Here is a 55,903-nt window from a genome sequence, read left to right as displayed (position 1 = left end):
CGGCCGCCGGCGGGGCCCTGCTGCCGCACGCGCGGCGGGTGCTGGCCGCCTGGACGGAGGGCGCGGCGGCGGTGGAGGCGGCCAAGGCGGAGCAGCGCAGCACGCTCGTGGTGGGCATGAGCACCAGTCCGGCCCGGGGCGGCCTGCTCCCGGCCGTCCGCTCGCGCTTCGGCGCCGCGCATCCGGAGGCCGCCACCCGGCTGCGCCAGACGAGTTGGGAGGACCCGACGGCGGGCCTGGCGGACGGCAGCGTCGACGTCGCCTTCGTCTGGCTTCCGCTGCCCGACGAGGAGCGCTTCGGATGGACGGTGGTCGCCGAGGAGCCCCGGCTGATCGCCCTGCCCGACACGCATCCGCTCGCCGCCCGCACCGGGATCGACTTCGCCGAGCTGGCAGACGAGCCGTTCCTCGCCCTGCCCCCGAGCGCGGGACCGCTGCGGGACTACTGGCTGGCCCTGGAGGCCCGCGCCGGCCGGCCGCCGCGCATCGGCGCCGAGATCGCCGGCGTGGAGGAGACGTACGAGGCGCTGATCGCCGGCCTCGGCGTCTGCCTGGTGGCGGCGGGCAACGCCCCGCTGATCACCCTGGGCGGTGTCACCACCCGCCCGGTGAGGGGCGTCGGGGCCTGCCACTACGTGCTCGCCTGGCGCCGTGAGGACGAGCACCGGCCGCTGGTGCGGGCGTACGCCGACGCGTGCCGGGCCACGGTCGCCGGATAGCGGCGGGGCGGCGGCGAATTCATCACATTTCTCGTACTCATATGACCGCATTCACCCTAACGAGGGAACTTCATTTAAAGATTTGCCCACGGAACATTAAAGAGCGCATAGTGATGGCGTCTCAGTTGGCCCTAGGAATGGCCAACTTATGGCAAAGGACCGCGCGTGTCCCGCACGGGCCCCTGGCAGACGAGGAGATGGCGTTGCGTCACGGGAACATTCACGACGGCTACGGGCAGCGGCTGCGCGAGCGGATCGCCGCCCCGGGGACGACCCCGCTCATCGGTGTCTACGACATGTACTCCGCCTCCATCGCGGCCGCGCACTACGACGGCATGTTCGTCTCCGGCTTCGGCTTCGCGGCCTCCTACTACGGCCTGCCCGACATCGGCTTCATCGCCTGGCCGGACATGGTCGCCTTCGTCGAGCGACTGCGCGGCGCCTTCCCCCGGCACCACCTGCTGGTCGACATCGACGACGGCTACGTCGACCCCGAGGTGGCCTGCCACGTGGTGCGGCGCCTGGAGCGGATCGGCGCCTCGGGCATCATCCTGGAGGACCAGAAGCGGCCGCGCCGCTGCGGCCATGCCGACGGCAAGCAGGTCCTGCCCCTCGACGAGTACCTGGAGAAGCTGGGCCTGGTCCTCGCCGCCCGCACCGACCTGGTCGTGGTGGCCCGCACGGACGCCACCGAGGAGGCCGACATCCTGCGCCGGGCCGAGGCCCTCGCCGCCACCGACGCGGACGTGGTGCTGGTCGACGGCGTGCGCAGCGAGGAGTGGATCCGGCGGATCCGCCGCGTGGTGGGCGACAAACCGCTGCTGTTCAACCAGATCGCCGGCGGAAAGTCGCCCCGGCTGTCGCTGTCCGAGCTGGGCACGCTCGGGGTGGACGTCGCCATCTACAGCACGCCCTGTCTGTTCGCCGCCCACCAGGCGATGGACGAGGCGCTCACCGGGCTCAAGGTGGCGGACGGACGGTTGCCGGCCGCCGCCGGGCAGCGGCCGGAGATCGGTGTGCGCGAGTCCACCGAGCTGCTGGAGCGGAACATCCCGCGCCCGCCCGCCCGTGAGGAGGTGGGCGTGTGACGCTCCGGCAGCCCGGCTCCCCCGGGCTCGCCACGACGACCGGGCTGGCCGGAGTCTTGGCCTGGGCGGTCATCGGCTGCGCCCTCGCACCGGAGGCCGCCGCCGAGCGCAGCCTCGTCACCGTGATCGACAACTCCCGGGCGGACTCGATCATCGAGATCGACCGAACGGCCGACCTTCAGATCGGGCGCGGCTCGGCCGGCAGCGACCATGACGGCTCCACCGCCGTGGCGACCGGTCTGCTGGGCACCGCCCTGGCGCTCCCGGAGACGGAGGAAGGGGGTGGGGAATGACCACGGCCCGTCAGCACCGGGCACCGCCCGCGACGCGGGCCCGGGGCCGCCCGCCCGGTGGCGGTGAGCGGCGGCGCCGATGGTGGCGCGCGCTCGACCCGTATGTCGCGGCGCTGGCCGGGGCGGTGGCGCTGGCCGCAGTGCTGCCCGCCACCGGAAGGGCGGCGCGCGGCGCCGAACTGGCCTGCGGCCTCGCGGTGGCGCTGCTCTTCTTCCTGTACGGCGCCCGGCTCTCCGCCCGTGAGACGCTCGCCGGGCTGCGCCACCTGCGACTGCACGGGCTCGTGCTGGCCTGCACCTTCGTCCTGTTCCCGGCACTCGGGGCGGCCGTGACGGCGCTCGTGCCGGGCGCACTCACCGAGCACCTGCGGGCGGGTGTGCTGTTCCTCTGCGTGGTCCCGTCCACGGTGCAGTCCTCGGTGGCGCTCACCGGCGCCGCACGCGGGAACGTACCGGCGGCGATCTGCGCCGGCACCTACTCCGGTCTGGTCGGCCTGGTACTGACACCACTGCTCGCAGCCTGGCTGCTGGGGGCACACGCCGCGCTGTCGGCCGACGGCCTGCTGCGGATCTGCGCCCAGTTGCTCGCACCCTTCCTGCTCGGGCAGCTGCTACGGCCGTCGATCGGTGGCTTCCTGGGCCGGCACCGCCGGGTGCTCGCCCCGGTCGACCGGGGGTCGATCCTGCTGGTCGTCTACACCGCGTTCAGCGGCGCGGTGACACAGGGCGTCTGGTCCACCGTGACGCCGCCCGCCCTGCTCGGGCTGGGAACGGTCCTGCTGGTCCTGTTCGCGGTCGTGCTGACCATCGTCCGGCTCGGCGCGCGTCTGCTGGGCCTCGACCGGGCCTCCGGGATCGCGGCGGTGCTCTGCGGGTCGCAGAAGAGCCTGGCCGGCGGTCTGCCGATGGCCACCGTCCTCTTCGGCCCGCAGGCCGGGCTCCTGGTCCTGCCGCTGATGATGTACCACCAGCTCCAACTCGTGGCGGGCGCCCTGCTCGCCGGCCGCTGGGCCCGGGCACCGGACAACGACGAACCGGCTGACGAAGAGTCACCCCCTCCCACCCGTGCCTCCCCCGAGGCCGCCTGACACCCCCTGGCGACGCGGGCGGGCCCCTCCTGGCCCGCCCCCACCCAACCCGGCCGAGTTCGACACGTCCAACCCCGCTCCAGAGCAGTCCCTTACTGCGATTGGCACCAATTGCGGGCTGAACACCGCTAGCGTCGGACCCATGATCGTATGGCTCAACGGCACCCACGGCGCAGGCAAGACGACGACCAGCGCCCTCGTACAGCAGTTGATCCCGGATTCACGGGTGTTCGACGCCGAGAAGGTCGGCGAGACGCTCATGGACATCACGCCGGGCCTGCCCAGGACGGACAACTTCCAGCACTGGCCGCCGTGGCGGCCACTCGTGGTCGAGACCGCCCGTCGCGTACTCGACTACACCGGCGGGACCCTGGTGATGCCGATGACTGTCCTGGTCGAGCAGTACTGGCGCGAGATCAGCGCGGGACTCGCCCAACACGCCATTCCAGTACGGCACTTCGTCCTCCACGCCGACCAGGAGACCCTCCGCGGACGCATCGCCGGAGACACCGTCGTCGGCCCCAACTCCTGGTTCCGCCTCAAGTACCTTGAGCCCTACGCCGAAGCGGCCCGCACCTGGCTGCACCACGAGGCCGAAGTCGTCGACACCACGCACCTCACGCCCGCCCAGGCCGCCCAGCAGATCGCGGAGGCCGTCAAGGGCTGAGGCTCGATCGCTGCTCGCCGAGGAATCGTTGAAGTGCCTGCTGGGGGCACCCGGAGTCGGTACGGGCCTCGTCGGCCGATCGATCGGGGGCCACGAGGCAGGAGCGGTGGACGGGCCGGAATGGGTGGGGACCTCGGGCCGTGGTGGGCGGCGCGAGGTCCCCGGGGTGGAGCGGGGGGTGCGGGGGTCAGCTTCGCGGGGCGGCGTCCAGGGCGCGGGCGTCGGCGGCGATCAGGCGGGCGCGGTCGGCGGGGATGGTGCGGCCGGCCTGGTTGTCGGCCCAGTGGGCGAGCGGCTGGTACTGGCCCTGGCCGAGCATCACGGTGAGGGTGGCGACGGCGTTGCGCTCGGCGCCGGAGGTGAGCACCAGCGAGGCCAGGCCGGTCGGAGTGGCCGTGACGGTGAACTCGGTGCTCGTCTCGGCGCGGCCACCGGGGCCGGTGGCCTCGGCCCGCAGGGTGTGCTTGCCGAGCGTGAGCGCGGTGGTGTCGAGCGGCGAGCCGGCCGGCAGCTCCTTGCCGTCCAGGGTGAGCCGGACGGTGTCGGCGCCGCTCGCCTGCACGGCGGTCACCGGCTGCTGGGCACGGTCCAGGGTCGCGCCGGAGGCCGGCGAGGTGATCGCCACGGTGGGTGCGGCCGGCGGGGTGGTGACGGTGCCGCCCTGGAGCCAGGCGGAGTTCCAACCGGCCAGCTCGGCCGGGCGGTTGGTGATGATGCCGTCGACGCCGGCGGCCTCCAGGGCCTTCCAGCGGGCGGCCGAGTCGACGGTCCAGACGTTGACCGCGACACCGGCCGCGTGCAAGTCCTTCACCACGCCGAGGCGGGAGGCGAGGGCGCCGTCGGCCGGGTTGTAGGCGGACAGGCCGAGCTCCTTGGAGATGGCCACCGGGTCAGCGTCCAGGTCGCCGCGCAGCAGGCCGAGGGGCAGCTCGGGGGCCAGCTCGCGGGTGTAGCGCAGGGCGTCGACCTCGAAGCTCTGCACGAAGACCCGACCGGTCATGCCGTGGTCGCGGACCTCCTTGACGATCCGGGCGACCTCGTCGCGGGTGTGCGCGCCCTTGATCTCCAGCAGCAGGCTGCCGCCGCGGGTGCGCAGGTCCTCCAGCTGGGCGGCGAGGCTCGGCACCCGGGCGCCCGCGTACGTCGGGCCGAACCAGGAGCCGGCGTCCAGCGCGTCCAGCTGGGCGGCCGTCAGGTCGCGGACGCGGCCCTTGCCGTTGGTGGTGCGGTTCACCGTGTCGTCGTGCAGCACGTAGGGGACGCCGTCCTTGCTGGGCTGGACGTCGTTCTCGATCCACTCGGCGCCACCTCGCCGGGCGACCTCGTCCGAGTCCAGGGTGTTCTCCGGGGCGGCGGAGGAGGCGCCGCGGTGGGCGAACACGGTGAGCGGCGAGCCGGCGGGGCGCAGCCAGCCGCCGGGGGCGAGCGCGGTCACCTTGAGGTCGTCGAAGGAGACCTTCGAGCCGTTGACCACCAGGGCCTGGCCGCCGTCGGCGGTGCGGGCGACCTGGGTGGTGCGCATCACCTCCTTGCCGTCGAAGATCCAGCGGGCGGTGGTGCCGTGCACCTCGACGGCGATGCGCACGTCACGGCCGGTGCCGGCGGCGGTCGGCGCGGAGCCGGTGTTGGTGACGTTCCAGCTGTTGGCGGGGGTGCGCTGGGCGAACTCGAGACCGTTGCTCGCGGTGGTGCCGGAACGCATGGTGGCGATCGACCACGGGGTGGCGCCGCTCGCGGGGACGTCCAGGCCGAAGGCGGTCCAGCGGGCGGCGTCCTGGACGCTCTCGAAGCGGGCGGTCGCCTCGATGCGGAAGTCGTCGAGGTGGCGGCCGAAGGTGATCCGGCTCTGCTGACCGGAGTTGGCGGAGGTGCCGACCAGCCGGCCGTTCTCCACCTTCCAGTCGCCCTCGACGGCGTTCCAGCCGGCGGGGAGGGCCGGGCCGGCGAAGTGCTCGTCGACGACGACCTCACCGGCGGCCGGAGCGGCGGCCGGAGCGGCGAGGGCGGCCTCGGCCGGGGCGGCGGGCTCGGCGGAGGCGGCGCTCGGGGAGGTCAGCGCGACCGTGGTGAGGCTCAGTGCGGAGGCGACGGCGGCGGCCAGCAGACCGGTTCGACGTGCACGGTGGGGGCGGTGACTCTGTGTCATGGGCGGCACGCTAGGGACGGCGACCGAACCGGAAGCCACCACTCCGAAAACCGTTCGTGACCATTGCGCGTGCGATTGGCGGCGGTGGCGGATTCCTTGCGGTCCATGGCCGGTTCGCTTCCGCACGATGACCCGGGCGGTCCTTGCGGCACTCCGGCGCCGCAGTGCCCGGCGGACCAGCGACGTTGCGCTCCGTGCAACACGCCGGACGGTACAGACCGACGGCCAACGCCGCGCCGGACCGGACGGGCGGCGTCCGCAGCCGGCGCCCGGACCCGTCAGCCGGACAGCCTCCTCAGCAGTTCGACGGCGAGCGGGGCCGCGGAGGCCGGGTTCTGACCGGTGACCAGGTTGCGGTCGACCACCACCTTCGGCACCCAGGGCTCACCGACCTGCACCTCGACACCGGCCTCGGCGAGGCGGTCGGCCAGCAGCCACTTCGCCTTGTCGGCGAAGCCGGCCTGCGCCTCCTCCTCATTGCTGAACGCCGAGACCCGGTAGCCCTTGAACGCATTGCCGCCGTCCTCCTCGACCGCGGCCAGCATCGCGGCCGGCCCGTGGCAGACGACGCCGAGCGGCCTGCCGGACTTCAGCGCGCGGACCAGCAGCCGGCCGGAGTCGGCGTCGACCGCCAGGTCCTCCATCGGGCCGTGACCGCCCGGGTAGTAGACGGCGTCGTAGTCGTCCACCCGGACGTCCGCCAGCCCGATCGGGCGTTTGAACTCCTCGGCGCCGGCGAGCACCTCCGCGACCCTTCGCGCGCCCTCCTCCCCGCCGTTGAAGTCCGGGGCGAGGCTGGCGGCGTCGACGGTCGGCACCACACCGCCCGGCGTGGCCACGGTGACGGAGTGCCCGGCGGCCTTGAACTCCTCGTACGGCGCGGCGGCCTCCTCGGCCCAGTAGCCGGTCGGGTGCCGGGTGCCGTCGGCCAGCGTCCAGTGGTCGGCGCCGGTCATCACGAAAAGGATCTTCTTCGACATGGTGGGTTCTCCGGATCGTCGGCCGGTCGTGCTCGACTCGCTCGTGCCCTCGACGGTAGGCCCGCCCCGGGGTCCGCACCAATCGGAAAGCCCGGCGGGTCAGCTCCTGGCCCGCCGGCGGCGGGGGCCGGGCAGCAGGCCGCGCGCGGCGAAGGTCCAGCGGTTGGCGGCGAGCGCGTCATCGGGCTCGGGGCGGGGACCGCGGCCGTAGTGACGGGTGAAGTCGAAGGGCGTGCGGGTGACGGTGGACCAGCCCCGGGCGGTCAGGTCCGCGGCGGTGTCGGGCCGGGGCTCGTCGTCGAACAGCGCGAGCAGGTCGATGCCGAGACGGTCGCGCGCCGCGAGGTACACGGGGTTGCGGCGCACCGCGGAGGGCTCCATGCCGAGCTTCACCTCATAGGCCAGGCTGCTCCCGGGGGCGCTCAGCCGGTCGACGGTGGCGACCAGCCGCCGCTCCGCCGCCGCGGGCAGGTAGAGCAGCAGGCCCTCGGCGAGCCAGGCGGTCGGCTCGCCGGGGCGGAAACCGGCGGCGGTCAGCGCGCCGGCCCAGTCGACGCGCAGGTCACAGGCCACCGGCACCCGCCGCGCCGTCGGCCGCGCGCCGATCCGGTCCAGGACCTGCTGCTTGAAGGCGAGCACCCGGGCCCGGTCGAGCTCGAAGACGGTCGTACCGGACGGCCAGTCCACGCGGTGGGCCCGGGCGTCCAGCCCGGCACCGAGCAGTACCACCTGCCGGGCCCCGAGCCGGGCGGCCCGCAGCAGGTGGTCGTCCAGGGTCCTGGTCCGCAGCGCGAAGTAGCCGCCGAGCCGCCCCCAGAGCGGATCCTCCGCGCCGTCCCCGCCGTCCCCACCACCCGGGACGTCCCGGGGGTGGACCGGCCAGTGCGCGGACGCGCGGGCGGCGCGGACGAAGTGCTCGGCGAGCGGGTCCCGGGCCAGCGCGCCGGGGCGGTGGCTCTCGATCGCCCGGGCGGCGGCGACCATCAGCGCGGTCCGTCCGACGCCCCCGTCCACGCCGGTGGCGGCCCCGGGCGAGGTCGTGACGGCGCTGGTGCCGGGGGCGGCCGCGGCGGTGGTCATGGTCTCTCCAGATACTCGGGAAGCCGTGTCCAGACGGCGGGTCGGTCGTGGGTGGTGACGCGGGCGCCGTAGACGCGGCCCATGAAGCGCAGCACGTCCTCGTCGGGGTGGTGCAGGGCGGCGGTGCAGTCACGGAGCACCGTCACGTGGAAGCCCTTCTGGAAGGCGGTGCGCGCGGTGCTGTCCACACAGACGTCGGCGAACACGCCCGCGAACACCAGGTGCCCGATCCCCCGCCCGGTGAGGTACGGGCCGAAGCCCTCCGTGAGGAAGGCGTCGAAAGTGGCGTGCTTGGTGAACACCTCCTCGCCGGGCTCCGGCGCCACGCCGTGGAACTCGGCGCCCCAGCTCCCTTCGAGGCACTTGGGGCGCTTGCCCAGCACGGCGTCCCGGTGGCGCCAGGCGGCGCCCTGGTGCACGGGGTCGCCGAGGAAGCGGACGAAGACCACCTCGGTACCGTGCGCGCGGGCCGTCCGCACGGCCCGGGCCGCGTTGGCGGCGACGGTGGCGAGCCGCTGCGGATCCCCGGGGTAGCGGGCGGCGGCGACGGGGCCGGCGCAGAAGTCGTTCTGCAGGTCGATCACGATCAGCGCGGTCCGCTGCGCAGCGGCACTCACGAACGGTCCGCGAGCGTGCCGACAGGCGGCGTGGCGACGGGCGGCGTGGCGACGGGCGGCGGGCCGGAGGAACGGGGGGCGCCGACCGACGGCGGACCGGCGGACGCCCGCGCCGTCAGGGCGTCGAGCACCGCGTCGACCACCGCCGTGGTGGAGTGCCGTCCGCCGAGGTCGGGGGTGCGTATGCCCTGTTCCTCGGCGACGGCCAGGGCTCCCTCGACGGCGGCCACGGCGCCCGGGCAGCCGGCGTGCCGCTCGGCGACGACGGCGGCGGCACGCAGGGTGGCGACCGGATTGACGGTGTCCTTGCCCGCGAGGTCGTCGGCGGAGCCGTGCACGGTCTGGTACTCCACCAGCCCCGCCAGCTCCGGGTGGAGGTGGACGTTCTCCGTGCAGCGGCTCTCCTGCCGCTCACCGCCGAACCGGTCGAGCAGGACGACGTGCATGATGTCGGCCCACTCGTTGCCCGCCAGGATGACCGTGCGGTCGCCGAGGCCGTGCGTGATCAGATTGCGGTTGACCGTGTCGGGCTGGAACAGCCGCACCTCCACGCCGAGGCCCCGCCCGAGCTCTTCCACCCAGTCGTCCAGGGCGCCGTCCAGCAGATGGAACTTGTAGGCCATCACCACCCGGGCGGGCCCGCCGTCGGGCCACTGCCGCCAGGCGCGCCGGACGGCGTAGTCGAGCACCTTGCCGGTGATCTCCCGGCTGAACTCCATGGTGCGGGTGACCACGCCCGGGGCGTGCCGGTTCTCCCCGGTGTAGAAGCCCTGGGCCTCGTCCCGGACCAGCAGCAGCGAGGCGTCCCCGGCCGCGATCGGCTCGACCTTGACGGCCTGCAGACGCTGCCGGACCAGGTAGAGCGACTGGGCGTTGACGGCCGTCCGGAAGACGGCCGTCGTGCCCGCCCGCGCCAGCTCGCGGCAGAACCGCTCGTAGTGGCCGGCGTCCTCCTCGGTGAGCCGGCGGATCCGCTCGGTGTCGCCCACCTCCTGACGGAGCGAGACGTACGAGTGGTAGGTCCGCGGGGACCTGACGATCTCTATCCCGGCGCCGTGCGGGGCCACGATCCGGTGCAGGGCCCGTTCGAAGACGGCGGCGAGCTCCACGCCCGTTCCCCGGCCCACGGCGAGTCCGACTGCTGGTTTCACACTGCTCCTCGGCTGGTCGTCGACTGGTCCGGTACGGGCGGGATGCCTGCGCCGGACTGATCAGGTGGTCGGGCTGCCCACCAGGCGGTCGCCCGGGATCCCGGCCTTGTCCGGGGCGTAGTAGTCGCGGATGCCCTCCGCCCAGGTGGCCACCGGGATCCGGTCGTCGGCGGTCGGTCCGAAGGCGTCGAAGAGGGCGTCGATGTTGGCGTGTCCGAAGCCGATCGCGGTCATCAGCGCCACGAACCGCGGGCGTTCGACCAGGCCGTCGCCGTCCGGGTCGCCGAGCGCGGCCAGAGCGTCGGCGAACTGTCCGATCGTCGGGCCGAAGCGCTCGGGCGACAGGACGAAGCCGCGGAACTCCTCCCGGGTGACAACGCCGTCCCCGTTGGCGTCCAGCTCCGTCTCCAGGACCACCCAGTAGCGCCGGAAGGCGGCCCGGATGGCCTCCTTGGCAGTCTCGTCCGAGTCGGCGGCGGCTTCGACCACGCGCTTGGACATCAGATCGAAGTCGCCGATGTCGATCACGCCGTTGCGGTTCGCGTCGAACAGTTCGAAGACGAGCTCGACCCGCTGGGTGGCCTCGTTCCGCATGTGCCGCTCCTTCTCTCCGTACGTCGGGGCTCGGTGCCCGATCGGTCCCACTATCGGCGAGCGGTGCCGGGGCGGACGGGCCACCGCCGTCTGCTTCACCTGATGGAGTGAAGCGCTCCGGCTCGGCCGACGGTCGGTGCGGTGCCGGGCCGTCCCGGGTCAGCGGACGTAGTACGGGCGGTGGTGCGCGGCGACCGGGGCGGACTGGTACGTCCACACGCCGGCGGCGGGTGCGTCCCCGACCAGGCGGGCGAGGTCGGCGGCGGCCTCCCGGCTGCGGTCCCCCGGCTCCGGCCCGGACTCCGGACCCGGCCGCTGCCGCCCGGGGGTGAGCCGGATCCGGTCGGCGGTGCGGGTGTCGAGCGGGTGGAAGCGGTAGGGCTGGTGGACGGTCAGCGGACCGGCGAGCAGCCGCCCGGCGGAGTCGGTGCCGTAACCGGTGACCGGGGTGTTGACCACCGGCTCGCCGTCGAGACCGGCGAGGTCCGCCTCGACCGCGAAGAGCTCCTCGTCGTACCGCCGCAGGCCCTCCGGCCCGAGGCCTGCGCGGTGGCAGACGAAGGACCAGCGGTCGTGCACGGCGGCCGCGTTGAGCGAGGGCAGGACGGCGGTGAACCACCCGGGGTGCTTGGGCTCGGCGTAGAGGCGGGTGCCCGCGTCGATCGCGAGCGGGTTGTCGCAGAGCACGTGGAGGCGGGCGATGCCGAGCAGCCTGGTCTGGTCGTGGCCGCGGGCGTACTGACCGTAGTCGACGGCCGGCAGCCGGTCGGCGGCGGACGCGGGGTGGGCGATGACGTTGATCTCCACCTCCTCGGTGATCCCGCCGCCGGTCGGGTACTGGGCGAAGTACAGCTGGTAGTTGAGCGAGACGCAGGCCCGGCCGCCGAAGTCGGCGGCGGCCAGCGCGGGATGCCGCTCGGCGAGCAGGACCCGTACCGGTCCGGGGTCGACCAGGAAGTCCACACCGATGTTGTGCAGCGCGCCGTAGTGGAAGGGCAGGTAGTACGGCTCCGGCACGGGCGGCAGCGGCAGACCGGTCATGAGGACTCCCTGGACGGCGTCGGGGACGAGGTCGGTGACGGAGGAGACGGAGGAGATGGAGGGGACGGAGACGGAGACGGGGACGGGGACGGAGCGGCGAGGGTGGCCGGCCGTCGCAGCGCCGTGAGCTCCCGGTGCATGCGGTCGGCGCTGCGCAGGGCCAGCGCGGCCATGGTGAGCGAGGGGTTGGAGGTGCCGAGGGAGGGCATCGAGCCGCAGCCGACGGCGTACAGGTTGGGGTGGTCCCAACAGCGCTGCCACGCATCGACCACGGAGCTGCCCGGCGCGTCGCCCATCACATGGGTGCCGCCGGCGTGCCCGGCGCCCCGGTAGCCGTGGACCCGGCCACGGTGTTCGAGGCGCCCGGGCCAGCCGGGGCCGGCGTCGTAGCGGGTGTGGTCCTCGGCGCCGAGCAGGGCGAACAGCTGGTCGGAGACGGCCCGGGCGGAGGCCATGCCCTGCCGGACGTAGCCCGAGAGGTCGTAGTGCAGGGCGGGCCTCGGCAGTCCGAGCCGGTCACGGCGGCCGTGGTCGAGGGTGACCCGGTTGGCCGGGTCGGCGGGCTGCTCCAGTTCGAACTGGAGCGAGAACTGGCGGCCGAGGCGGTCGCCGAGACGATCGCGGAGCTCCTTGCCGCGCAGCCCGGCGCGCAACAGGTCCGCGGTCTCGACCCCGGGCGGACGGCCGGCCCAGGACCAGCCCCAGTTGCCGATCTCGATCCGGAAGGGTGCCCGGCGGGCCCGGGCGGCGCCGAACCGGAAGGCCTCCAGGCCGCTGGTCGAGCCCGGTCCCCGGTAGGGGCCGGTCGGCTGCGGCAGCAGGCCCCAGGTGAGCAGCACCGGGTGGTCCATCAGGTTGCGGCCGACCTGGTCGCTGCGGTTGGCGAGACCGGACAGCAGCAGCAGCCGGGCGTTCTCGATCGCGTGGGCGGCGAGCACGACCAGCTCGGCCCGGACCCGGTGGGTGGCGCCGCCGGTGTGGTACTCGACGCCGGTGGCGCGGCCGGTGCCGTCGACCAGGACCCGGCTCACCACGGCGTCGGTGCGCAGCCGGACGCCGGGGGCCCAGCGGGCCTGGGTCCGCAGCGGGGTGTACTTGGCACCGGTGGGGCAGACCGGGACACAGGCGGCGGCGCCCTGGCAGAGCGGGCCCTCCGGGTGGTGGGGGCGGTCGGCGCGATCCGCGTCCTGGGTGGACCGGTGGGCGCCGTCCGCGTCGCGCGTCGGCCGGGCGTTGCGGGCGTGCGGGGTGGTGCTGACGGTGAGCCGGGTCTCCCCGTCCACCGCCGGGTCGCGGGCGGTCCGGCCGTCGAGGGCGCGGGCGACGAGCCGGTCGAGGTGGCTGGCCGGGACGGGGCGCATCGGGAAGGCGTAGTCGTCGGGGATGGGCAGGCCGACGGCGCGGCGTTGCTGCGCGGCGTCGGCGGCGACGCCGAGTTCCCGTTCGGCCTGGCGGTAGTACGGTTCGAGGTCCGGGTAGCCGATCGGCCAGTTGCGGCCGTGGCCGAGGTCGGCGGTGCGGAAGTCCTCGGGGTGCATGCGCGGGGTGAGGCCGGTCCAGAGCAGCCCGGTGCCGCCGTTGGCCCGCAGGTAGCCGCTGGCGTAGGGCAGCGGGCCGTGCTGGACGAGGTGTCCGGTGGCCGTGAACCCGCCGCCGGGCAGGCCGGTCAGGTCGTCGACGTCCGGGGAGGGGGCGTCGGCGCTGCGCGGGTAGGGCGAGGTGGGGGTGCCGCCGCCGGCGGCCCGGTGGGCGGTGCCGGTCGCGGCGGCGCCGGGGACGGCGGGGCCGGCTTCCAGGACGAGCACCCGGTGGCCGTGTCCGCCGAGGCGGTGGGCGACCAGCGAGCCGGCGAAGCCCGCGCCGACCACGACGACGTCCCAGGGGCGGTCGCCGTCGGCGTGGTCGGTGTCGTCGGCGTGGCGGTGCGGCGTCGGGCGGCTCACCGGTCGCCGCCGTCGTGCGGGGCCCGGGCCCAGCTGCCGTGCCCGGGGGCGGTGCTGCCGGGGGCGGCGCCGTGGAAGGTGCGCCACATCAGGCCCCGGTCGTGGGCGCGGGGTGACGAGGGCGGTTCGTCCGGCCAGGCGCCGACGTACCAGAGGTGGAGCAGGGCGTGTTCGTCGCGGACGTGGTGGGCGAGCAGGGTGCGGTGGTGCTCGTGCGCCATCCCGGTGCCGCGCAGCTCGGTCTCGTCGAAGCCGGTCAGGTCGGCGGAGACGCGCAGGAAGGCGTCGAAGTCGGCGAGGCCCGGAAGGCCGTCGGCAGCGGGCACGCGGACCTCGCCGGCCGCGTCGGACCGGTAGTCGTGGTCGTGGTCGTCGATCGCTGGCAAACCGGCACCTCCGTGGTGAGCACGCCCCGAACATGACAGCCGATCGGCGGGAACCCGATCGCGTTGGGAGCGATGCTGCCCCGCCGACCGCCTCCCGAGGTGTTCCGACCGCAATCGTTCGAACCTGCCGGTCTTCTGTCCGACACCTCACCGAATGGCCGCCAAGCGCTTGTCGGATCAGATGTCGAAATGATCGGAGCGGACCGCCCGGCGCACTCCGCCGGATGGAGCAGCGCAGCGCGCGGACAGCGCGGCGGGGCTGCGATCTTCGGAGCACGCGCGGCCTCGTCGCGCCGTCCGCCCGGTGCCGAGATCTGGAGGCCCCCGATGTGGCAGGCTCCCCCCGAAGCCGTCCGCTACCCGCCGGAGTGGCTGCCCCCGCTCGACCTGCCCGCCCCCGGACCGCAGAACCGGCTGACCGTGCTGCTGCGGCTGCTGCTGCTGATCCCGCAGTTCATCGTGGTCTGGGCGCTGTCGGTGGTGGCCTTCTTCGTCACAGTCGTCGGCTGGTTCGGCGCGCTGGTCCTGGGCCGGCTGCCCGGCTTCGCCGCCGACTACCTCTCGGCGTACCTGCCGTACGAGACCCGGGTGACGTCCTCCCTCCTGCTGACCCACGACCGCTATCCGCCCTTCGCCTTCCGCACCCCGGACTACCCCGTCCGGGTCGAGCTGCGGCCGGGCGAGCTCAACCGGCTCGCGGTGCTCTTCCGGCTGGTCCTGGTCATCCCGGCGGCCGTCGTGCAGGGGCTGCTGTTCGCCGGCTGGTGGGTGGTCGGCTGGATCAGCTGGCTGGTGGTGCTGATCCTCGGGCGGATGCCGCAGCCGCTGTTCGAGGCGACGGCGGCGGTGCTGCGCTACCGCATGCGGTACCTGGCCTATCTGATGATGCTGACCCCGGCCTACCCGAAGCAGCTCTTCGGCGACGAGCCCGGCTCGGAGCCGGGCGGCCCGGTGTCGGCGACCCGGCCGCTGGTGCTCAGCGGTGCGGGCCGAGGGCTGCTGGTGGCCTTCCTGCTGCTCGGCCTGCTGTCCAGCGCGACCGGCTCGATCACCGCGAGCGTCAACGACGACGACCAGGAGGTCAAGGAGGTCACCGGACCGCTGCTGCCGGGCCCGCCGGCCGGCTGACGAACGGGTCCGGCGCGGGCCCGGCCGCCGCGGACGGGTGGCGGCGCCGCCAGAACGGCCGGGCGGGCCAGCGCCGTTCGAGGCCGTAGTGGGCGGCGTGGTTGCGGCGGTAGGCGGTGACCACGCCGGCGACGGCGGTGGCGTAGCGGTCGAGCGCGGACGGGTCGCCGGTGAGCACGGCGTCCACCGCGAGGCCGGCGGCGCGGCCGGTCCACAGCGCGGTGAGGATGCCCTGGGAGGACAGCGGGTCAAAGGCCGCGGCGGCGTCCCCGGCGGCGGTCCAGCCGTCGCCGTGCACGCGGTCGAGGCGGGCGGTGTGCGCCGGGGCACGGGCGGGCGAGGCGCGTGAGGAGGACGAGCCGGACAGGGCACACGACGGGAACCGGTACCCGGCGGCCCGGACGGCGGTGGGGCCGGTGGCGCCGAGCCGGTACCGGAACGCCTCCGCCCCTCCTCGCGCGGCCGGCAGGTCGCCGTCGGTGAAGAAGGCCAGCAGCAACCGGCCGCCCGGCAGCGGCGCGCTGTACCACCAGCCGTCGGGCCCCGCCTCGACGAGCGTGGTGCTGTCCTCGGCGGCGCCCGCCCCGGGCCCGAGCACCAGGTGCAGCGCGACCAGCCGGTCGCCGACGAGCCGGCGGGCACCGTGGGTGGTGGCGACGGCGGCCCGGCGTCCGGTGGCGTCGACGACCCAGCGGCAGCGCACCACCGCAGCGGGACCCGCGCCGCCGTGCAGGGCGAGCGTCCAGCTGCCGTCGGCGTGCCGCCGCACGGGGCGGGCCCCCGCCGTGCGGACCTCCGCCCCGGCCGTCGCGGCGGCCTCGCGAAGCCGCCGGTCGAACAGCCGCCGGTCGAGGTGCCAGCCGGGACCGTGGGGGTCGCGGATGCTGTCCACCGAGGCCGGCACCGCCGATCCCCACACCGAGCGGTTGCCGTAGCAGGGCAGGTGCCCGTCGCCGGGGACGGTGCCGGCGGCGCCGAGGTCGCGCAGCAGCATCCGGGCGGCGGCGGGCAGCGCCTCGCCGATCGCCGGCGGCCCGCCGGGGGCGTCGGCGAGCAGGACGCCGCGTCCCCGGCCGGCCAGCGCGAGGGCGGCGGCCGCACCCGCCGGACCGCCGCCCACCACGACCACGTCGTACGACGGCGTCACGAGCCGCCCTCGGCCGGCCGGCCGGCGTCCACGCCGAAGGGGTCGACCTTGTCGAAGTAGCCGATGACGACGTCCTCGCCGGACAGGCCGGTGTGTTCCAGGACCACGCTCGCCGTCTGCGCGGTGTAGGCGTCCTCACCGACGACCGCGGCGGGGACGTGGACGGCGACCAGGTTGCGGTTGTCGGAGACGCCCGTGAGGTCGAAGCCGGGGACGGACTCGACCTGGATCCGGTCCGGGAAGCGGCCGTCGCCCACGGTGTAGGCGCGGACCTCGACGATGCCGAACTTGTACCACTCGGCGGCGGCCTGCGTGAGCTGCTGGTCGTGGTCGCCCTTCAGGCCGCGCAGCCAGGAGGCGCGTTTGGCGAACGCGGCCTCGCGGCCGTCCTCCTCGGTCGGGGTGGTCTCCTTGTTGACGATCAGGAAGTCGCTCTCCTTGAGGACGTGGTTGGGCACCCGCGCGGGCCAGAAGGTCGGCAGGTAGGGGTCGTAGCGCGGGCCGAGGTTGGCGAGGGACTCGTAGCCGGAGCGGCAGCTGGCGGTGTCGGTCTGCCAGGGCACAGCCATCCAGCGGGTCAGGTCGCCCGGCCCGGACTGGTGCAGCGGGCCGTCGGCGCCGAGCGCCCGGGCCTGGCTGAGCTTCTCACCGTAGTCCGGTTCGACGGTGCCCGCGGGGCGCGGGCGGATCCGCAGCGGCTCGCTGTACATGGTGGCGTGGCGGATCGGCCAGGTGACCTCGCAGCCGGGGTGGAAGGCGTCGGCGAGGCAGAAGTCGAGGGCGGCGCGGTCCAGCAGGCCGGGCCGGTCGGCGACCGGCGCGCTCTCCAGGTCGGTCGGGAAGCCCGGCCAGGGCGTGGTCTCGAACTCGCCCTTCATCCAGGCGAGCAGGACCGAGTCCTGGGTCGGGGAGAGCGTCAGGTACTGCAGCAGCGCGGTGGGGACCGGCTTGCTCACCATGCCGTCGCCGTAGATCCAGGGCCAGGGCACCGGGGAGATGCCGTCGCGCTTCGGATCGCGCAGCGACGTGTAGACCTGACGGCGCAGCTCCTCCTGGGTGGCCGACGGGCTGCCGAGCCGGGCGAGGTGGTCGGGGGCCAGGAAGTACTCGGGCCCGCCGAAGCCGAAGTGGGTGGCGAAGCCCTTGTTCACCCATTGGAGTTCGCAGAAGCGGTGGAGGATCGGTTTGACGTCCCGGTCGAAGTTGACGGTCTTCGGCGGCTCCAGCCCGCCCTCGGTGACGAAGAGGTCGTAGAGCACGTCGTACAGGGTCCGCACGGTCTTGACGTCGGGCGCGTAGTTGGGCGGGGCGACCACCACCCAGGCCGGGTCGACGCGCAGCGCCTTGCCGCCGAGGGTGACGGTGGCGGTGACCGGGCCGTCGGAGGTGTCGTCGCACCAGCCGTCGTTGTTGCCGTAGGAGTGGAGTCCGTCGCCGTTGGGGTTGCGGGACTTTCCGAGCCCGCCGAGCACCACCAGGCGGCCGGCCGCGTCGGTGTGCATCCGGCCGAGCGGGACGGCCGTGCCGAGGAAGGAGCCGCCGGTGAACTCGACGACGTCCGTGCTGCCGGCCGCCAGCTTCTTGGCGCCGGGATCGATGATCAGGCTCGCACGGTCGGCGACCGCGGCGTTGCGCCGGGGCTCGGGCTTGTCCTTCATGTCGGGGATGTCCAGCGGGAGGCTGAACTCGTACCAGGCGGCCTTCTTGTTGGCCACGTGCACCGACCATTCGATCGTCACCTGCGGGTCGGTGGCGGTCAGCTCGCGCACGGCCCGCCCGTCGGCGGCGTAGCCGTAGATCCGGAAGCGGGCGGCCTGGCGTTTGATCGCGCCCTGGTCGTCCTTGTAGAAGCCCGCCTGCTCGGCGGGCGGGTCGGGGACCTCCGGGCCGTAGAACCAGCCGTCGCCGCGGGTGCTGTTGCCGACCCGGGCGATGCCGATGGCGGGGTGGATCCTGGCGTAGGCGATGTCGTCGGTCAACGGACGGTCCTCTCGGCGGCCGGGGGCGGGCGGGCCGGCGGCGCCGGAGTGCCCCACTGCCCTGGTTCTTCGGTAGACGAACCAGGGCAGTGGAGGGCGCACCCGGGTGAAGCGCGCGCCGCGCCGGGCCCGTCCGCGCTGCCCGCCGGACGGGTCGGCCGTCGGAAGGGCCGGATGAATCGGGAGGACCGGGTGGATCGGGAGGACCGGAAGGATCAGAAGGTCAGGTTCCAGGCGTCGATGGTGCCGGTGTCGCCGGCGGCGCCGTCCTTGACGCGCAGCTTCCAGGTGCCGTCGGCCGGGCTCGCGGAGGCGTTCACCGTGTAGGTCTTGACGACGTCGTCGGCGCTGTCGCCGTTCGGGAAGTCCTCCAGCAGGTGGACGGTGCCGTTCGGGGCGACCAGGGAGACGACCAGGTCGCCGCGGTAGGTGTGCTTGATGTCGACGCCGACCTTGAGCGCCGCGGGGGCGCTGCCGCCGACGCCGGTGACGGTGAGCGGGCTGTCCACGGTGGCGTTGTCGGTGATCGCCACGTCGGTCAGGGTCTCGAAGTACTTGCCCGCCGGCGGGGTGCCGCCGCCGACGGCCTTGAGCGCGTCGACCTGGCCCTCGCCGAAGAAGGAGTTGACGGCCGTGGTACCGGTGCAGCGGCCGTCGGACGCGGGGCAGGCCACGTCGTTGGCCTGGGCGGCGAGCCTGGCCCGGAGGTCGGCCGGGGTGAAGGCGGGGTTGGCGCTCGCGATCAGCGCCGCGACGCCGGTAACGTGCGGGGAGGCCATCGAGGTGCCGCTCTTGGTGCCGTACTTGCCGCCGGGCAGGGTGGAGTAGACCCCGGTGGCGCCGTCCCCGCCGGGCGCGGCGACGTCGATGACGCCCCGGCCGTAGTTGGAGTAGGAGGCCTTGGCGGTACCGCCGGCCATCGCGGAGACGGTCACCACGCCGGGCAGCTCGGTCGGGATGTCCAGGCAGGCGTTGGTGATGGTCCGGGTGACCTTGGTGGAGTCGTTGGGGCTGTCGCTGTCGGTGGTCTTGTTGGCGAGGTCGTAGTTGGAGTTGCCGGCGGCGGCGACCTGCAGCGAGCCCTTGCCCTCGGCGTACTCCTGGGCGCGGCGGACGCCCTCGATGATGGCCGCCTGGTCCAGGTTGTCCGGGCAGTTGAACTGCCAGGGATCGGTGTAGTAGCTGTTGTTGGTCACCTTGAAGCCGTGGTCGCCGGCCCAGACGAAGCCGCAGACGGTGTTCTCGGCGAAGAACAGCGTGCTGGTCGGCTCGGCGATGCGCACCGAGGCGATCCTGACGCCGGGGGCCACGCCGACGACACCCTTGCCGTTCTTCGCGGCGGCGATGGTGCCGGCGACGTGGGTGCCGTGGGTGTCGACGTCGCGCCAGGCGCCGGTGCGGGTGTCGGGCTTTCCGTACGCGCAGGAGACCGAGTCGGCGGCGTCGAAGTTGGGCGCGAGGTCCTGGTGCTGGTCGTCGACGCCGGTGTCCAGCACACCGACCTTGACGGCGGAGGAGCCGGTGGAGACGGCCCAGGCCTGGTCGGCCTTGATCTGGGTCATGTCCCAGCGGTTGGTCTCGGTGAGGGTGGTGGCCGACTGGGCGGGGTTGGCCGGCAGCGCCGGGTTGTAGGCGTCGGCCGGGACGTCCGAGGTCCGGGTGGCGCCGACCTGCTGGATGCCGGGCACGGCGCGCAGGGCGGCGGCGAAGGTGCCGGCCGTCGCGTGCGCGACGACCACGCCGATCGCGTCGTAACTCGCGAAGACCGTACCGCCGTTGGCGGTCACCGCGGCCTTGGCGGCGGCGACGTCGGCGGGGGCGCTGATCACCAGGTAGGCGCGGGTCCCGGCGGCCCAGCCGGCGGCGGCCGACGGAGCGGTCACCGCGGCCGGGGCCTGCGGGGCGGGGGCGGCCGGGGCGGCGGCCGGGACCGGTCCGGCCGGGGCGGCCGGGGCGGCGGCCGCCGCGGTGGCCAGGGTCGCGGGAACGGCCAGGGCCGCGGCGGCGAGGAGGGCGAGCGCGGCGGTGGGGCGGCCGACCTGCCGGGACATCCGACGGGATATCGGACGGGATATCAGGGGTGACACGTGCGTCCTCCGATCGGCCCGTGTTCGAGGGGGTCACACGGGGTTGAACGCAACATGCCAGAACGGCGCATCCTTGGGGAAGGCTTTACGCACGCCCCGCTGTCACAAACGTGTCAACATTTGATTTCCCGCGACCGATCCCGCCCATCCCCGACCACCCCTTGACCGTCCGTTAGAACGCGTACGGCCCGAACCGCCCCCAGGCGACAACCGCCGCGAGGACCAGCAGCGCCACGTTGACCACCACGCTGCGCCCCTCGCCGCGTCGGCCGTGCACGACGGCGGCACCGACCATGACGATCCCGAGCCCGGTCGCCGCGACCGGCACCAGGCCGGGCGCGATGTCGACGGCGGCCGGCAGGACCAGGCCGATGCCGCCCAGGATCTCCAGCAGGCCGATCACCTTGATCGCGGCGGGCGGGTAGTTCACCGCCCAGGTGCCGGTGGCCTCGATGACCTTTTCCTTGGACTGGAGCAGCTTGGGCGTGCCGGCCGCGAGGAAGAGGGCGGCGAGGAGGCCGGCGAGGACCCAGAGAAAGACGTTCATGTCACTCCGATATTTGAGTTGAAGCTTCAAGCAAAATACGCCGAGCTACTTGAAGCGTCAAGTGAATGTTCGGGTTACTAGAGTGATCGCCATGAACAGGGACGAACCGCGCTGGCTCAGCGCATCCGAACTGGAGGCCTGGAAGGCGTTCAGCGCGATGATCATCAAACTGCCCGCCGCCCTGGACGCCCAGCTGCGGGCCGACTCGGGCCTGAACCAGTTCGAGTACCTCGTCCTGGCCGGCCTCTCCGACGCCCCGGACCGCACGCTGCGCATGAGCGACCTCGCCGTCCTCGCCAACGGCTCGCTCTCGCGCCTGTCGCACGTGGTCACCCGGCTCGAAGGGCAGGGCTACGTACGCCGCGAGCGCTGCCCGGGCGACGGCCGCGCCACCAACGCCGTGCTCACCGAGGAGGGCTTCCGGAAGCTGGCCGACAGCGCACCCGGCCACGTGGAACAGGTGCGGTCCCTGGTCGTCGACCCCCTGGACCCCGAACAGCTCGAACAGCTGCGCGGGATCTGCCTCCAGGTCCTGCAGGCCATGGACCCCGGCCTGTCCTGGCCCCCGTCCCGGCACTGAGCCCCGGCGGCGCCGGCCCGCGACAGCACCGGTACGCCCGGCGCGGCGCCCGCGGGTGGCCGCGCCGCGCCGGGGCCCGGCGCCGTCAGGCCCGCAGGTGGGAGGTCACGACGTCCAGCACGGCGCGGCGCTCGGGGGTCAGGTAGAAGTGACCGCCCGGGAAGACGTGGATGTCGAAGGCCCCGGTGGTGTGCGCGGCCCAGTCGTGCGCCTGCTCGACCGTCACCCGCGGGTCCGCGTCCCCGGTCAGCACGGTGACCGGTACCGCGACGCCCTCCGCCCGCTCGGCCAGGTACGTCTCGATCGCCGTGTAGTCGCCGCGCAGCGACGGCAGGATCAGCGCCCGCAGCTCCGGATCGGCCAGCAGCCGCTCGTCGGTGCCGCCCAGCCGGGCCAGCTCCGCGATCAGCCCCTCGTCGGGCATCAGGTGCACCGCCGAGTCACGGGGGTGGGACGGCGCCCGGCTGCCCGAGACGCACAGCCGCACCGGGCCGCTCACGCCGTCGCGCTCGAAGCGGCGAGCCACCTCGAAGGCGACCGCCGCACCCATGCTGTGCCCGAACAGCACCAGCGGCCGGTCGGCCCACGGCCGCAGCGCCGTGTAGACGCGCTCGGCGAGTTCGGTCAGCGAGTCCAGGGCCGGCTCGTCGATCCGGTCCAGCCGGCCGGGGTACTGCACGGCGAGCACGTCGGCGTACGGCGAGAGTTCGGCCGACCAGTCCCGGTAGAAGCCGGCCGAGCCGCCCGCGTGCGGGAAGAACACGACCCGGGCGGGCGCCGCGTCGAAGGGGTGGAATCGGCGGAACCAGAGGCTGTCGGTGACGGCGGTGCTGCCGGACATTCAGGGCACTCCCTCGTGGCTGACGGGTCGACAGGATCATCTTTCGCCCCAGTGTCCCCGGCCGACCCGCACCCGCGTCAACCTTGGGCCGTACCGACATCCGGGCCGGTGGCGGAGTCGGTGCCCCGGCCGGTGCCGGAGCCGAACCTCGCCTCGGCCGCCCGGGACCGGGAGACGCCGTCCAGCAGCAGGACCGACACCGCCTCCGGCACGGGCGTCACGGCGGCGCCGCGCGCGTGCGCGCCGAGGGCGGTGCGCAGCCGGCCGAGGCCCCTCCGGTGCCGGGCGAAGGCCCGGCGCGAGGCCCGGCGCCCGCGCGCCCGCTGACCGTCCAGGGCAGTGGCCGCGCCCACGTCCAGCAGGACGAGGTGCAGTTCCCTCCCCTGCCGGGCCGCCTCCCGGGCGAGCCAGCGGCGCATCCACGCCCGGCTGCCGCAGTCGTGCACCAGCAGCGGCCCGCCCCGGCGCACCGAGCGGCGCAGCAGGCGGAAGTGCTCCAGCCGCGCCCACGGCCGGTAGACCGCGTACGGCAGGCGGGCCGGCATGACGGCGGCGCAGGCCTCGTGCACCGCCCGCGGGTCGACGGTGACGGCCTGCGGCGCGCGGGCGGACCAGCGGCGCAGCAGGGTGCTCTTGCCGCTGCCGGGCAGTCCGGAGACCACCACGACCGCGTCGCCCGGGTAGTGGACGGCGAACGGTGCGCCGTCCTCGCCGCGCAGGTCCACCAGGCCCCGCGGTTCCATCCCCGCCCCCGTCGTCCGTCCCGCACCGGGCGGGACCGCCCCCGGCCCGTCCACGATGGCCGACCTGTCCATGCCGCCCTCTCACCCCTTCCGTGTCCGACCCGGAACGATAACAATCCACACCCGCGGACCCCCGTTCGGTTCCCGGTCCGGGCGCCGGTCACCGCCCGCGGCCGGGCCTCACCCGAACGGGTCCGTCCATTACCCGCGGCCGGTCCGGGCGCCCTAGGGTGGGCGCCGTTTGGTGAGGATTCGTCAGTTTCCAGGGGTGCCCCGGGGCGTGCGGGCGGGTCCGGCGCACACCGTTCGCGCTTCGGCCGCCCGCGTGCGCGACCGTGCGCGCGGGCGGGCGGCCACCGGAACCGCCCGTGGATGCTCGACCCGACGGACCGGTCTGCCGATATCACCGGCGGCACTTGCTCACGCGTCCTTCTGGAGGCACCTTCCGTGACCTGGCTCCGCGTCCTGGCCGCCCTCGGCATCCTCGCCGCGGCGGCGAGCGCCCTGCTCGTCTTCGCGCTCTGCACGGCCGCGGCCCGCGGCGACCGTTCCACTCGTGACACCCCCGGCGGCGATCTGCGGTCGGACGCCGAGCGTTCCGGGCTGATCCGCCGCACGGGCGGCGACAGCTGAGCCGGGGAACGGCCGCCCCGAGGGTCCACCGAAAGGCCCGTCGGAGGGTTCGGCCCCGGGTTCTCCGTCGACATGAGGACACAAGGTGTCCTATGGTGAACAACGTGTCCAACGGTCGGTCCCCCGGCCGCGGGACACCGGCGTGCCGCCCTGCCTCCCCCGGGGCACGGGCGGCACGCGGCCCCCACCCGGACGAAGGAGAATCCCGGCATGGCCGACACCATGACCACCGCCAAGGCGGAGCTGGTCGACCTCGCGCACCGCAGGATGCGCACCGCCATCCCCGACAACGGCTGGACCATCCGCCAGAAGCTCGCGCTCACCTGCCGGATCCTGTTCGACGCCGGCCATGACTCCGGCCTGGCCGGACAGATCACCGCCCGCGCCGAACAGCCCGGCACCTACTACACCCAGCGGCTCGGACTCGGCTTCGACGAGATCACCGAGGACAACCTGCTGCTGGTCGACGAGGACCTCGAAGTCCTCGACGGCGAGGGCATGGCGAACCCGGCCAACCGCTTCCACAGCTGGGTCTACCGGGCCCGCCCCGACGTGAACTGCATCATCCACACCCACCCGCTGCACATCTCGGCGCTGTCGATGCTCGAAACACCCCTGGTCGTCTCGCACATGGACCTCACCCCGCTGTACGACGACTGCGCCTTCCTGCCCAGCTGGCCCGGCATCCCGGTCGGCAACGAGGAGGGTGAGCTGATCTCCGCCGCGCTCGGCGACAAGCGCGCCCTGCTCCTCGCCCACCACGGCATGCTGGTCGCCACCGGCGGCGTCGAGGAGTCCTGCACCCTCGCCGTGCTCTTCGAACGGGCCGCCCGGCTCCAGCTGCTCGCCTCGGCGGCCGGCCGGATCCAGGAGATACCCGAGGCACTCGCCCGCGAGGCCCACGACTGGACCTCCACCGCCAAGCGCAGCCAGGCCAACTTCGGCTACTACGCCCGCCGCGCGCTGCGCGCCGGTCACGGCGACGCGCTCGGCGTCGCCGGCGCCCGCACCGAGGGTGGTGCCTGAGATGGCCGGACTCGTCCTGGAGGGGATCATCGCCTACCCGGTGACCCCGTTCACCCCCGGCGAGGCGGGCGGCGTCGACACCGCCGCCCTCACCGCCCTCGTCGACCGGCTGATCGACGCCGGCTGCCACGCCGTCGCCCCGCTCGGCTCCACCGGCGAGAGCGCCTACCTGGACGACCAGGAGTGGCACACCACCGCCGAGGCCGCGCTCGCCGCCGTCGCCAAGCGGGTGCCCGCCGTGGTCGGCGTCGCCGACCTCACCACCCGCAGCGCCGTACGGCGCGCCCGGTTCGCCGAACGGGCGGGCGCGGACGCGGTGATGGTGCTGCCGCAGTCCTACTGGAAGCTCGACGAACGCGAGGTGGTCCGGCACTTCACCGAGGTCGCGGACGCCGTCTCCGTCCCGGTGATGATCTACAACAACCCGGCCACCAGCGGCATCGACCTCTCCCCCGAGCTGATGGTCTCGCTGGTCGACCGGGTGGAGAACATCACCATGGTCAAGGAGAGCAGCGGCGACGTGCAGCGGATGCACCGGCTCTCCCAGCTCACCGACGGCGCGCTGCCGTTCTACAACGGCAGCAACCCGCTGGCGCTGGAGGCCTTCGCCGCCGGAGCGGCCGGCTGGTGCACCGCCGCGCCGTGCCTCATCCCCGGCCCGGTCCTGGAACTCCACCGCGCCGTGCGCGCCGGGGACCTGGACACCGCCCGCGAGGTCTTCTACCGCCAGCTCCCCGTCCTGGAGTTCATCCTCCGCGGCGGTCTGCCCACCACCGTCAAGGCCGGCCTGGCCCTGCTCGGCCTCGACGCCGGCGCCCCGCGCCGCCCCCTGCTCCCGCTCGACGAGCCCGGCACCGCCCGTCTCGCCGAACTCCTCGCCACCATGGCCTGAGCCACCGGCACGGACCCCGCACGGACCCCGCACCACCCGCACCACCCGCACCGCCCGACCGCCGAATAGGTGACCGGGCGGTGCGCTGGTTAGGCTCGGGCCTTTCGGTGCGTCGGGGACGAAAGGAACGGTGGGACGGGTGGGCCGGTGGGAGCGGGCGCTGGACGCGGCGGGGGTCCGGGAGGCCGGGTTGCGGGCCGAGTACGGGCGGCAGCGCGAGCAGGTGACCCGCTACCGGCGGGAGGTCGCGGTGGCGGCCGGGCTGCTGCTGCCCGAGCGCACCGTCCCGCACGTGATCACCGCCGCCGCGTTCATGCACCGCACGGACACCCTGCTCGACAGCGGTCCGGTGGCCGGCCGGCGGGAGGCCGCCGCCCGGTGGCGGCAGCGGGTCGCCGACGGCCTCGCCGCCGGCCGTACCGACGACCCCGGGCTGCGCCCCCTGCTGCACAGCGCGGCAGCCCACCCCGTCCTGCGCGAGCGGGTCCTGGACTACCTGGCGGCGGCGGACGCCGACCTCGACTTCACCGGGTTCGCCACCGAGGCGGACTACCAGCGCTATGTCGACGGGTACTCGCTGCCGGGCTTCATGGTCGTCGCCGCGCTGCTCGGCCCGGCCGGCGACCAGAGCGCCTACCGGGCCGCCTGCCGGACCTTCATCGACGGCAGCCAGCGGCTCGACTTCGTCAACGACCTGGCCGAGGACCTCGCCGAGGGCCGGCTCACGATCCCCCGGCAGGCGCTGGAGCGGCACGGCGTCACCCGGGACGACCTGGAGCAGGCCCGCGACCGCCCGGCCGTCCGGGCGCTGCTCGGCGAACTGCTCGACACCGCCGACCGCACGCTGGCCGAGGGCCGGGCCGTCGTCGAGCTGGTGCCCGCCGCACACCGGCCGATGGTCCGCTGCGTCGTCGAGGTGGAGACGCTCACCAGTGCCGCCGCCCGGGCCGACCTCGGGGCGCTGCTGCACCGCTCCGCGAGCCCGGCCAAGCCGGCCGCGCTGCGGCTGCTCGCCCGGGAGTACCTGCGGGCCCGGCGGGCCCGCCGCCACCAGCGCTGACCGGCCGGGACGGCGTCAGCGGCGTCGACGGCGTCAGGGCAGGGTCGGGACGCGGTCGCCGGGACCGGCCGGGTCGTCGTGGATCACCACGAGGATCGCGGCCGGTGCCCCGCCGGTGGAGCGGCAGCGGTGCGGCAGCGCGGCGTTGAAGTAGACGCTGTCCCCCGCGGCGAGGGCGACCGTCCGCTCCGGGAACTCCAGCTCGGCGGTGCCCTCGTGGACGAAGAGGAACTCCTCGCCCGCGTGGGACTTGAACGGCGCGTCGGCGGGCTCCAGCGGCGGGTGCATCATGAACGGCACCATCTGCTTGCCGGCCAGCCCGGTGGCGATGCCCTCGTAGCGGGCGCCGCCCGGGACGGCGCCCGCGGTCATCGGGGTCCGCTCGCCGGCCCGCACCACCGTGACCAGCTCGGGCTCCACCTCGTCCGAGAAGAGCCGCCCGACGTCCACGTTGAGCGCGTGCGCGAGCTTCAGCGCGGTGGAGATCGACGGGTCGCTCAAGCCTCGCTCCACCTTGGAGAGGTAGCTCTTGGTGACGCCGACCTGCGCCGCCAACGCCTCCAGGCTCAGCCGGTTCTGCTTCCTCAGCACCCTCACCCGGCTGCTCATGGGCCGCCCCTCGCCACCTGTCGCCACCTGCCACCGCCTGCCGTCGCCGCGGAACGTTCCGGTCCAGTATCCCAGCACCGGATCGCCGGACCGTCAGTGCCCTTCGAGGTCGTCGGGGCGCACCGCGATGTGGTCCGGGGCGAGTTCGACGGCGACGCGGTGCTCCATGCCGAGCGCCTCCAGGAACTTGGCCGGGAGCTGGACCCGGCCGGTGCGGTCCAGCATCACGTACTCGGTCTCGTTGACCGACTCCTCGCCGTGCTCGTCGGTGAGGGTGCGGCGGAGCACCTCGCTGCTGGTACGGCCGTCGCGGATGGCGACGGTGCGGCGGACCTCGCCGGCCACCATCGGGTCGTGGGTGACGATGACGACGGTGGCGCCGAGTTCCCGGTTGACGGTGCGGAAGGCCTCGAAGATGCTCGCCCCGGTCTCCGAGTCCAGCTCACCGGTGGGCTCGTCGGCGAGCAGCACCGGCGGGTTGTTGGCCATGGCGACGGCGATGGCGACGCGCTGCTGCTGGCCGCCGGACATCTCGCTCGGCCGGCGGCGGGCGAGCTCGCCGATCTCCAGGGCCTCCAGCAGTTCGGCGACCCGGGCGGCCTGCCCGCGCGATCCGCCGTGTGTCCGGCGGCCGCCGCGCAGCTGCATCGGCAGGGCGATGTTCTCGGCGGCGGTGAGGAAGGGCAGCAGGTTGCGGGCGGTCTGCTGCCAGATGAAGCCGACCACCTCGCGGCGGTAGCGCAGCCGTTCGCGCGGGGACATCTCCAGCAGGTCGCAGCCGGCGACGGTGGCGGTGCCGGCGGTCGGCACGTCCAGCCCGGCGAGGATGGTCAGCAGGGTGGACTTGCCGCTGCCGGAGGCACCGACCAGCGCGACCAGGTCGCCCTGGCGGATGGTCAGTTCGAGGCCCTGCAGGGCCTGCACCTCGACGCCCTGGGCGCTGAAGATGCGCACCAGCCGGTCGCAGACGATCGCGGCGTCCGCGCCGTGGGCGCCCCTGGGCCCGGCCGCGGCGGCGCGTGCCCGCTCCTGGAGTTCCTGGAAGGTGGGGGCCTGGGCGGTCCGCTGCTCCTGGGCGCTGCCGTTCACCGCGGCTCTCCTCTCGTCGGCGCTGGGGTGGTGGTGGTGTCGGTTCCGGTCGGGCACGGGGGCGTCATCGCTGGTCCCCCGCCCGCAGTTCGGTGGTGATCTGACGCCGGCCGGCGATCAGCGCCTCGGCGACGACGCCGGCCGCGATCAGGGCGGCGAGACCGGCGGTCTGCAGCAGGACCGGCGGGACGTCGACCGGCAGGCCGCGCGCGATCTCGGCGCCGACCAGGATCGACAGGTCGAAGGACGGGCCGAGCAGGGCGACCGCGGCCAGCGCGACGAGGCCGCCGCCGACCGCCGCGACCAGGGTCTGCGGCAGGGTCTCGACCAGGATCAGCGCCAGGCCCTGCCGGGGACGCAGGCCCATGGTGCGCAGCCGGGCGAGCAGGGCGGTGCGTTCGGGGGCGGCGCGGACCAGGGTGAGCAGGACGGCGAGCAGGGCGAGCGCGCCGGAGCCGAGGACGGCGGCCCAGAACAGCCGGGCGGCGGAGTCCTGGAGCGGGTCGTCGGCGAGTTGGGCGGTGACGGCGGCGCTGGTGCGCACGGTGTAGCCGGCCGGCAGGCCCTCCCCCTGGCCCGCGGACCCGGCGATCGTGGCGCGTGTGGCGCGTTCGGCGTCGCTGGCGATCCGTTCGCGCACCAGGCGCCGCAGTTCGCCCTCGTCGACCGACCCGGTGGCCAGCCAGAGGTTGGCGCGGCCGAGTTCGGGGGCGGCGGCGACGGCCGGGGCGGCCGGCAGGACGACGAACAGCCGGTCCTCGCCCTGCAGGGCGGGGGTGGCGTCGACGGTGCCGGCGGTGGAGGTGAGCAGTTCGCCGCCGTTCGGCAGGCGCAGGCGGTGGGTGGCGTCCCCGCCGAGCTGCTTGGCGAGTGCGGTGGAGACCAGGACGGGCACGGCCGCGTCGGGTCCGCCGGCGCCGCCGGACAGCACGGCGGGGTCGAAGGCGCCGCGCCCGAGCGAGCGGGAGATCTCCGCGTAGGAGGCGGGATCGGCGACGACGGCGAACACCCGGGTCGTGCCGTTGCCGCCGAGCACGAACACCTCGGTGTCGGCCCAGACCGGGGCGGAGGCCCGGATGCCGGGCAGCTTGGCCGCCTCGTCGGCGAAGGCGCTCGACACGGTGACGCCGATCGGCACGATCACGGAGGCGTCGCCGCCGACGCTCAGCCGGGCCGCGCGGGTGCGCCCCGTGTCGACGGCGCCCAGGACGGTGGCGCCGAAGCCGGCGGTGGTGACCGCGAGCAGCAGGGCGAGCAGCGGCAGCACGGAGGTGCCCTGCCGGCCGCCGGTGCCCCGGGCGGCGCGGGTCAGACCGAGGAACCCGACGGCGCCCGGGCGCCGGGCGGCGACCCGGGTGAGCGCGCCGACCAGCAGCGGCTGGAGGCGGGCGAGCAGCAGTCCCCCGGTGAGGGCGAGCAGCAGCGGGGCGACGACCAGCAGGGGGTCGGCGCTCTCGCCGGTGGTGGCGACGCCGCGCCGCCGGACCTCCGCCACGGCGGTGATCGTCAGGGCCAGGACCGCGAGTTCGCCGACCAGGCGGCGCCGGCCGAGGCCGGGCCGGGGACGCGCCCACAGCCGCGCGGCGCGCAGCGGGAGGGCGAGCAGGGTGAACAGGGCGACGGCCGAGGCGGCCAGCAGGGCGCCGCCCCAGCGCGGGGCGGGCAGCAGCCACAGGGCGAGCGCGGTCGCGAGGGCGGAGGCCGGCAGGACGGTCACCGCGCCTTCGCCGAGCAGCCGCAGCAGGACGCCGGATCGCGAGCCGCCGCGGGCCTGGAGCAGCCGCAGTTCGGCGGCGCGCCGGTCGCCGGTGAGCGCGGCGGCCAGGCAGAGCACGACCACGCCGACGCCCGCGAGGCCGGCCGGGCCGATCGCGGCAAGCGGCGCGGCGGCCTCCTGTCGCTCGGTGGCCTGGCGGAACAGCGTGGGCAGCTGGGAGACGAAGTGCAGGTCGGGGCGGCGGCTGGCGTTCGCCAGCGTGTTGGCGGTGGGTCCGGTGAGGTAGGAGGCGACTTCGCGGTCGGTCGCGGCGAGCCGGTCGGCGCGCAGGCCGTCGACGTCGACGGGCAGCCGCCAGAAGTCCTGCGCGCCGGTCTGCCAGGTCCGCAGCGGCTGGAGGGCGGAGCCGTCGACGAGTCCGGCGATGTGCCAGTAGGCCGCGGGCTCCTTGCCGGTGGTGTAGTTGAGGCAGGCCCGGCTGGGGCAGGGCAGCTCGGTCCAGTAGGGGTCGTCGTGGTCGTTGACGTCGAGGATGCCGACCACCTGGGCGCTGGGCGACTTCTCGCCGCTGGTGGCCGAGGAGGTCTGCAGGACGTCGCCGAGGCGGATGTGGACGGTCTCGGCGACGTCGCGGCTGATCGCGATCGGGACGGGTCCCACCGCCGAGGGGGCGCCCGGCCAGCTGCCCTCGGCGAGCGTCACGTGCTCGCGCAGGCCCTGCAGGTAGAGCAGGTCCATCATCGGATCGGCCTTCTCGGGCCTGGCCAGGCCGGGGTTGATGAGGGGGCGCGGCTTGCCGCTGCGGCTGCCGTAGACCGGTCCGCCGGGCGCGACGCGGAAGGTGGCTCCGGTGTGCGCGGTGAGCAGGGCGGCGTCGCGGTCCAGGCTCTCGGCCTCGCCGCGCAGGTCGGCGGTGGCGAGGATGCTGGTCGCGGCCGGGCCCCGGTCGCGGAGGAACTCGCGCAGGCCCTGGTCGGCGCTGCGGTCCAGCATGCGCGGGAAGGCGGCCGCGAGGAAGACGGTGCCGAACGCGAGCACGGCGGTGAGCAGCGCGGCGAGCGGGGTCGCGCGCAGCCGGGTGCGCACCCACGCCGCGGGGCGGTGGGCGCTCTGCGGTCCGGCGTCGGCGGGCCGGGGGGCCTCGGATCCGGCCGGGCTGGTCACATCTCCTCCAGGTGCCGCAGGCGTTGGGCCACGTCGCGGCGGCGACGGCCGCCGAGCAGGGCCGAGAGCAGGGGGACGGCGGCGATCGCGGCGGCCAGCAGCACGGCGGTGCCGAGCGGCAGGTCGACGACGGCGTCCGGGACAGGGCGGCGGGCCTCCGGGGTGAGCACCACGAGCGGCACGATCAGCCGCACGATCAACGCGCCGAGGGCGAGGCCGACGACGGTGCCGAGGCCGACCAGGACGGCCTGCTCGGCGGTGGCCGTGCGGACCAGACGGCGCCTGGGGGCGCCGAGGGCCAGCAGCAGCGCGGAGTCGCGGGAGCGCTCGGCCGCGGCGGCGGCCGAGGCGGCGCCGAAGCCGATCGCGGCGAGCACCGTGGTGACGAGGGCGATGGCGGCGAGCGCGTTCTGCGGGGCGGCGCTCAGCGGGTCGCCGAGCAGGTCGGCGGCGACCTCGTCGCGGAGCTGGAGTCCCGGGGTGTTGGGGGCCGCGCGCAGGGCGGCGGCCGCCTGGGCGGGGGCCGGGTCGTCCGGGCCGGCGGCGGGCAGCCACCACTCGGTGGGGAGGGGGGTCTCCCGGCCGGTGGCGGCGAGCGCCCGGCCGGCGGCGCCGAGATCGACCAGCAGGGCGTTCCCGCCGACGACGGGCAGCGATTCGACCTCGCCGGTGATCCGCACCTGCACGGTGGCGAGGCCGAACGGCACGCGCACGGTCGAGCCGACGCCGGAGCCGGTGGCGGCCAGGTAGCCGCGGGTGGCGACGCCGGTGATCTCGGTCGGCGGCTCGGCTCCGGCCGGGGTGATGACGGCGCGCTGCGTGCCGCGGTTGCCGGTGACGGCCCAGTAGCGCGCGCTCAGCAGCGTCCGGTCGTCGGCCCGGCCGGGGAGGAGTTCCACGTGGGCGTCGTGGTCGGTGCCGTCGCCGGGGTTGGCCCAGCCGAAGCCGGCGGGGACGGCGGCCGGCACGGCGGGCGACGTCGCGTCGTCGGCCGCGGCGAGCCCGCGGAGGGTCAGCGTGCCGCCGTCGGTGGGGCCGAAGGAGAGGGTCACGCCGACGACGGTCAGCGGCGCGGACACCGAGCTGCGTCCGCCGTCGGTGAGCCAGGCGAGGTTCGCGGTGGCGCGGCCCTCGCCGGAGGCGGGGATGCCGCGCAGCGGGGCGACGAAGGAGACGTTGTGGCGGTCGCGCAGCAGCAGCCAGGCGTCCGGGGCCCTGACCGGTGGCGGCATGGCCTCGCCCGGCTCCGGCCGCCACGCGTTCGGAGTGAAGGTGACGTCGGCCTCGATGCGCTGCGGACGGCCGGGCAGCGGGATTCCGGCCGCGGCCCCGGCGGGCGCGTTCGCGGCGAGCGGGGTGAACAGCCGCTTCGGGTCCTGTCCGTCGAGCAGGTCGGAGCGGACCGGGACGCGCTCGGCGAAGGCGGCGGCGTCCACGGCGAGGATCTGTCCGTGGCCGCCGTCGGGCAGTGACTGCTCCTGGCGGCTGACGGGGATGATCCGGTCGCCGCCGGGCAGGGCGGCGAAGCGGCTGCCCTGGCCGAGCGGGTCGGTGTGGAGGCTGTGGATGCGCAGGCCGCCGGCGGTGGCGAAGGAGGCCTGGTCCTGCTGGGAGGTGTTCCAGGTGTCGTGCTGGCCGAGGGCGAGGACGCCGGTGGAGACGCCGAGCACCAGCAGCAGGACCGGTCCGCCCGCCTGGCCGGGGCGGCGGGCGAGCTGCCAGCCGACCAGGGCGGGCCCGAGGCCGCGGCCCCGGGCGGCGATCCGGGCGCCGAGGCGGGCCGCGAGCGGCAGCAGGCGCAGCGCGAGCAGGGTGCCGGCGCCGAGGGCGAGGGTGGGGGTGGCGATGAGGACCGGGTCCAGGCCGAGGCGGCCGTCGGCGTCCGGCGACAGTCCGCCGCTGTACTGGGAGAGCTGTTGGTAGGCGAGGACGGCCAGCGCCAGCAGGGCGAGGTCGGCGCCGGAGCGGGCGGCGCCGGCGGCCAGGGCCTGGCGGCTGCCGGCCCGGCGCAGCACGGCGGCGCCGGCCCCGCGCAGCAGGGCGGGCACGGCGGCGAGCAGGACGCAGCCCAGCGCGCAGGCGACGGCGACCGGCCACAGGGTCCAGCGCAGCGAGGTGTCCAGCGGCACGTGGCGCAGCGGGCCGAAGCTTCCGAGGAGGCTCAGCAGCGGCGGGGTGAGCAGCGGGGCGAGCAGGGCGGCGGGCAGCGCGAGCAGCAGGGCCTCGGTGGCGCTGAAGGCGCCGAGCCGCAGGCCGGAGGCGCCGCGGGCGGCGAGCAGCGCGTTCTCGGCCTGCTGGCGGGTGGCGATCAGGTGGACGACGAGCAGCAGGGCGGCGGCGGCCAGCACGATCAGCTGGAGGGCGCCGATGAGCAGGGTGGAGCGGGCGACCATGGCGCTGGAGTCCAGCTCGCGCAGCAGGTCGGCCAGGTCGGTGCGGGCGATCAGCCCGCCGTTCCTGTTGAGGTCGTCGCCGGCCGGGGTGATCCGCTCGCGCAGGGCGTTCACGGCGCTGGCACCGGCGGTGGTGAAGTCGGCGTCGACCAGCCAGCTGCGGCCGTTCTGCGGGATGCCGGCGGCGGTGAAGGCGGTGTCGTCGACGAGCAGCGGGCCGTAGGTGGTGAAGCCGCCGACCAGGACCTCGCGGCCCTGCAGCGGGTCGAGCCGCCAGTAGAGGTCGCCGGGGTCGGTGGCGCGGTAGACGCCGGTGATCCGGACGGTGAGCGGGGCGCCGCCGTAGCGGTCGGTGAGCCGGACCTCGGCGGGGAGGGCGTCGGCGGCGAGGCCGAGGCGGGTGAGCGCGGCCTTCGGGACGGCCGCCTGGACCGGGGCCGCGGTGCCGGACGCGGCGGGGGCGGGCCAGGCGCCGGCGAGCAGCTGGACGTCCCGGCGGTCGAGGGCGGCGAGGACCGTGAGGTCGTCCTCCTTGGCGGCGCCCGGCCCGCCGGCCGCGGCCGCGTTGCTCGTCTGCTTGTCCGCCGGGGCAGCCTGCGCGCCGCCCGCCGGGGCGCCGGGCAGGCCGTAGGAGCGGCTGCGGGACAGGCCGCGGGTCTCGGTCGGCAGGTCGCCGAAGAGGGCGCGGGCGTAGTCGCCCACCGCCGCGTCGTCCTTGGCCCGCCGGTCCAGCCCGTGCTCGGAGTTGACCACCACGGTGGTCCTCGGATGGCCCTGGCCCTGGAGGGCCTGGCGCTGTCCGATCTCGCCGACGGTGCGCTGGAAGGCGACCAGCGCGGTGAGCACCGCCGTCGTGATCAGTACGGTGAGCAGGGCGGCGGCGGCCAGGGGCAGTCGCCCGCGCAGACGGCGCACGACAAAGCCGAGCATCCTGTTCCTCCCCCGGTCCTCAGGAATGTCCGCGCCGTACCGCGCCGCCCGGACCGGGCTCGCGTCTCCCACTGCGCGGAGGGGCGCCCACGGGCGCCGCAAGGTGATCTCCGGCGCTTGATCACCGGATAGCGGACGATGCTGTCAGATCCGGTCAAAGAAGGGAAGGGACTTGCGCGAAGGATGCAAGTAATGAGCAAATGCTCCGAACCACGACCGGACCATGCCTGACGGCACGTCGGCTCTTACCGGATTCGCGCAGCCATGGACACTTCAAACAATCCGGCGCCGCCCCGTCGGCGGGACGCGCCGGAGCCCGCCCAGGGGGGACGCCGTATGACGCAGCAACCGGCCGGCACCGCGACCGCTCCCATGGTGACCGTCACCGACGTCCACCGCAGTTTCGGAACCGGCGAACGGGCCGTGCACGCCCTGCGCGGCGTCTCCTTCACGATCGGCCGCGGCGAACTCACCGCGCTCAAGGGCCGTTCCGGCTCCGGCAAGACCACCCTGCTCAACCTGGTCGGCGGCCTGGACAGCCCGAGCGGGGGCACCATCACCCTGGACGGCACCGACCTCGGCGGTCTGGACGAGGACGGCCGGCTGGCGCTGCGCCGGGACCGGCTGGGCTTCGTCTTCCAGTCCTTCGGCCTGCTCCCGGTGCTCACCGCCGCCGAGAACGTCGGCGTGCCGATGCGGCTGCGCAAGGTGCCGGCCGCCCAGCGCGAGGAGCGCGCCCGCGACCTGCTGGCGCTGGTCGGCCTGGCCGACCACGCCAACCAGCGCCCCGGCGAGCTGTCCGGCGGCCAGCAGCAGCGCGTCGCCGTCGCCCGGGCCCTGGCCAACGAGCCCGACCTGATCATCGCCGACGAGCCGACCGGCCAGCTGGACTCGGAGACCGGCCGTTCCATCATGGAGCTGCTGCGCGCCGTGGTCCGCAGCGAGGGCGTCACCATCCTGGTCGCCACCCACGACCCGAACCTCATGGAGCTCGCCGACCGCGTGGTCGAACTCCGCGACGGCCGCATCGTCGAGGAGGCCCCGGCAGCCGAGGCGCCCGTCGGCTGAGGCACCCGTCGGCCGAAGGTCCCGGGCGCGCACCGGCGCACCGGCGCGCCCGCGCGACCGTCCACCGACGCGCCGACCGGGCCCCCGAGCGGCCGACACCGCCGTCACGCCGACCGGGCGTTAGCATCCATGCGAGGTACGGCCGCACGGCCCTGCCCACGTGGAGAGGCGGAGAGCGCCATGGCAGTCGAGATCCAGGTCGAGTCCCTGGGCGACCACGAGCACCTGGTCCGGGTCCGCGAGGGAGCCGCCGAGGCCGAGACGCGGATCCGGGTCACCGACGGTGTGCTCGACCACCCGCGGATCACCGCGGCCGGGGCCGACGAGACCCGGATCGTGCACGAGACGGTGGCCTTCCTGGTCGAGCGCCAGCCCGTGATCGACATCCCGCCGATGATCGACCTCGACGACCTCGCGGACGCCTACGGCACCCCGTACCTGGACGACCTCGGCCGCCGCCTCACCGCGCGGTAGATCAGCCGGCGCCGCGGGCGGCCACCGGGTCGGTGACGCCGCCGGGCGAGGCCTCGCCGCCGATGTTCCAGTCGGCGAGGCCGGCCGCGGACTGGTAGACGGACTCGTAGAAGTCCAGCACCGCGGCCCGCGGGTCCTCGCCGCCGCGCACGTCGTCGTACTCCAGGACGGCCAGGTGGCTGCCGTTGCGCTCGACCCAGCGGGCCGCGCCGGGGCGCAGCGGGCGCTCGGCCAGGCCGGCGGGTTCGGGCGCCGCGTAGGAGTAGAAGGCCGGCCGGGGGAAGGTGTCGTCGCCGAACCAGAAGCCGGCGCTGATGACCTCCCGGGAGTAGGCCTCGCGGGTCACCGGGTCGACGCTCGGCGGCTGGTCCACCCGGCGGCCGGAGAAGCGGCTGACCGCGATGTCGAAGGTGTGCCAGAAGTGGTGCACCGGGCTGATCTTCCCGCAGAAGCGGGCGGCGAACTCCTCCAGCACCAGGGCGACCTGGCCGAGCACCTGCCAGTAGCGGTTGACCCAGAACGGGTCGTACGCGGCGTGCTCGGTGTCCTCGGTGAACGGCCGCCCGGCGTCGGGCAGGTCGAAGGGGTGCGGGTGCGGGAGGGCCACCGGCACGCCGACCACCGCGAGGGCGTCGAGCGTCTGGCGGTAGAACGAGGCCACGGACTGCCCGGTGAGCGGGAACGAGACCCGGCGGCCGTCCGAGGAGCAGACCACCAGCCGGTGGTCGACGAAGTCGAAGTCGACGCAGAAGGTCCCGCCCCCGTCGGGCAGGGCCATCGGCCGGGTGGTGATGCCGCGCCCGGTGAGGTAGTAGGGGACGTTCCACCAGTGGTTGCGCCGCACGCTCTCCGCCAGGCGGATCTTGCCGACGACCTGGGCGAACCGGTGCACGGTCGCCTTGGAGTCCTGCCACCGCGACAGCGGGATCGGAGGAAACAGCTCCATGGGGCCACGCTAGGCCCACCCGGGCGCTCCCGCATCCGCGCCCGGCGCGCGGCGGCCGGGGTCAGGGCCGGGCGTCGGCACCCACCTCGTACGGGTGCGGTCCCGGGACGGGCTCGCCGGCCACGATCGCCCGGTGCACCTCGCGCAGCTGCCGGCCCGGGCCCAGGCCCAGCTCCCGCCGCAGCGTGGCCCCGGCCCGCCGGTAGGCCCACAGCGCCTCGGCCCGGCGCTCCGAGGCGTACAGGGCCCGCATCAGCTGGGCGTGGAACGCCTCGTGCAGGGGGTGCTCGGCGACCAGGGCGGAGAGGAGCCCGATCAGCGAGCGGTGCCGGTCCAGCGCGAGGCCGACCTCGACGTGGTCCTCCAGGCACTGCAGCCGCCGGGTCCTCGCCCAGGCGGCGAACACCCCGATCAGCGGGCCGTGCCGGCGCGGGTCCGGGAGCGGTCCGCGCCACAGGGCGACCGCCCGGGCCAGCGCGCGGGAGCTCTCCTCCAGGTCCCCGGCCGCCCGGGCGGCCCGGGCCAGGCGGGTGAGCTGTTCCAGCTCGCCCCAGTCGGTGTCGGCCGGATCGACCGCCAGCAGGTAGCCGGGGTGCTCGGTGACGATCGGCGAGGGTCCGGGCGCGGCCCGTGCCAGCAGCTTGCGCAGCTGGGAGACGTAGACGTGCAGGCCGGCGGACGCGCGGCGGGGCGGGGAGCCGTCCCAGAGCTCGGTGATCAGCGCCTCCTTGGAGACGACCGTGTTCGCCCGGACCACCAGGGCGGTCAGCAGCGTCGCCACCTTGGGCGCGTTGACGGTCAGCACGGTGGCTCCGGCGGTGACCCGCAGCGGGCCGAGCACCTCGTACCGCATGACGGCCTCCCCCGGGACCTACCCGCCGCTCACGCCGTGTACTGGGCGTTCCAGCCGGCGGCCACGTCGAGCGAGACGCCGCTGATGTGCCGGGCCGCGTCGGAGGCCAGGAACAGCGCGGCGTCCGCGGCCTCCGAGGGCTCGATGTACGGCACGCGCATCGGCATGAGGCTCGCCCAGGCCGCGGCGGCGGCCTGCGGGGTGGGGTCGTCGGGACTGAACTGGCGGTAGTTCAGCTCGTTGTTGATCATCGCGGTGTTGGTGAAGCTGGGCGAGACGGCGTTGACCGTGATGCCGTACGGGCCCAGTTCGAGCGCGGCGGACTTGAGCAGGCCGAGCACGCCCCACTTGGCCGCCGCGTAGTGGGTCATGTTCGCCGCGCCGACCCGGGAGGCGACCGAGCCGGTGACCAGGATGCGGCCGCCGCGCTGCGGCACCATGACCCGGGCCGCGGCCCGGAAGGTGTGGAAGACGCCGGTCAGGTCGGTGTCGATCATGTCGCGCCAGACCTCGTCGGTCATGTCCAGCAGCGGGGAGGTGCTCCACAGGCCGGCGTTGGCGCAGACGACGTCCAGCCGTCCGAACTCCTCCACCGCCGTGGCGACGACGCCGTCCACCTCGGCGGAGACCCGGACGTCGGCCGTCCGCACGGCGCATTTGGCGCCGATTTCCTCGACCGCCCGCCGGGTTTCCTCCAGGTCCTTCGAGGTGCCCATCGGAATCGGCACGGAATCGATCTGGGCCGCGATGTCGGAGAGGACGACGTGCGCCCCCTCGGCGGCAAAAGCGAGGGCGTAGGAACGGCCGATCCCGCGGGCCGCCCCCGTGATCGCCACGACCTTTCCGGTGAACCTGGACACGCCGGACCCCCTTCGCACGATGACGTTTCGACCGAGGCTAGGCGCCGGCGCACAAGGCCCGCACAAGGCTCACCCGAGGCCGCTGCGGCGCTGCTGGACAGGCCGGACCGCGGTTCGCCAGGATCTCGACCGATGTCGGGAGTTCCGTCCGAACGCGCGGAGAGAAGGGTAGTCCCCGTGATTCCTGAGAGCCATCGAGACCTGCTGGAGCGGCCACTCTTCGCGCATTTCGCGACGGTCCGGCCGGACGGTTCCCCACAGGTGAACCCGACGTGGTTCGCGTGGGACGGGAACCACCTGTGGTTCACCAATTCGACGCTGCGGCGAAAGTACCTGAACATCCAGGAGAATCCCGCGGTGGCGGTTTCGGTCATCGACCCGGATCAGCCCTACCGCTATCTGGAGATCCGGGGCCAGGTCGACCTGGTGGAGCCGGACCCGGCGGCGTCGACGTTCCTGCGGCTGGCGAAGCGCTACGGGGTGGAGGACGCGACGGTCCCGCCGGACGCGCCGTCCCGCGTCGTCTACCGGATGACGCCGCGGCACGTCACGTTCCAGTGACCGACGCGTCGACGGGCGGCAGTTCGTCGGCCGGCGGCTCGGTGAGCGGACGGTCCGCCAGGACCAGGTCCAGCAGGCCGGGGAACTGCTCGTCGAACTCCGCCCGGCGCAGCCGGTTGAGCCGGCGCGAGCCGTCGTCGTGCTGCAGCAGCAGTCCGGCCTGCCGCAGCACGGTGAAGTGGTGGCTCAGCCCGGACTTGCGGATCGGCAGATCGAAGGTGCCGCAGGCGAGTTCGGCGGGTTCGGCGGCTGCGAGCTGCCGCAGCAGGGACAGCCGCACCGGATCGGCGACCGCCTGCAGCACCGTCAGCAACGGCACCTCACGCGGATGACGGTGCGTCAGAGTGGCGGCCCGAGCGGTGACTTTCGCATCCGACTTGCGCGAAGTGGTGTTTGAGCGGGATCGTACACTCCTAGGATCTGTTTGATTCATGTCGTACACCTTACCCGGCCGGTCCCGTCCTGGCCGCCCGTCAACGAAGGAAGACGCCCATGACCTCGACCGCCTTACCCCAGGACGACGTCCGCCGGCCGGGGCTGACGCTCCTCGCCATCTGCCTCACCGTGGTCCTGTTCCCGCTGGCCATCACCGGCGCGTCGGTCGCGCTGCCGTCGATCGGCTCCGACCTCGGCAACTCCCTGGCGGCGGGGCAGTGGGTGGTCAACGGCTACGACCTGACCTACGCCGGCTTCATGCTCGCCAGCGGCTCGATCGCCGACCTCGTCGGCCGCCGCAAGGTGTTCCAGGTCGGCCTGGTGCTGTTCGGCGGCGGCGCCCTGATCTCCGCGCTGGCGCCGAACATCCTCGTCCTCGACCTCGCCCGCGCGGTGGCCGGCATCGGCGCCGCCGCGGCGACCACCAGCGGCAGCGCCATCCTCGCCCACGCCTTCGACGGCCCGGCCCGGGCCCGCGCCTTCGGCCTCTTCGGCACCTCGATCGGCCTGGGCCTCGCCTTCGGGCCCAGCATCGCCGGCCTGCTGACCAGCAACCTCGGCTGGCGCTCGGTCTTCCTGGTGCCCGCGATCATCGGCCTGGTCGTGCTGCTGCTCACGCCCACCCTCGCGGACTCCCGCAACCCGGCGGCGAGCAAGGTCGACCGGCCCGGCACCATCACCTTCACCCTCGCGCTGCTGCTGCTGATCCTCGGCCTGGTCGAGGGCCCGCAGGCCGGCTGGAGCAGCCCGCTGGTGCTCGGCAGCTTCATCGGCTTCGTCGTCCTGCTGGTCCTCTTCGGCGTGGTCGAGCAGCGCCAGTCGGAGCCCATGTTCGACCTGGGCCTGCTCAAGCACCGCAAGTTCGTCGGCGTCTCGCTCGCCACCATCCCGGTGGTCTTCGGGTTCACCCCGCTCGCGGTCTACCTGCCCTCGTACTTCATCGCCGCCGACGGCGTCAGCGCCCAGCAGGCCGGTCTCATCCTGATCATGCTCACCGGCCTGACGCTGTTCTTCCCGACCATCGCCGGCTACGCCACCCGCTGGATCCCCGCCCAGGTGCAGATCGCCTTCACGGTGATCCTCACCGCGGTCGGCCTCGCCTGGCTGACCGTGCTGGAGCCCGGCGTCGGCTACCTGACGCTGCTGCCGCCGCTGGCCCTGATCGGCATCGCCGTCGGCCTCTCCTTCGGCCTGCTGGACGGCGCCGCCGTGAGCAGCGTCGAGGTCTCCCGGGCCGGCATGGCGGCCGGCATGTTCAACACCGTCCGGCTGGCCGGCGAGACCATCGCCATCGCGGTCGCCGGCTCGCTGCTGGTCAGCTTCACCCAGTCCGAGGTGAGCGGGAAGCTCGGCGGCTTCAGCAGCCGCTACGCCGACGACCCGGCCGCGCTCGCCAACCTGATGAACCAGGGCGAGCTGAAGAGCGCCGTCGAGACCGTCGAACCCGCCTCGCAGCGCGGCGCGTTCGCCGACACCGCCGCCTCGGCCTTCGCCCAGGGCTTCCACGGCCTGCTCTGGGTGCTGGCCGCGCTGTGCGCGGTCACCTTCGTGGTCGTCGCGCTGCTGCTGCGCGAGCCGCGCGGCGCCGTGGCCGGCGCCACCGAGGAGAGCGCGCTGCCGCGCACCGCCGAGGTGGCCCACGCCGCTGACTGAGACCGCCGACCACCACGACCGAGGGGCCGCCGGATCTCCGGCGGCCCCTCGGCGTTGCGCGCCCCGCGACGGGCTCAGGCCAGTTGCGGCAGGACCTCGGAGGCGATCAGCTCCAGGTGGTCCAGGTCGTGCAGATCGAGCACCCGCAGATAGGCGATCTGCGCCCCGGCCTCGGCGAACCGGCCCAGCCGGTCGACCAGTTCGGCCGGCGTGCCGCGCAGCGCGTTGCCGTCCAGGGTCTCGCTGAACGCCTCGTCGCGCGCCTTGACCTCGGCGTCGTCCTTGCCCGCGCACACGGTCTGGATGATCGAGAACTCCGGCGACCGCGGGTCACGGCCCACCGCCAGGCACTCCTCGCGCACCCGCTCGTACAGCTCGGCGGCCCGCTCGGGGGTGACGAAGGCGGTGTTGAACTCGTCGGCGTACTTCGCGGCGAGCGCCGGCGTCCTGCCGGTGCCGACCCCGCCGACGATGATCTGCGGCCGGCCGTCACCGGCCCGCAGCGGCGCCACCGCGCCGGTGAGCCGGTAGTGCTCGCCCTCGAAGTCGTAGCTGCCGCCGGGCGGCGTCTCCCAGAGCGACTTGACGATCTCCAGCTGCTCCTCCAGCAGCCCGAACCGCTTGGCCGGGAAGGGGATGCCGTAGGCGGCGTGCTCCGCGGCGTACCAACCGGTGCCGATGCCCACCGACACCCGGCCGCCCGCCATGTGGTCGACCTGGCCGACCTGGATCGCGAGCTGGCCCGGCCAGCGGAAGGTGACGGGGGTGACCAGCGTGCCGAGCCGGATCCGGGAGGTCTCCCGGGCGAGACCGGCCAGGGTCACCCAGGCGTCGGACGGGCCCGGCAGGCCGTCGACGTCACCCAGCTTCAGGTAGTGGTCGGAGCGGAAGAACGCGTCGAAGCCGAGCTCCTCGGCGGTCCGGGCGACCTTCAGCACGGTGTCGTAGGAGGCGCCCTGGGACGGCTCGGTGTGGATGCGCAGACGCATGAACGGCCTCTCGTGAAAGGAAGGAAGGAAAGGGCGGGGAAAGGTGGGGAACCGCCGGCCGGGCACCGGCGCGGGTCGCCCCGGGCCGGCCGGAGACGTCACGCGGGGCGGGCGAGACCCCGCCGGCCGCGGTCGGCCAGCCGGCGGGACGCCGCGCCGCCGAGCGCCGTGACGGCCTCGGGCAGCTGGTCGCCGGCCAGGATGACCTGCTGCAGCGCCCTGACCTGCGAGGACGGCTCCAGGCCGATGTGCTCGATCAGCCGGGTGCGCAGCTGCTGGTAGACCTCCAGTGCCGAGGCGCGCCGCCCGCAGCGGTGCAGGACCGTCATCAGCTGGGCGTGCAGACCCTCGTTGAGCGGGTGCTGCACCGCCAGCGCGGTGAGGTCGCCCAGCACGTCCTGGTGCTGCTGCAGCGCGAGCTTCGCCGCGATCCACTGCTCCACGACGCTGAGCCGCGACTCCTCCAGCCACCCGATGTGGGCGTGCAGCAGCGGGCCGGCCTGGACGTTGGCGAGCGCCGGACCGCGCCACAGCGCGAGCGCCGAGGTGAACAGCATGGCGGCCTTGGCGTGGTCCTGGGCCGCCGCGGCGCTGCGCGCCCGGTTCACCAGGCGCTCGAACTCCCGGGTGTCGAGGGTGACCGCGCCGCCGCGCAGCATGTAGCCGCGGCCCTCGGTGACCAGCATGTCCTTGGCCACCACGGCGGTGGGCAGGCCGGTGGCGTCGGCCAGCAGCTTGCGCAGCTGCCCCAGATAGGTCTGCACGGTCCGCAGCGCGGTGCGCGGGGCCTCCTCGGGCCACAGCTCCCGGAAGATCGCGGAGACCGGGACCACCTGGTGGGCGTTGACGGCGAGCAGCGCGAGGACCTGTCTGACCTTCGGCGCGCTGGGCGTCGCGCAGCCGTGGTCCCCCTCGGCCTGGAAGTGGCCGAGCACCTGGATGCGCACCGGGGGTTGACCGGCGGTGGGGATGGAGCCGAACACGTCGTTCCTGTGGAGGACGGACGCCGAAGGGGACACGAGCACAACCTCCTTGCTGACTGATGGCCCGTGGTGGATGTGCCGCCGAGCCGGGCACAGACACCGGGGGCACGACGCTGTGCTCCCGAGCTGAACGGTTTCCACGGTGTCAGACGGCGATGTCGGGTCGCTTTCATCGCTCTTGCATTCGAGAACCCCCGGTCGCCGGGCCCCGCCCGCGCGCCCGGGACCGGACCGCGCCCCGGCTCAGCTGTCGAAGCCGCAGGCCGACTGCGCCAGCACGGTGGTGGCCAGCGGGACGAACCGCGGCGCCGAGCGCAGGAACTGGGTCAGGTCGAACATCCGCAGCTCGGCCTGGCGGACCAGCTCGCGCGAGCGCTCCTCGCCGCAGGTGCCGCCGAGCGCGTGGTACGCCCGCACGGCCTCGGTCGCCGACCGCACGGCGTCGGGCCAGGCGCCCATCGCGCAGAAGGCCATCGAGCGCAGCAGCAGGCTCTGCGCCTCGCAGAGCACCAGGCGGTCCCCGCGGGCGGCCCCCATCGCCCGGGCGAGGCAGTCCAGCGCCTCCTCCGGGAGGCGCCGCTCCATGCGGATCAGCGCCAGCCCGAACAGCGCCTCGACGGCCGACTGCGCGTGCCCGGCGAGGGCGGCCAGCTCGGCGGCCCGCTCGTGCTCCTGCTCCGCCAGGTCCAGCCGCCCCGACATCCGGCTGCAGGACGCCAGGATGTTGTACGCGTCGGCCGAGACGATCTGGTCGCCGAGGTCCTTGGCCAGCATCTCGGCGGCCCGCGCGTGCTCGGTCGCGATCTTCGGCTGACGTTCCATCAACTGTCCGACGGCCAGCCGTGCGTGGGCGGCGACGCGGTCGAACCGCCCGCCCAGGTCGTGGCTGGTGCGCAGCGCGAGCCAGAGCGCGCGCAGACCCTCCTCGGACCGGCCGAGGGCGCACAGGGTGAGCCCGATCCGGCCCAGGTTCTCCGACTTCGTGAACTCGACCCCGTGCTCCCGGTCGATCTCCTGTGCCCGGGCGAACTGAGCCAGGGCGTTGTCGAAGTGGCCGCGCGCGTGCTCGACGCTGCCCAGGTGGCGCCGGGCCCTGGCCTCCGCCATCGGCAGGTCCAGCTCGCGGTCCAGGTCGAGGCCGCCCTCCAGGGCCCGCGCGGCCTCGCCCAGCCGGCCCTGGGCGAGCAGCAGGAGGCCCATCGCGTTGCTGGTCTCGGCGGCGAAGGCGCGCAGGCCGTGCCGCGAGGCGAGGCCGCAGGCCTCGGTCAGGTGCGCGTGGGACCGGTCGTAGTCGGCGCTGCGGTAGTTGGCCAGGCCCAGGCTGTAGTTCATCGCCCACTGGGCCGGCGGATCGCCGGCCTTGCGGGCGGATGCGAGGCCCCAACCGGCGGCCGTCTTCCACTCGTTGCCGTTCCAGCCCGACCAGAAGTAGCCGCGCAGCACGTCGGTGAGCAGCCAGCCGATCTCGTGGGCCTGCCGGGAGTCGCGGGCGGCGGTGCAGGCGATGACGGTGATGAGGTTGGCGCGTTCCACCAGCAGCCACTGCAGGGCCGCCTCGTCGGTGGCGAAGGACAGCGGGTGGACGGCCGCGGGCCGCTCGGCCAGCGGCAGCCGGATCATGCCCGGGTAGCGCGGGACCACGGCCGAGGCCGCGCTGTGCAGGTACCAGCCGAACAGCCGCAGCTCGGCGGCCCGGCGGGCCTGCGGGGTGTCCTCCTCGCGCGCCCGCTCGGCGGCGTAGATCTGCATCAGCTCGTGGAAGCGGTAGCGGCCGGGCAGGTGCTCCTCCAGCAGGCTGGCGAAGGCGAGGTCCTGGAGCAGCAGTTCGGCGTCCGGGACGGACAGGTCGAGCAGGGCGGCGGCGGAGGCGGCGGTGTAGTCGCGCACCGGGACCAGCCCCAGCGTGCGGAAGAGCCGCTGCGCCCGCGGGGTCTGGGCGTGGTAGGAGAGGTCGAAGGCGGCCTGCACGGCGGCGCGCCGGTTGCTGCCCACGGTCAGTTTCGCCACCCGGTTGCCGTGGCGCAGTTCCTCGACGTAGGTGCGCAGCGGCAGCCGCGGTCTCGACAGCAGGCTGGCGGCGGCGACGCGCAGGGCGAGCGGGAGGTGGGCGCACAGCTCGGCGAGTTCGGCGAGTTCCCGCCGGGCGGCGGAGCGTCCCGGGCCGAGCATGGTGCCCAGCAGCGACTCCGCCTCGCCCGCGGTGAGCACGTTCAGCGGGACCAGCCGGGCGCCGTGCAGGGCGACCAGCTCGGTCAGGTTGCTGCGGCTGGTGATCAGTACCGTGCAGCTGGAGGTCCCGGGCAGCAGCGGGACGATCCGCTCGGCGTCGCGGACGTCGTCCAGCAGCAGCAGGACGCGCCGGTCGGCCAGCCGGGCCCGGAACAGGGCGGCGCGCGATTCGACGTCGGAGGGGATGGCGGCGCTGGAGACACCGGAGCGGCGCAGCAGCTCGGCCAGCACCTCGGACGGGGACTCGGGCCGGTCGGCGCCGTCGAAGCGGACGAACCACTGGCCGTCGAGGAAGTGCGAGCGCACCTGGTGGGCCGCCCGGACGGCGAGCGCGGTCTTGCCGACGCCGGCCGGGCCGGTGACCACCACGATGGGCAACGCGCTGCCCGCAGCGTTGCCCTTCAGCAGGGCGGCCACCTGCTCGAGCGGTTCCTCGCGGCCGACGAAGTCCGCGACGACGGGCGGGAGCTGGCAGAGCTCGGTCCAGCTGTGGGGGGCGATCGGCGCGCCGTCGTGGTCGGGTTCCGGCTCCGGCGGCGCGACGGCCGGGTACGCGCCGGGCGGTGCGTAGGAGTCGTCCAGGATGCTCCGGTGCAATTCCTGGAGTTCCCGGCCGGGATCGATTCCGGCCTCCTCGGCGAGTGTCCGGGAAAGCGCGCGGTAGGCCTCCAGCGATTCCGCCTTGCGGCCGGTCTCGTAGAGCGCGCGAATGAGTTGTGCCCACAGCACCTCGTGCAGCGGGTAATTGATCAGGGCGCTGCGGATTCCGCCGATCGCCTCTTCCTGGGCGCCGGTGCGCAGTTTCAGCTCGAATCGGCATTCCATGAGGGCGAGCCGGCGTTCGGCGAGTTGCGCCGCGATCCGCCGGCGGACCCGCTCGCTGGGAATGTCGCACAGCGCCGGACCGCGCCACAGCGCCAGCGCCGCCTCGGCCAGGTCGGATTCGGCCTGCGGGCCGAGCCGGCCGCGCTGCCTGCGGAATTCGTGTTCCAGTTGTTCGAAGCGGAGGATGTCCAGCCCGTCGGCGCCGACGTCGATGGCGTAGCCGTCGGGGGTGGTGCGGATGAGGTCGCCGCCCGCGCCCGCGGCGTCGGTCAGCGTACGACGCAGGCGGTTGATGTGGATGTGCAGGGCGCCGCGACTGTTCTTGGGAGGCTCCTCGCCGTCCCACAGGAGCGAGACGAGCCGGTCGTTGCTGACTCCGCGATTTCCGCCGAGCAGGAGTGCGGCGAGCAGAATGCGCGGTTTCTTGGCATTGATCTGGACCGGCCGGTCGTCGACCGCTACTTTTAGCGGCCCGAGCAGCTGGAAAGTTAACACGTGAATCCCCCTGGGAACTTGCGGGAGGCCGACGGGTCGGCCGTCGGGCAAGAAAACATCATGGCAAATGACATGGACACGCAAATATGACCCGCGTCACATTCCGGTGCCTTCGAATCGCAGCTTTCCTGCACGACCGGCTGTTTCTCGGCTAAACCGGCCGGCTGCGTTTGGCCGGAACTTGACGCCCGGCGTGAACGCGTCATTTCGGTTGTGTGTGGCGACGCGGACGCCGGACCGCCTAGGCCGCGGCTTGAGTGGCCCTTGCATGCCCGCTGCGAGCATGGGTCCACCGCGCCGCCACCGACTCGCGAGGGTCGTCGTGCCCGCGGCTTCATCGAGCTCAGATCAACGAGGGGGGGCATTTCAGATGACCGCAGGGAACGTTCTTCCGGCGGCCGACATCGGTGCGCTGGTGCACCGCGGTGCCGGGACGGAGGTCTTCCTCGTCGACGCGCGGCCGACCGGGGAACACGAATTCACCGCAACGGCCCGGCTGCCCCACCGGCACGCCTACTACAACGACCTTCCGGACAATCCCCGGGGCGCCGATCCGCTGCTGCTGCTGGAGGCCTGCCGCCAGGCCGGGAGCTATCTCGCCCACACCGCCTTCGAACTGCCGCTCAGCACCGCCTTCCTGGTGACCGACTGGGAGGTCCGCACCCGCCCCGCCGCGCAGCGGCTGTTCGAGGACGGCGACGGCGCGCTGACCCTGCACATCACCGCGGAGAACCAGGTGCAGCGCGCCGGCACCGTCCGCTCGGTGCGCTGGCGGATCGCCCTGAGCGCCGGCCGCGCGGAGCTCGGCGAGGTCGTCATCGGCGTCGTCTACGCCGGCGCGACGGAGTACCGGGCCCTGCGCACGCTGCAGTACGGCGGACCACCACCGCGGTCGGACGCGCTGCCCGACCGGCCCGCCGGCTCCCCCGCGACGCCCGCGGAGGTCGGCCGCGCCCGGGCGGAGAACGTCCTCGTCGCCGGCCTCTCCACGACGGCCCCGGTGCGGGAGGCGCGACTGGCCGTCCCGCTGCGCCACCCGACGCTCTTCGTCCACCCCAACGACCACTTCACCGCGCTGATCCTCACCGACGCGGCCCGCCAGCTGTGCTTCGCCCGGCACGCCCGCGCCACCGGCGCACCCGCCGCCGGACTCGCCCTGACCGGTTTCACCGGCACCTTCAGCCGGTTCGCCGAACTCGACGCGCCCGTCCTGCTGAGCATCCCCGAAGCCCCCGGCGGCGCCGCGACGGCGCCCGCGGGCACGGCCGGGGTCGAGGACACGGCGGCTGCCGAGGACACGGTGCCGGCGGAGGGCACGATGCCCGTCGAGGTGCGCCAGCACGACCGGACCATCGCCGACCTCGGCATCACCTACGCGCCCGTCACCGCCGCCAGGAGGAACGCATGACGACGCCCGACAGCCCCGCCACCGGTCTCGCGGCCGGCACCGTCTCCGCCGTCTGGACCGACTTCGGGGGCGTGCTCACCCCGCCGGTCGCCGAGGACACCGCGGTGTTCTGCGCCCGCCAGGGCATGACCCCCGAGCAGTTCCAGGGCGCCATGCGGATCGTCGGCGAGCGCTACGGCACCGACCCGATGGGCCCGCTGGACACGCCCCTGGTGACCGAGGACGTCTGGGCCGCCGAGGTCCAGGCGGTGCTCGCCGAGGAGTACGGCGTGCGCACCGACCTCTCCGGCTTCGCCGACCGCTGGTTCGGGGGCCGCAGCGGCAACCCTGCCTGGGAGCGGTGGCTGCGCGCCGCGCACGGCGACGGCGTCTTCGTCGGACTGCTGTCCAACATGCCGCCCGCCTGGGACGTCCACTGGCGCCGGATGGTGCCGCCCGAGGGCCTCTTCGACGACCTGGTGATGTCCTTCGAGGTGGGCAGCCGCAAGCCCGAGCCGGAGATCTTCGCGCTCGCCGCCGAACGGGCCGGCGTCGACCCGGCCCGGTGCGTGCTGGTCGACGACCTGGAGAAGAACTGCGCGGGCGCCCGAGCCGCCGGCTGGCAGGCCGTCCACTTCACCGACGCCGAGCAGGCCATCCGCCGGCTCGAGCCGCGGCTGGCACGGTCCGCGCCGGGGGCCTGAGATGCGCCTCGCCACCGAACTGGGCATCGCCGCCGTGGAGGCGTACTTCCCGCCGGCGCGCGAGAGCGCGCGGCAGGCCCTCGCCCAGGGCCGGCTCGACCCGGACGATGTCGAGGACCTCGGCTACCGGGAGGTCCCGGTCGCCACCGCCGAGGCACCGCCCGAGATGGCGCTGCGGGCCGCCCGCACCGTCCTCGCCGACGCCGGCTGGCCGAGCGACGGCCTCGGGCTGATCGCCCACTCCTGGATGTACCACCAGGGCCACGACGTGTGGTCCGCCCCGCACTTCCTCGCCTCCGCGCTCGGCGCCGAGCGGGCCCAGCCCATCGGCGTGCAGCAGGTGTGCAACGGTGCCGTCGCCGCGCTGGAGGTCGCCGCGACCCGGATCGCCGCGGACCCCGCGGTGGACCGGGCGCTGGTGACCACCGCGGACCGCTTCACGCCCCCGGCCTTCGACCGCTGGAACGCGGACTACTCGCTGGTCTACGGCGACAGCGCCACCGCCGCCCTGGTCGGACCGCTGGACGAGGGGCGCGACCTGTTCCGGCTGCGCGCGCTGGTGACGCACTCCGCCCCGCGGCTGGAGCTGCTGCACCGCGGCGAACTCCCCTTCGGGCCCGCCCCGTTGTGGCCCGACCAGCGGGTGGACATCCGGCGCGCGAAGAAGTCCTACCTGAGCCGGCACGGCCTGGACGCCTTCACCACGACCACCCGCGCGATGGTCCAGGCGGTCGTCCGGGACTGTCTGGCCGACGCCGGCCTCACCGCCGACGCCGACCGGCCGGCCCACGTGGTGCTGCCGCGCCTGGGCGCCAAGACGCTCCGGCAAGCCTGGGTGCCGGCGATCGCCGAGGTGACGACCGCGCCGACGCTGTCCGTCGGACACCGCACCGGGCACCTGGGACCGGGCGACGCCCTGGCCGGGATCGCCGACCTGGTCGACCGGCTCGCCCCCGGCGAGAGCGGACTGGTGCTCAACGCGGGCGCCGGCTTCGCCTACTCCGGCGTGCTGGTGACCCGCCTGACGGCCCGCCGCACCCGGCCCGCACCGACCCCCGCCGACCGAGCGAAGGAGGAGACCCGATGAGCGGGACGCACATCGACGTACTGATCGTCGGCGCCGGGCCGGTCGGCCTGGTGACCGCCTGCGAGCTGCTGCAACGCGGCGCGCGGGTACGCCTGGTGGACGCCGAGCGGCGCTTCACCCGGCACTCGCGGGCCAATGTGCTCTGGCCGAGGATCATGGAACTGCTCGACCGCACCGACGTGACCCGGCGCCTGATCGGCCACGGCCACCCGGTCTCCGGCGTCGGCTACTACTCCCGGGGCCGCCGGATCGGCGAGGTCCCGATGGGCGGTACGACCCGCTACCCCTTCGCCCTGGTCATCTCCCAGAACACCGTCGAGGAGGCGCTGCGCGCCCGGTTCACCGAACTCGGCGGCACCGTCGAGTCCGGCCTGCGGCTCACCGCCCTCGACCGGACGTCGCCCGACGGCAGCGTGCTGGCCACCCTGGAGGACGACGCCGGCACCGTCCGCACCCTGCGCAGCGACTGGCTGGTCGGCGCGGACGGCGCGCACAGCACCACCCGGCAGCTGCTCGGCGTGGAGTTCGACGGCGATGTCGTCGACGTCAGCTTCGCCGTCGCCGACGCCCCCGTCAGCGGCGCGCCGGACGACGACCTGACCTACTACTGCTACTCCCCCGACGGCGGCCTCGCCCTCGGCCCGTTCGGCGAGGGTGTCTGGCGACTGGCCATCACCGTCCCCCACCAGGAGCCCGGCACCCCGCCGCCCGGCCGCGAGGTCTTCCAGCAGGCGGTCGACGCCCGCGCCCCGGGGCACCCCGTGGTCGGCGAGCTGCGCTGGAGCGCCGTCTTCCGGGCCCGGTGCCGGATCGCCGCCACCTTCCGGGTCGGCCGCTGCCTGCTGGCCGGCGACGCCGCCCACATCACCAGCCCCGCCGGCGGCCAGGGCATGAACACCGGCATCCAGGACGCCGTCAACCTCGGCTGGCGGCTCGCCGGCGTCGTCGACGGCAGCCTGCACGAGGACGTCCTCGACCACTACGACCACGAGCGCCGGGCGGCCGCCCACTTCGTCGCCCGCACCACCACCGCGCAGACCAAGTGGGGCATGGCCCGCACCCCGAAGCGGATCCTGCTGCGGGACGGCCTGTTCCACCTCGCCCACCGCGCCGGACTGCTGCGCCGCAGCATCACCCCCCTGGTGAGCCAGCTCGGCGTCCGCTACGACACCCCGGCCTCCAGCCGCTCCGAGGCGCCCGGCCTGCGCGCCGGCGACCGGGTGCCGCTGCCGCTCACCCCGGTGAACGGGCGCCGGCTGATCGCCCGCGACGAACCCGGCGTCCTGCTGTGGCCGGGGCGCGCCCGCCCGGCCGACTGGGAGCGCGTCAAGGAGCGGCTGCTCAAGGAGCTCGCCGGACTGGCCCCGGTCGTCGAACCGGACGCCCTGGTGCGCCGGCGGCTGCGCGCCGCCCTCGGCAGCAGCCCGCTCGCGGTGGTGGTCCGGCCGGACGGCCACCTGGCCGCCGCGGTACCGCCCGAGGACCCCGACGCCGTCGTCCGCGCCCTCCACCGGCTGGGCGTGCGGCCCGACCGGCCCGACCGTCCCCAGGAACCGACCCCGACCGGAGGTGCCCGATGACCCGTGCCGCCGTCCTCGCCGGCGTGGGGGCCGCACTGCCCCCGCGGGTGGTGACCAACGACGAACTGGCCCAACGCCTCGACACCTCCGACGAGTGGATCCGGACCCGGACCGGCATCCGGCAGCGCCATGTCGTCGACCCCGGCACCGCCACCGGCGACCTCGCGGAGCGGGCCGGCCGGCGGGCCCTGGCCTCGGCCGCCGCGACCAGCGGCCGGCCCGCCGGCGCCGACCTGCTGATCCTCGCGACCACCACGCCTGACCGGCCCTGCCCGGCCACCGCACCCGACGTCGCGGCCAGGCTGGGCCTCGGCGGCATCCCCGCCTACGACGTCAACGCGGTGTGCAGCGGGTTCCTGTACGCGCTCGCCGCGGCGCAGGGGCACATCGCCGCCGGGCTCGCCGAGCACGTGCTGGTGGTGGCCGCCGACACCTTCTCCACCCTCCTGGACCCGCGGGACCGCACCACCCTCGCCGTCTTCGGCGACGGTGCCGGGGCGGTGCTGCTGCGGGCCGGTGAGCACGGGGAGCCCGGCGCCCTGCTCGACCTGAGCCTCGGCAGCGACGGCACCAGGGCGGACCTGATCACCGTCCGGGCCGGCGGCTCCGCCCGCCCGCTGCGCGGTCCCGGCGCCGACGCGGACGTCGCCGACGGGGACCGGTACTTCAGCATGATCGGCGGCGAGACCTTCCGGGAGGCCGTGCTGAAGATGACGGAGTCCTCGCGCGAGGTCCTGGGCCGGGTCGGCTGGGACGTCGAGGACGTCGACGCCGTGGTGGGCCACCAGGCCAACCTGCGGATCCTGCACGCCGTCGCCGAGCAGCTCGACCTGCCCACCGAGCGCCTGGTGGCCAACATCGACCGGGTCGGCAACACCGCCGCCGCCTCGATCCCGCTCGCCCTCGCCGACGCCGTCGACGCCGGGCGGCTGACCAAGGGCGACCACGTCCTGGTCACGGCCTACGGCGGCGGCGCGACCTGGGGCGCCGGCGCCTTCGAGTGGCCCGGCCTCGCCCCGGCCCCGGCGGACTCCTGACCGCACGGCCACCGCTCCCCCGAACCGCACGCGAAACCGCACCCGCACCCGCATCCGCACCTGTTCTTCCGACCGAGGAGTCACCGACATGAGCAAGATCACCGAGGACCTGACCGCGATCCTGACCTCCCGCTACGGCGTCCCGGCGGCCCGGATCGAGACCGGCGGCACCCTGAACGAGCTGGGCATCGACTCGCTGGTCACGGTCGAGCTGACGCTGACCCTGCAGAAGGCGCTGGGCGTGCCGCTCGCCCCGGACGAGATCACCTCCGCCCACACCGTGGCCGAGATCGTCGAGCTGATCGAGTCCAAGGGGGCGGCGGTCAAGTGAGCGCACCGACCTCCCGTCAGGAGACCGCCGTCACCGGCCTGGGGCTGGTCTCCCCGGCCGGGCTCGGCGTGCCGGGCAACTGGGAGCGCGTGCTCTCCGGCGCCCCGACCGCCGCCACGGACCCGGAACTCGCAGGTCTCCCGGTGGACATCTCCTGCCGGGCCGCCGCCTACCGGGCGGACGAGCACTTCGCCCCCGGCCAGGCCTGGAAGCTCGACCGGGTCAGCCAGCTCGCCCTGGTGGCGGCGCGCGAGGCGGTGGCCGACGCCGGGCTCGACCCCGCGACCTGGGACGGCGCCCGCGTGGGCGTCGTCCTGGGCACCTCGATGGGCGGCATGGGCACCCTGGAGGCCGAGCACCGCAAGACCCTGGAGGAGGGACCGGCCTGGATCTCCCCGCTGGTGTGGGTGATGGCGCCGGTCAACATGATCGCGGCCTACCTCGCGATCGAACTCGGCGCCCGGGGGCCCAACCTGGTCACCGCGACCGCCTGCGCCTCCGGCCCGACCGCCATCGGCACCGCCCGCCAGCTGCTCGCCTCCGGAGCCTGCGACGTCGTTATCGCCGGCGGCGCGGACGCCCCGGTCACCCCCATGACCATGGCGGGCCTCGCCCAGATGGGCGCGCTCTCCCGCCGCGTCGACGACCCGGCCGCCGCCTCGCGGCCGTTCGACACCGCCCGCGACGGCATGGTGGTGGCCGAGGCCGCCGGCGTGGTGGTGCTGGAGCGCCTGGAGGACGCCAGGGCGCGCCGGGCCCGGGTGCGGGCCCGGGTGCTCGGCTACGGAGCCTCCGCCGACGCCCACCACCCGTCGGCCCCGCACCCCGAGGGCGAGGGGGCGGAGCGGGCCCTGCGCGCCGCCCTGGCCGACGCCGGGGTCGGCCCGGGCGAGGTCGACCACGTCAACGCGCACGGCTCGTCCACCCCGCTCAACGACGTGACGGAGGCCCGGGTGCTGCGCCGGGTGCTGGGCGAACGGGCGGCCGTCACCTCCACCAAGGGGGTCACCGGGCACGCGCTCGGCGCGGCCGGCGCCATCGAGACCGTGTACACGGTGCTGGCGCTGGAGGACGGCCTGGTGCCGCCGACCGCCAACCTGGAGAGCCTGGACCACCGGATCGAGATCGACGTGGTGGCGAAGGAGGCCCGGAAGGCGCCGCTGGAGGTGGCCGTGAGCAACTCCTTCGGCTTCGGCGGACAGAACGGCGTCCTGGTCCTGGGGCGCGGCTGACAGTCCGCGCCCGGCGGGAGTTCGACGACAGCCCCTGACCCCGAGCAGGGAACACGGAGAGGGAAGGAAGCAGTGAGTCGTTCGGTACTGGTGACAGGTGGGAACAGGGGCATCGGCCTCGCCATCGCCCACGCCTTCGCGGACGCGGGGGACGAGGTGGCCGTCACCCATCGCTCCGATCCACCGGAGGGGAAGTTCTTCGCGGTGCGCTGCGACGTGACGGACGCCGGTTCCGTCGAGGAGGCCTTCACGGCGGTCGAGGCCCGGCAGGGCCCGGTCGAGGTGCTGGTCGCCAACGCGGGCATCACCCGTGACGGGTTGTCGCTCACGCTGTCGGACGACGACTTCCTGGCGGTGCTGGAGACCAACCTCGCCGGCGCCTTCCGGGTCGCCCGGCGGGCGGCGCTCGGCATGCTCGGCCGGCGGCGCGGGACGATGGTGTTCATCTCCTCCGCCGTCGGCATGGCGGGCGCGCCCGGGCAGGCCAACTACACCGCCTCCAAGACCGGCTTGATCGGTCTGGCGCGTTCGCTGGCGCGGGAGTTGGGGCCGCGCGGGATCACCGCCAACGTGGTCGCGCCCGGCATGGTCGAGACGGACATGGCCGCCGCGATCACCGAGGCGCGGCGCGCGGAACTGCTGGCGGCCACGCCGCTGGGCCGCCCCGGCACGGCCGAGGAGGTCGCCGCGGCCGTCCGCTTCCTCGCGGACGAACGGGCGCGGTACATCACGGGCGCGGTCCTGCCGGTGAGCGGCGGACTGGGAATGGGGTACTGATGGCACTGCACGAGGAGATGCGGGCGTTCCTGGACTCGGCGCCCGAGGGGGAGGTCGACTTCCACGACTTCACGGTCCCCGAGGTGCGGACCGCCGTGGACGGCTGGATGGAGGTGGCGCTGGAGGGACCGGAGGTCGCCGAGGTCAAGGACATCGCCGTACCCGGCCCCGGCGGCACGACGGTCCGCGCCCGGCTGTACCACCCGCGGCCCGAGCAGGCCCTGCCGCTGCTGGTGTTCGTGGTGGGCGGCGGGTTCGTGGCCAACTCCCTGGAGGTGGAGGACACCCCGGTGCGGCGGATCGCCGCCACGGCGCAGGTCGCGGTGCTCGCCGTCGAGTGCCGCTCGGCCCCCGAGCACCCCTTCCCGCTCCCCAACGAGGACGCCGCCGCGGCCCTGGCCTGGGCCGTCGAGCACGCGGCCGAACTCGGCGCCGACCCCGGGCGGATCGGCGTGGGCGGGCACAGCTCCGGCGGCGCGCTGGCCATCGGCGCCGCCGTGGGCCTCGCCCGGACGCGGCCGGGCCGGCTGCGGGCGCTCGCCGTCATCACCCCGTCCCTGGACGCGGACTTCGACACGCCCTCGTACCGGCGCTACGCCCACGGGTACGCGCTCACCCGTGTCAACGCCAAGTGGTTCTGGACGCAGTACCTCGGCGAGCGGCTGGCCGATCCGCCGGTCGAGGCCACCCCGGCGCGGGCACCGCTGGTGGACGGACTGCCCCCGGCGCTCTTCCAGCTGGCGGAGTTCGACGTGCTGCACGACGAGGCGCTGACGCTCGCCGGGCGCCTGCGGGACGCCGGCGTCCCGGTGACCGTGTCCCGGGGCGAGGGGCTGATGCACGGCTTCTTCTACATGGACCGGGTGAGCGGGGCCGCCGCCGCGGCCAACCGGGGTTTCGCCGAGCGGATCGGACGGCTGCTGCGCGCGGCGGACTAGTGAGCTGGTTCGGAGATGCGTGAGCAGTAGCGGCAGATCCGGTCGATGATCTGGTCGGCGCTCTTGGTCCACTTGAACGGCTTGGCGTTCTCGTTCCAGAC

Annotated in this window: 50 protein-coding genes (1 of these 50 cut by a window edge); 24 read left to right on the top strand and 26 right to left on the bottom strand. The window is 74.5% G+C overall.

Features of this window, described 5'->3' with window-relative positions; translation table 11 throughout:
• The 5 genes from ACFVUH_RS21415 to ACFVUH_RS21395 form a co-directional block, all read left to right on the top strand.
• Nucleotides 1–719, top strand: partial view of a LysR family transcriptional regulator gene (locus tag ACFVUH_RS21415; protein WP_387914912.1) — the 3' portion only. The gene continues 184 nt to the left of window position 1, outside the view; 719 of the gene's 903 nt are visible here — the last part of the coding sequence; the start codon falls outside the window, past its left edge; its stop codon occupies nt 717–719.
• A gap of 197 nt (nt 720–916) precedes the next feature.
• Nucleotides 917–1,807 (top strand): oxaloacetate decarboxylase, encoded by an 891-nt coding sequence (locus tag ACFVUH_RS21410; protein ID WP_387914911.1) that lies wholly within the window; start codon nt 917–919, stop codon nt 1,805–1,807.
• Entirely contained in the window at nt 1,804–2,100 is a 297-nt protein-coding gene (locus ACFVUH_RS21405) for a hypothetical protein (protein WP_387914910.1), read from the top strand. The genes ACFVUH_RS21410 and ACFVUH_RS21405 overlap by 4 nt, the downstream gene beginning before the upstream one ends.
• Nucleotides 2,097–3,188 carry a bile acid:sodium symporter family protein gene (locus ACFVUH_RS21400; RefSeq protein WP_387914909.1) on the top strand — a complete coding sequence of 364 codons (1,092 nt, stop codon included), beginning with the start codon at nt 2,097–2,099 and terminating at the stop codon, nt 3,186–3,188. The genes ACFVUH_RS21405 and ACFVUH_RS21400 overlap by 4 nt, the downstream gene beginning before the upstream one ends.
• A gap of 142 nt (nt 3,189–3,330) precedes the next feature.
• Nucleotides 3,331–3,855: an AAA family ATPase gene (locus ACFVUH_RS21395; protein WP_387914908.1), complete on the top strand. Its 525-nt coding sequence runs from the start codon at nt 3,331–3,333 to the stop codon at nt 3,853–3,855.
• Between the two features lie 187 nt (nt 3,856–4,042).
• Here ACFVUH_RS21395 and ACFVUH_RS21390 read toward each other — a convergent pair whose 3' ends face one another.
• From ACFVUH_RS21390 to ACFVUH_RS21350, 9 genes are all read right to left on the bottom strand, one after another.
• Nucleotides 4,043–6,001, bottom strand: a complete 1,959-nt coding sequence (locus tag ACFVUH_RS21390; RefSeq protein WP_387914907.1) for a glycerophosphodiester phosphodiesterase family protein — start codon at nt 5,999–6,001, stop codon at nt 4,043–4,045.
• A 278-nt stretch (nt 6,002–6,279) separates the two neighbouring features.
• Nucleotides 6,280–6,981, bottom strand: coding sequence for a type 1 glutamine amidotransferase domain-containing protein (locus ACFVUH_RS21385; RefSeq protein ID WP_387914906.1), 702 nt, complete (start codon nt 6,979–6,981; stop codon nt 6,280–6,282).
• Nucleotides 6,982–7,080: 99 nt separating this feature from the next.
• Nucleotides 7,081–7,965, bottom strand: coding sequence for an SAM-dependent methyltransferase (locus tag ACFVUH_RS21380; protein ID WP_387915035.1), 885 nt, complete (start codon nt 7,963–7,965; stop codon nt 7,081–7,083).
• Nucleotides 7,966–8,057: 92 nt separating this feature from the next.
• Nucleotides 8,058–8,678 carry a cysteine hydrolase family protein gene (locus ACFVUH_RS21375; RefSeq protein ID WP_387914905.1) on the bottom strand — a complete coding sequence of 207 codons (621 nt, stop codon included), beginning with the start codon at nt 8,676–8,678 and terminating at the stop codon, nt 8,058–8,060.
• Nucleotides 8,675–9,829, bottom strand: coding sequence for an isocitrate/isopropylmalate family dehydrogenase (locus ACFVUH_RS21370; protein ID WP_387914904.1), 1,155 nt, complete (start codon nt 9,827–9,829; stop codon nt 8,675–8,677). Before ACFVUH_RS21370 ends, ACFVUH_RS21375 begins: the two co-directional genes overlap by 4 nt.
• A 60-nt stretch (nt 9,830–9,889) precedes the next feature.
• Nucleotides 9,890–10,423, bottom strand: coding sequence for an EF-hand domain-containing protein (locus tag ACFVUH_RS21365; protein WP_355361141.1), 534 nt, complete (start codon nt 10,421–10,423; stop codon nt 9,890–9,892).
• 159 nt (nt 10,424–10,582) lie between these two features.
• The gene (locus ACFVUH_RS21360; RefSeq protein ID WP_387914903.1) at nt 10,583–11,464 is read right to left on the bottom strand and encodes a hypothetical protein; all 882 of its coding nucleotides are present in this window, start codon (nt 11,462–11,464) and stop codon (nt 10,583–10,585) included.
• Nucleotides 11,461–13,407 carry a GMC family oxidoreductase gene (locus ACFVUH_RS21355; RefSeq protein ID WP_387914902.1) on the bottom strand — a complete coding sequence of 649 codons (1,947 nt, stop codon included), beginning with the start codon at nt 13,405–13,407 and terminating at the stop codon, nt 11,461–11,463. Before ACFVUH_RS21355 ends, ACFVUH_RS21360 begins: the two co-directional genes overlap by 4 nt.
• On the bottom strand, nt 13,404–13,793 hold the full coding sequence (locus ACFVUH_RS21350; RefSeq protein WP_387914901.1) for a hypothetical protein: 390 nt from the start codon (nt 13,791–13,793) through the stop codon (nt 13,404–13,406). The genes ACFVUH_RS21355 and ACFVUH_RS21350 overlap by 4 nt, the downstream gene beginning before the upstream one ends.
• Before the next feature lie 327 nt (nt 13,794–14,120).
• Here ACFVUH_RS21350 and ACFVUH_RS21345 point away from each other — a divergent pair, with 327 nt between their 5' ends.
• Complete coding sequence (locus ACFVUH_RS21345; RefSeq protein WP_387914900.1) at nt 14,121–14,921, top strand: DUF4389 domain-containing protein; 801 nt, start codon at nt 14,121–14,123, stop codon at nt 14,919–14,921.
• Here ACFVUH_RS21345 and ACFVUH_RS21340 read toward each other — a convergent pair.
• From ACFVUH_RS21340 to ACFVUH_RS21325, 4 genes are all read right to left on the bottom strand, one after another.
• Nucleotides 14,884–16,068 carry a tryptophan 7-halogenase gene (locus ACFVUH_RS21340; protein ID WP_387914899.1) on the bottom strand — a complete coding sequence of 395 codons (1,185 nt, stop codon included), beginning with the start codon at nt 16,066–16,068 and terminating at the stop codon, nt 14,884–14,886. The genes ACFVUH_RS21345 and ACFVUH_RS21340 overlap by 38 nt on opposite strands.
• On the bottom strand, nt 16,065–18,047 hold the full coding sequence (locus ACFVUH_RS21335) for a LodA/GoxA family CTQ-dependent oxidase (RefSeq protein ID WP_387914898.1): 1,983 nt from the start codon (nt 18,045–18,047) through the stop codon (nt 16,065–16,067). Before ACFVUH_RS21335 ends, ACFVUH_RS21340 begins: the two co-directional genes overlap by 4 nt.
• Before the next feature lie 215 nt (nt 18,048–18,262).
• Nucleotides 18,263–20,098 (bottom strand): S8 family serine peptidase, encoded by a 1,836-nt coding sequence (locus ACFVUH_RS21330; RefSeq protein WP_387914897.1) that lies wholly within the window; start codon nt 20,096–20,098, stop codon nt 18,263–18,265.
• Nucleotides 20,099–20,306: 208 nt separating this feature from the next.
• A complete protein-coding gene (locus tag ACFVUH_RS21325) occupies nt 20,307–20,681 on the bottom strand; it encodes a DoxX family protein (RefSeq protein WP_387914896.1) in 375 nt (124 codons plus the stop codon).
• A 91-nt stretch (nt 20,682–20,772) separates the two neighbouring features.
• On the opposite strand from ACFVUH_RS21325, the gene ACFVUH_RS21320 reads away from it, so the two are divergent.
• Nucleotides 20,773–21,261 (top strand): MarR family transcriptional regulator, encoded by a 489-nt coding sequence (locus ACFVUH_RS21320; RefSeq protein WP_355361159.1) that lies wholly within the window; start codon nt 20,773–20,775, stop codon nt 21,259–21,261.
• Between the two features lie 85 nt (nt 21,262–21,346).
• On the opposite strand, the gene ACFVUH_RS21315 is transcribed toward ACFVUH_RS21320, so the two are convergent.
• Both ACFVUH_RS21315 and ACFVUH_RS21310 read right to left on the bottom strand, forming a co-directional pair.
• Nucleotides 21,347–22,102: an alpha/beta fold hydrolase gene (locus ACFVUH_RS21315; RefSeq protein WP_355361161.1), complete on the bottom strand. Its 756-nt coding sequence runs from the start codon at nt 22,100–22,102 to the stop codon at nt 21,347–21,349.
• Nucleotides 22,103–22,179: 77 nt separating this feature from the next.
• Nucleotides 22,180–22,845 carry an AAA family ATPase gene (locus tag ACFVUH_RS21310; RefSeq protein ID WP_387914895.1) on the bottom strand — a complete coding sequence of 222 codons (666 nt, stop codon included), beginning with the start codon at nt 22,843–22,845 and terminating at the stop codon, nt 22,180–22,182.
• A 447-nt stretch (nt 22,846–23,292) separates the two neighbouring features.
• On the opposite strand from ACFVUH_RS21310, the gene ACFVUH_RS21305 reads away from it, so the two are divergent.
• The 4 genes from ACFVUH_RS21305 to ACFVUH_RS21290 all read left to right on the top strand — a co-directional run bounded on the left by ACFVUH_RS21305 (nt 23,293) and on the right by ACFVUH_RS21290 (nt 26,456).
• Nucleotides 23,293–23,478 (top strand): hypothetical protein, encoded by a 186-nt coding sequence (locus tag ACFVUH_RS21305; protein ID WP_355361165.1) that lies wholly within the window; start codon nt 23,293–23,295, stop codon nt 23,476–23,478.
• 210 nt (nt 23,479–23,688) lie between these two features.
• Complete coding sequence (locus ACFVUH_RS21300; protein ID WP_355361167.1) at nt 23,689–24,504, top strand: aldolase; 816 nt, start codon at nt 23,689–23,691, stop codon at nt 24,502–24,504.
• 1 nt (nt 24,505) lies between these two features.
• On the top strand, nt 24,506–25,396 hold the full coding sequence (locus ACFVUH_RS21295) for a dihydrodipicolinate synthase family protein (RefSeq protein WP_387914894.1): 891 nt from the start codon (nt 24,506–24,508) through the stop codon (nt 25,394–25,396).
• A gap of 139 nt (nt 25,397–25,535) precedes the next feature.
• Nucleotides 25,536–26,456, top strand: a complete 921-nt coding sequence (locus ACFVUH_RS21290; protein ID WP_387914893.1) for a phytoene/squalene synthase family protein — start codon at nt 25,536–25,538, stop codon at nt 26,454–26,456.
• 33 nt (nt 26,457–26,489) lie between these two features.
• Here ACFVUH_RS21290 and ACFVUH_RS21285 read toward each other — a convergent pair whose 3' ends face one another.
• The 4 genes from ACFVUH_RS21285 to ACFVUH_RS21270 form a co-directional block, all read right to left on the bottom strand.
• On the bottom strand, nt 26,490–27,065 hold the full coding sequence (locus ACFVUH_RS21285) for an XRE family transcriptional regulator (protein ID WP_355361175.1): 576 nt from the start codon (nt 27,063–27,065) through the stop codon (nt 26,490–26,492).
• A gap of 93 nt (nt 27,066–27,158) precedes the next feature.
• Complete coding sequence (locus ACFVUH_RS21280) at nt 27,159–28,154, bottom strand: ABC transporter ATP-binding protein (protein WP_355361177.1); 996 nt, start codon at nt 28,152–28,154, stop codon at nt 27,159–27,161.
• Between the two features lie 64 nt (nt 28,155–28,218).
• Nucleotides 28,219–31,035 carry an FtsX-like permease family protein gene (locus ACFVUH_RS21275; protein ID WP_387914892.1) on the bottom strand — a complete coding sequence of 939 codons (2,817 nt, stop codon included), beginning with the start codon at nt 31,033–31,035 and terminating at the stop codon, nt 28,219–28,221.
• Nucleotides 31,032–34,358 (bottom strand): FtsX-like permease family protein, encoded by a 3,327-nt coding sequence (locus ACFVUH_RS21270; protein ID WP_387914891.1) that lies wholly within the window; start codon nt 34,356–34,358, stop codon nt 31,032–31,034. The genes ACFVUH_RS21275 and ACFVUH_RS21270 overlap by 4 nt, the downstream gene beginning before the upstream one ends.
• A gap of 336 nt (nt 34,359–34,694) precedes the next feature.
• On the opposite strand from ACFVUH_RS21270, the gene ACFVUH_RS21265 reads away from it, so the two are divergent.
• Nucleotides 34,695–35,426 (top strand): ABC transporter ATP-binding protein, encoded by a 732-nt coding sequence (locus ACFVUH_RS21265; RefSeq protein ID WP_387790980.1) that lies wholly within the window; start codon nt 34,695–34,697, stop codon nt 35,424–35,426.
• Nucleotides 35,427–35,606: 180 nt separating this feature from the next.
• Complete coding sequence (locus ACFVUH_RS21260; RefSeq protein WP_355361185.1) at nt 35,607–35,900, top strand: hypothetical protein; 294 nt, start codon at nt 35,607–35,609, stop codon at nt 35,898–35,900.
• 1 nt (nt 35,901) lies between these two features.
• On the opposite strand, the gene ACFVUH_RS21255 is transcribed toward ACFVUH_RS21260, so the two are convergent.
• The 3 genes from ACFVUH_RS21255 to ACFVUH_RS21245 form a co-directional block, all read right to left on the bottom strand.
• Entirely contained in the window at nt 35,902–36,846 is a 945-nt protein-coding gene (locus ACFVUH_RS21255; protein ID WP_387914890.1) for a DUF5996 family protein, read from the bottom strand.
• A gap of 61 nt (nt 36,847–36,907) precedes the next feature.
• Entirely contained in the window at nt 36,908–37,699 is a 792-nt protein-coding gene (locus ACFVUH_RS21250; protein ID WP_355361189.1) for an AfsR/SARP family transcriptional regulator, read from the bottom strand.
• A 29-nt stretch (nt 37,700–37,728) separates the two neighbouring features.
• Nucleotides 37,729–38,559, bottom strand: a complete 831-nt coding sequence (locus ACFVUH_RS21245) for a mycofactocin-coupled SDR family oxidoreductase (protein ID WP_387914889.1) — start codon at nt 38,557–38,559, stop codon at nt 37,729–37,731.
• A gap of 177 nt (nt 38,560–38,736) precedes the next feature.
• Between ACFVUH_RS21245 and ACFVUH_RS21240 the strand changes: the two genes are divergently transcribed.
• Nucleotides 38,737–39,120: a PPOX class F420-dependent oxidoreductase gene (locus ACFVUH_RS21240; protein ID WP_355361193.1), complete on the top strand. Its 384-nt coding sequence runs from the start codon at nt 38,737–38,739 to the stop codon at nt 39,118–39,120.
• Here the strand turns inward: ACFVUH_RS21240 and ACFVUH_RS21235 are convergent.
• Complete coding sequence (locus ACFVUH_RS21235) at nt 39,107–39,439, bottom strand: helix-turn-helix transcriptional regulator (RefSeq protein WP_355361195.1); 333 nt, start codon at nt 39,437–39,439, stop codon at nt 39,107–39,109. The genes ACFVUH_RS21240 and ACFVUH_RS21235 overlap by 14 nt on opposite strands.
• A gap of 173 nt (nt 39,440–39,612) precedes the next feature.
• On the opposite strand from ACFVUH_RS21235, the gene ACFVUH_RS21230 reads away from it, so the two are divergent.
• On the top strand, nt 39,613–41,208 hold the full coding sequence (locus ACFVUH_RS21230; RefSeq protein WP_387914888.1) for an MFS transporter: 1,596 nt from the start codon (nt 39,613–39,615) through the stop codon (nt 41,206–41,208).
• A 74-nt stretch (nt 41,209–41,282) separates the two neighbouring features.
• Here the strand turns inward: ACFVUH_RS21230 and ACFVUH_RS21225 are convergent, their stop codons facing one another.
• The 3 genes from ACFVUH_RS21225 to ACFVUH_RS21215 all read right to left on the bottom strand — a co-directional run bounded on the left by ACFVUH_RS21225 (nt 41,283) and on the right by ACFVUH_RS21215 (nt 46,729).
• Nucleotides 41,283–42,197, bottom strand: coding sequence for a TIGR03560 family F420-dependent LLM class oxidoreductase (locus ACFVUH_RS21225; protein ID WP_355361199.1), 915 nt, complete (start codon nt 42,195–42,197; stop codon nt 41,283–41,285).
• Between the two features lie 98 nt (nt 42,198–42,295).
• Entirely contained in the window at nt 42,296–43,180 is an 885-nt protein-coding gene (locus ACFVUH_RS21220) for a BTAD domain-containing putative transcriptional regulator (protein ID WP_387914887.1), read from the bottom strand.
• Nucleotides 43,181–43,423: 243 nt separating this feature from the next.
• Entirely contained in the window at nt 43,424–46,729 is a 3,306-nt protein-coding gene (locus ACFVUH_RS21215) for a BTAD domain-containing putative transcriptional regulator (RefSeq protein WP_387914886.1), read from the bottom strand.
• Nucleotides 46,730–47,099: 370 nt separating this feature from the next.
• On the opposite strand from ACFVUH_RS21215, the gene ACFVUH_RS21210 reads away from it, so the two are divergent.
• The 9 genes from ACFVUH_RS21210 to ACFVUH_RS21170 all read left to right on the top strand — a co-directional run bounded on the left by ACFVUH_RS21210 (nt 47,100) and on the right by ACFVUH_RS21170 (nt 55,802).
• Nucleotides 47,100–48,137 (top strand): AfsA-related hotdog domain-containing protein, encoded by a 1,038-nt coding sequence (locus ACFVUH_RS21210; protein ID WP_387914885.1) that lies wholly within the window; start codon nt 47,100–47,102, stop codon nt 48,135–48,137.
• Nucleotides 48,134–48,820 carry an HAD family phosphatase gene (locus ACFVUH_RS21205; protein WP_355361207.1) on the top strand — a complete coding sequence of 229 codons (687 nt, stop codon included), beginning with the start codon at nt 48,134–48,136 and terminating at the stop codon, nt 48,818–48,820. The genes ACFVUH_RS21210 and ACFVUH_RS21205 overlap by 4 nt, the downstream gene beginning before the upstream one ends.
• 1 nt (nt 48,821) lies before the next feature.
• On the top strand, nt 48,822–49,907 hold the full coding sequence (locus ACFVUH_RS21200; RefSeq protein WP_355361209.1) for a ketoacyl-ACP synthase III family protein: 1,086 nt from the start codon (nt 48,822–48,824) through the stop codon (nt 49,905–49,907).
• Nucleotides 49,904–51,487, top strand: coding sequence for an FAD-dependent oxidoreductase (locus ACFVUH_RS21195; RefSeq protein ID WP_387914884.1), 1,584 nt, complete (start codon nt 49,904–49,906; stop codon nt 51,485–51,487). Before ACFVUH_RS21200 ends, ACFVUH_RS21195 begins: the two co-directional genes overlap by 4 nt.
• Nucleotides 51,484–52,524 (top strand): beta-ketoacyl-ACP synthase III, encoded by a 1,041-nt coding sequence (locus ACFVUH_RS21190; protein ID WP_355361213.1) that lies wholly within the window; start codon nt 51,484–51,486, stop codon nt 52,522–52,524. Before ACFVUH_RS21195 ends, ACFVUH_RS21190 begins: the two co-directional genes overlap by 4 nt.
• Before the next feature lie 88 nt (nt 52,525–52,612).
• Nucleotides 52,613–52,855, top strand: coding sequence for an acyl carrier protein (locus ACFVUH_RS21185; protein WP_355361215.1), 243 nt, complete (start codon nt 52,613–52,615; stop codon nt 52,853–52,855).
• Nucleotides 52,852–54,087: a beta-ketoacyl-[acyl-carrier-protein] synthase family protein gene (locus tag ACFVUH_RS21180; protein ID WP_387914883.1), complete on the top strand. Its 1,236-nt coding sequence runs from the start codon at nt 52,852–52,854 to the stop codon at nt 54,085–54,087. Before ACFVUH_RS21185 ends, ACFVUH_RS21180 begins: the two co-directional genes overlap by 4 nt.
• A 72-nt stretch (nt 54,088–54,159) precedes the next feature.
• Nucleotides 54,160–54,864 (top strand): 3-oxoacyl-ACP reductase FabG, encoded by a 705-nt coding sequence (gene fabG / locus ACFVUH_RS21175; RefSeq protein ID WP_355361219.1) that lies wholly within the window; start codon nt 54,160–54,162, stop codon nt 54,862–54,864.
• Nucleotides 54,864–55,802 (top strand): alpha/beta hydrolase, encoded by a 939-nt coding sequence (locus ACFVUH_RS21170; RefSeq protein WP_387914882.1) that lies wholly within the window; start codon nt 54,864–54,866, stop codon nt 55,800–55,802. Before fabG ends, ACFVUH_RS21170 begins: the two co-directional genes overlap by 1 nt.
• The last annotated feature ends 101 nt before the right edge of the window (nt 55,803–55,903 follow it).

Origin of the sequence: Kitasatospora sp. NPDC058032 (assembly GCF_042885845.1) — a bacterium.
In the GTDB taxonomy this organism is placed as follows: Bacteria; Actinomycetota; Actinomycetes; order Streptomycetales; family Streptomycetaceae; genus Kitasatospora.
Note: the sequence above shows the minus strand (reverse complement) of the source record. Positions and strands in the feature narration are given on the sequence as shown.

What these genes read in the sequence shown, in the direction of transcription:
- ACFVUH_RS21270 (WP_387914891.1), bottom strand. Translation starts at nt 34,358, where the DNA reads ATGCTCGGCTTTGTCGTGCGCCGTCTGCGCGGGCGACTGCCCCTGGCC.
- ACFVUH_RS21390 (WP_387914907.1), bottom strand. Translation starts at nt 6,001, where the DNA reads ATGACACAGAGTCACCGCCCCCACCGTGCACGTCGAACCGGTCTGCTG.
- ACFVUH_RS21380 (WP_387915035.1), bottom strand. Translation starts at nt 7,965, where the DNA reads ATGGTCGCCGCCGCCCGGGCGATCGAGAGCCACCGCCCCGGCGCGCTG.
- ACFVUH_RS21265 (WP_387790980.1), top strand. Translation starts at nt 34,695, where the DNA reads ATGACGCAGCAACCGGCCGGCACCGCGACCGCTCCCATGGTGACCGTC.
- ACFVUH_RS21345 (WP_387914900.1), top strand. Translation starts at nt 14,121, where the DNA reads ATGTGGCAGGCTCCCCCCGAAGCCGTCCGCTACCCGCCGGAGTGGCTG.
- ACFVUH_RS21325 (WP_387914896.1), bottom strand. Translation starts at nt 20,681, where the DNA reads ATGAACGTCTTTCTCTGGGTCCTCGCCGGCCTCCTCGCCGCCCTCTTC.
- ACFVUH_RS21315 (WP_355361161.1), bottom strand. Translation starts at nt 22,102, where the DNA reads ATGTCCGGCAGCACCGCCGTCACCGACAGCCTCTGGTTCCGCCGATTC.
- ACFVUH_RS21260 (WP_355361185.1), top strand. Translation starts at nt 35,607, where the DNA reads ATGGCAGTCGAGATCCAGGTCGAGTCCCTGGGCGACCACGAGCACCTG.
- ACFVUH_RS21205 (WP_355361207.1), top strand. Translation starts at nt 48,134, where the DNA reads ATGACGACGCCCGACAGCCCCGCCACCGGTCTCGCGGCCGGCACCGTC.
- ACFVUH_RS21300 (WP_355361167.1), top strand. Translation starts at nt 23,689, where the DNA reads ATGGCCGACACCATGACCACCGCCAAGGCGGAGCTGGTCGACCTCGCG.
- ACFVUH_RS21250 (WP_355361189.1), bottom strand. Translation starts at nt 37,699, where the DNA reads ATGCGGTACGAGGTGCTCGGCCCGCTGCGGGTCACCGCCGGAGCCACC.
- ACFVUH_RS21310 (WP_387914895.1), bottom strand. Translation starts at nt 22,845, where the DNA reads ATGGAACCGCGGGGCCTGGTGGACCTGCGCGGCGAGGACGGCGCACCG.
- ACFVUH_RS21320 (WP_355361159.1), top strand. Translation starts at nt 20,773, where the DNA reads ATGAACAGGGACGAACCGCGCTGGCTCAGCGCATCCGAACTGGAGGCC.
- ACFVUH_RS21230 (WP_387914888.1), top strand. Translation starts at nt 39,613, where the DNA reads ATGACCTCGACCGCCTTACCCCAGGACGACGTCCGCCGGCCGGGGCTG.
- ACFVUH_RS21195 (WP_387914884.1), top strand. Translation starts at nt 49,904, where the DNA reads ATGAGCGGGACGCACATCGACGTACTGATCGTCGGCGCCGGGCCGGTC.
- ACFVUH_RS21385 (WP_387914906.1), bottom strand. Translation starts at nt 6,981, where the DNA reads ATGTCGAAGAAGATCCTTTTCGTGATGACCGGCGCCGACCACTGGACG.
- ACFVUH_RS21210 (WP_387914885.1), top strand. Translation starts at nt 47,100, where the DNA reads ATGACCGCAGGGAACGTTCTTCCGGCGGCCGACATCGGTGCGCTGGTG.
- ACFVUH_RS21330 (WP_387914897.1), bottom strand. Translation starts at nt 20,098, where the DNA reads ATGTCCCGGCAGGTCGGCCGCCCCACCGCCGCGCTCGCCCTCCTCGCC.
- ACFVUH_RS21285 (WP_355361175.1), bottom strand. Translation starts at nt 27,065, where the DNA reads ATGAGCAGCCGGGTGAGGGTGCTGAGGAAGCAGAACCGGCTGAGCCTG.
- ACFVUH_RS21395 (WP_387914908.1), top strand. Translation starts at nt 3,331, where the DNA reads ATGATCGTATGGCTCAACGGCACCCACGGCGCAGGCAAGACGACGACC.
- ACFVUH_RS21185 (WP_355361215.1), top strand. Translation starts at nt 52,613, where the DNA reads ATGAGCAAGATCACCGAGGACCTGACCGCGATCCTGACCTCCCGCTAC.
- ACFVUH_RS21360 (WP_387914903.1), bottom strand. Translation starts at nt 11,464, where the DNA reads ATGACCGGTCTGCCGCTGCCGCCCGTGCCGGAGCCGTACTACCTGCCC.
- ACFVUH_RS21255 (WP_387914890.1), bottom strand. Translation starts at nt 36,846, where the DNA reads ATGGAGCTGTTTCCTCCGATCCCGCTGTCGCGGTGGCAGGACTCCAAG.
- ACFVUH_RS21295 (WP_387914894.1), top strand. Translation starts at nt 24,506, where the DNA reads ATGGCCGGACTCGTCCTGGAGGGGATCATCGCCTACCCGGTGACCCCG.
- ACFVUH_RS21410 (WP_387914911.1), top strand. Translation starts at nt 917, where the DNA reads ATGGCGTTGCGTCACGGGAACATTCACGACGGCTACGGGCAGCGGCTG.
- ACFVUH_RS21200 (WP_355361209.1), top strand. Translation starts at nt 48,822, where the DNA reads ATGCGCCTCGCCACCGAACTGGGCATCGCCGCCGTGGAGGCGTACTTC.
- ACFVUH_RS21190 (WP_355361213.1), top strand. Translation starts at nt 51,484, where the DNA reads ATGACCCGTGCCGCCGTCCTCGCCGGCGTGGGGGCCGCACTGCCCCCG.
- ACFVUH_RS21365 (WP_355361141.1), bottom strand. Translation starts at nt 10,423, where the DNA reads ATGCGGAACGAGGCCACCCAGCGGGTCGAGCTCGTCTTCGAACTGTTC.
- ACFVUH_RS21170 (WP_387914882.1), top strand. Translation starts at nt 54,864, where the DNA reads ATGGCACTGCACGAGGAGATGCGGGCGTTCCTGGACTCGGCGCCCGAG.
- ACFVUH_RS21400 (WP_387914909.1), top strand. Translation starts at nt 2,097, where the DNA reads ATGACCACGGCCCGTCAGCACCGGGCACCGCCCGCGACGCGGGCCCGG.
- ACFVUH_RS21225 (WP_355361199.1), bottom strand. Translation starts at nt 42,197, where the DNA reads ATGCGTCTGCGCATCCACACCGAGCCGTCCCAGGGCGCCTCCTACGAC.